The sequence below is a fragment of the Enterococcus pernyi genome, from assembly GCF_045371165.1.
Classification (GTDB): domain Bacteria; phylum Bacillota; class Bacilli; order Lactobacillales; family Enterococcaceae; genus Enterococcus_B; species Enterococcus_B pernyi.
The window spans coordinates 173014-230684 of sequence record NZ_JBIQDM010000005.1; the positions used below are offsets into that span (position 1 = coordinate 173014).

Annotated in this window: 57 protein-coding genes and 1 pseudogene (1 of these 58 running past the window's edge); 9 read left to right on the forward strand and 49 right to left on the reverse strand. The window is 39.5% G+C overall.

Annotated features, from left to right (window positions below; genetic code table 11):
- Nucleotides 1-152 precede the first annotated feature (152 nt).
- From ACH0AK_RS08095 to ACH0AK_RS08110, 4 genes are all read right to left on the reverse strand, one after another.
- A complete protein-coding gene (locus ACH0AK_RS08095) occupies nt 153-1052 on the reverse strand; it encodes a LysM peptidoglycan-binding domain-containing protein (protein ID WP_071866708.1) in 900 nt (299 codons plus the stop codon).
- 117 nt (nt 1053-1169) lie between these two features.
- Complete coding sequence (locus ACH0AK_RS08100) at nt 1170-1337, reverse strand: hypothetical protein (protein WP_010736259.1); 168 nt, start codon at nt 1335-1337, stop codon at nt 1170-1172.
- Complete coding sequence (locus ACH0AK_RS08105; protein ID WP_010736260.1) at nt 1337-2014, reverse strand: NAD(P)H-dependent oxidoreductase; 678 nt, start codon at nt 2012-2014, stop codon at nt 1337-1339. The genes ACH0AK_RS08100 and ACH0AK_RS08105 overlap by 1 nt, the downstream gene beginning before the upstream one ends.
- 68 nt (nt 2015-2082) lie before the next feature.
- On the reverse strand, nt 2083-2988 hold the full coding sequence (locus tag ACH0AK_RS08110) for an AraC family transcriptional regulator (RefSeq protein WP_010736261.1): 906 nt from the start codon (nt 2986-2988) through the stop codon (nt 2083-2085).
- Between the two features lie 227 nt (nt 2989-3215).
- Here ACH0AK_RS08110 and ACH0AK_RS08115 point away from each other — a divergent pair, with 227 nt between their 5' ends.
- Together ACH0AK_RS08115 and ACH0AK_RS08120 are read left to right on the forward strand one after the other, a co-directional pair.
- Complete coding sequence (locus ACH0AK_RS08115; RefSeq protein ID WP_499796846.1) at nt 3216-4256, forward strand: aldose epimerase family protein; 1041 nt, start codon at nt 3216-3218, stop codon at nt 4254-4256.
- Nucleotides 4253-5419 (forward strand): galactokinase, encoded by a 1167-nt coding sequence (locus ACH0AK_RS08120; RefSeq protein ID WP_010736263.1) that lies wholly within the window; start codon nt 4253-4255, stop codon nt 5417-5419. The genes ACH0AK_RS08115 and ACH0AK_RS08120 overlap by 4 nt, the downstream gene beginning before the upstream one ends.
- 271 nt (nt 5420-5690) lie before the next feature.
- Here ACH0AK_RS08120 and ACH0AK_RS08125 read toward each other — a convergent pair whose 3' ends face one another.
- From ACH0AK_RS08125 to aroF, 10 genes are all read right to left on the reverse strand, one after another.
- Entirely contained in the window at nt 5691-6200 is a 510-nt protein-coding gene (locus ACH0AK_RS08125) for a type 1 glutamine amidotransferase domain-containing protein (RefSeq protein ID WP_010736264.1), read from the reverse strand.
- 124 nt (nt 6201-6324) lie between these two features.
- Nucleotides 6325-6780 carry a type II toxin-antitoxin system HicB family antitoxin gene (locus ACH0AK_RS08130; protein ID WP_010736265.1) on the reverse strand — a complete coding sequence of 152 codons (456 nt, stop codon included), beginning with the start codon at nt 6778-6780 and terminating at the stop codon, nt 6325-6327.
- 34 nt (nt 6781-6814) lie between these two features.
- The gene (locus ACH0AK_RS08135) at nt 6815-6976 is read right to left on the reverse strand and encodes a type II toxin-antitoxin system HicA family toxin (RefSeq protein WP_023519139.1); all 162 of its coding nucleotides are present in this window, start codon (nt 6974-6976) and stop codon (nt 6815-6817) included.
- Between the two features lie 164 nt (nt 6977-7140).
- Nucleotides 7141-8007 carry a prephenate dehydratase gene (gene pheA, locus ACH0AK_RS08140; protein ID WP_023519138.1) on the reverse strand — a complete coding sequence of 289 codons (867 nt, stop codon included), beginning with the start codon at nt 8005-8007 and terminating at the stop codon, nt 7141-7143.
- Nucleotides 8004-8510 carry a shikimate kinase gene (locus ACH0AK_RS08145; RefSeq protein ID WP_010736267.1) on the reverse strand — a complete coding sequence of 169 codons (507 nt, stop codon included), beginning with the start codon at nt 8508-8510 and terminating at the stop codon, nt 8004-8006. Before ACH0AK_RS08145 ends, pheA begins: the two co-directional genes overlap by 4 nt.
- Entirely contained in the window at nt 8510-9793 is a 1284-nt protein-coding gene (gene aroA, locus ACH0AK_RS08150) for a 3-phosphoshikimate 1-carboxyvinyltransferase (RefSeq protein WP_023519137.1), read from the reverse strand. Before aroA ends, ACH0AK_RS08145 begins: the two co-directional genes overlap by 1 nt.
- A gap of 4 nt (nt 9794-9797) precedes the next feature.
- Nucleotides 9798-10877: a prephenate dehydrogenase gene (locus ACH0AK_RS08155; protein ID WP_023519136.1), complete on the reverse strand. Its 1080-nt coding sequence runs from the start codon at nt 10875-10877 to the stop codon at nt 9798-9800.
- A 13-nt stretch (nt 10878-10890) separates the two neighbouring features.
- On the reverse strand, nt 10891-12057 hold the full coding sequence (gene aroC, locus ACH0AK_RS08160) for a chorismate synthase (protein ID WP_023519135.1): 1167 nt from the start codon (nt 12055-12057) through the stop codon (nt 10891-10893).
- Entirely contained in the window at nt 12058-13122 is a 1065-nt protein-coding gene (aroB, locus tag ACH0AK_RS08165; RefSeq protein WP_023519134.1) for a 3-dehydroquinate synthase, read from the reverse strand.
- 14 nt (nt 13123-13136) lie between these two features.
- Nucleotides 13137-14156 (reverse strand): 3-deoxy-7-phosphoheptulonate synthase, encoded by a 1020-nt coding sequence (aroF, locus tag ACH0AK_RS08170; protein WP_019722398.1) that lies wholly within the window; start codon nt 14154-14156, stop codon nt 13137-13139.
- A 552-nt stretch (nt 14157-14708) separates the two neighbouring features.
- Here aroF and ACH0AK_RS08175 point away from each other — a divergent pair.
- The 3 genes from ACH0AK_RS08175 to ACH0AK_RS08185 are packed head-to-tail and all read left to right on the forward strand — an operon-like array spanning nt 14709 to nt 16828.
- A complete protein-coding gene (locus ACH0AK_RS08175) occupies nt 14709-16100 on the forward strand; it encodes a Y-family DNA polymerase (protein WP_071866707.1) in 1392 nt (463 codons plus the stop codon).
- Nucleotides 16063-16572: a hypothetical protein gene (locus tag ACH0AK_RS08180; protein ID WP_023519130.1), complete on the forward strand. Its 510-nt coding sequence runs from the start codon at nt 16063-16065 to the stop codon at nt 16570-16572. Before ACH0AK_RS08175 ends, ACH0AK_RS08180 begins: the two co-directional genes overlap by 38 nt.
- Before the next feature lie 16 nt (nt 16573-16588).
- A complete protein-coding gene (locus ACH0AK_RS08185; RefSeq protein WP_010736276.1) occupies nt 16589-16828 on the forward strand; it encodes a hypothetical protein in 240 nt (79 codons plus the stop codon).
- Between the two features lie 149 nt (nt 16829-16977).
- Here the strand turns inward: ACH0AK_RS08185 and rsiV are convergent, their stop codons facing one another.
- From rsiV to ACH0AK_RS08245, 12 genes and pseudogenes are all read right to left on the reverse strand, one after another.
- Nucleotides 16978-17856: an anti-sigma-V factor RsiV gene (gene rsiV, locus ACH0AK_RS08190; protein ID WP_148294487.1), complete on the reverse strand. Its 879-nt coding sequence runs from the start codon at nt 17854-17856 to the stop codon at nt 16978-16980.
- Nucleotides 17857-17862: 6 nt separating this feature from the next.
- On the reverse strand, nt 17863-18291 hold the full coding sequence (locus ACH0AK_RS08195; RefSeq protein WP_023519128.1) for an RNA polymerase sigma factor: 429 nt from the start codon (nt 18289-18291) through the stop codon (nt 17863-17865).
- A 954-nt stretch (nt 18292-19245) separates the two neighbouring features.
- A pseudogene (locus ACH0AK_RS08200) lies at nt 19246-19510 on the reverse strand (type II toxin-antitoxin system YafQ family toxin).
- Nucleotides 19511-19835: 325 nt separating this feature from the next.
- Complete coding sequence (locus tag ACH0AK_RS08205) at nt 19836-20327, reverse strand: glycosyl-4,4'-diaponeurosporenoate acyltransferase CrtO family protein (protein ID WP_071866705.1); 492 nt, start codon at nt 20325-20327, stop codon at nt 19836-19838.
- A gap of 9 nt (nt 20328-20336) precedes the next feature.
- Entirely contained in the window at nt 20337-21416 is a 1080-nt protein-coding gene (locus tag ACH0AK_RS08210) for a glycosyltransferase family 2 protein (protein WP_499796847.1), read from the reverse strand.
- Nucleotides 21417-21431: 15 nt separating this feature from the next.
- Entirely contained in the window at nt 21432-22928 is a 1497-nt protein-coding gene (locus ACH0AK_RS08215; RefSeq protein WP_071866704.1) for a phytoene desaturase family protein, read from the reverse strand.
- A gap of 260 nt (nt 22929-23188) precedes the next feature.
- Complete coding sequence (gene cls / locus ACH0AK_RS08220) at nt 23189-24718, reverse strand: cardiolipin synthase (protein WP_071866723.1); 1530 nt, start codon at nt 24716-24718, stop codon at nt 23189-23191.
- Nucleotides 24719-25080: 362 nt separating this feature from the next.
- Nucleotides 25081-28530: a WxL domain-containing protein gene (locus ACH0AK_RS08225; protein WP_499796849.1), complete on the reverse strand. Its 3450-nt coding sequence runs from the start codon at nt 28528-28530 to the stop codon at nt 25081-25083.
- 5 nt (nt 28531-28535) lie between these two features.
- Nucleotides 28536-29603, reverse strand: coding sequence for a WxLIP family cell surface protein (locus ACH0AK_RS08230; RefSeq protein ID WP_023519121.1), 1068 nt, complete (start codon nt 29601-29603; stop codon nt 28536-28538).
- Nucleotides 29604-29732: 129 nt separating this feature from the next.
- The gene (locus ACH0AK_RS08235; RefSeq protein ID WP_010736295.1) at nt 29733-30545 is read right to left on the reverse strand and encodes a WxL domain-containing protein; all 813 of its coding nucleotides are present in this window, start codon (nt 30543-30545) and stop codon (nt 29733-29735) included.
- A gap of 18 nt (nt 30546-30563) precedes the next feature.
- The gene (locus ACH0AK_RS08240; protein WP_010736296.1) at nt 30564-30917 is read right to left on the reverse strand and encodes an EF2685/EF0750 family sortase-dependent surface protein; all 354 of its coding nucleotides are present in this window, start codon (nt 30915-30917) and stop codon (nt 30564-30566) included.
- Nucleotides 30918-31166: 249 nt separating this feature from the next.
- A complete protein-coding gene (locus tag ACH0AK_RS08245) occupies nt 31167-32645 on the reverse strand; it encodes an AcpB/EbpR/MafR family transcriptional regulator (protein WP_071866702.1) in 1479 nt (492 codons plus the stop codon).
- 201 nt (nt 32646-32846) lie between these two features.
- Between ACH0AK_RS08245 and ACH0AK_RS08250 the strand changes: the two genes are divergently transcribed.
- From ACH0AK_RS08250 to ACH0AK_RS08260, 3 genes are all read left to right on the forward strand, one after another.
- On the forward strand, nt 32847-33143 hold the full coding sequence (locus tag ACH0AK_RS08250) for an ArsR/SmtB family transcription factor (protein ID WP_010736298.1): 297 nt from the start codon (nt 32847-32849) through the stop codon (nt 33141-33143).
- 76 nt (nt 33144-33219) lie between these two features.
- Nucleotides 33220-34590, forward strand: coding sequence for an aldehyde dehydrogenase family protein (locus ACH0AK_RS08255; protein ID WP_023519119.1), 1371 nt, complete (start codon nt 33220-33222; stop codon nt 34588-34590).
- Nucleotides 34591-34602: 12 nt separating this feature from the next.
- The gene (locus ACH0AK_RS08260; protein ID WP_347081766.1) at nt 34603-35805 is read left to right on the forward strand and encodes an NADH:flavin oxidoreductase/NADH oxidase family protein; all 1203 of its coding nucleotides are present in this window, start codon (nt 34603-34605) and stop codon (nt 35803-35805) included.
- 145 nt (nt 35806-35950) lie between these two features.
- Here the strand turns inward: ACH0AK_RS08260 and ACH0AK_RS08265 are convergent, their stop codons facing one another.
- The 17 genes from ACH0AK_RS08265 to pfkB all read right to left on the reverse strand — a co-directional run bounded on the left by ACH0AK_RS08265 (nt 35951) and on the right by pfkB (nt 51068).
- The gene (locus ACH0AK_RS08265) at nt 35951-36127 is read right to left on the reverse strand and encodes a BspA family leucine-rich repeat surface protein (protein ID WP_157733673.1); all 177 of its coding nucleotides are present in this window, start codon (nt 36125-36127) and stop codon (nt 35951-35953) included.
- A 4-nt stretch (nt 36128-36131) separates the two neighbouring features.
- Nucleotides 36132-36773, reverse strand: a complete 642-nt coding sequence (locus tag ACH0AK_RS08270; protein ID WP_010736301.1) for a hypothetical protein — start codon at nt 36771-36773, stop codon at nt 36132-36134.
- Between the two features lie 587 nt (nt 36774-37360).
- Nucleotides 37361-38122: a tyrosine-protein phosphatase gene (locus ACH0AK_RS08275; protein ID WP_071866699.1), complete on the reverse strand. Its 762-nt coding sequence runs from the start codon at nt 38120-38122 to the stop codon at nt 37361-37363.
- Between the two features lie 45 nt (nt 38123-38167).
- Nucleotides 38168-39136, reverse strand: coding sequence for a dimethylarginine dimethylaminohydrolase family protein (locus ACH0AK_RS08280; protein WP_071866722.1), 969 nt, complete (start codon nt 39134-39136; stop codon nt 38168-38170).
- A gap of 32 nt (nt 39137-39168) precedes the next feature.
- Nucleotides 39169-39453: a hypothetical protein gene (locus tag ACH0AK_RS08285; RefSeq protein WP_023519113.1), complete on the reverse strand. Its 285-nt coding sequence runs from the start codon at nt 39451-39453 to the stop codon at nt 39169-39171.
- Between the two features lie 281 nt (nt 39454-39734).
- On the reverse strand, nt 39735-41165 hold the full coding sequence (locus ACH0AK_RS08290; protein ID WP_023519112.1) for a glycoside hydrolase family 1 protein: 1431 nt from the start codon (nt 41163-41165) through the stop codon (nt 39735-39737).
- Between the two features lie 175 nt (nt 41166-41340).
- On the reverse strand, nt 41341-41742 hold the full coding sequence (locus tag ACH0AK_RS08295; RefSeq protein ID WP_023519111.1) for a PTS sugar transporter subunit IIA: 402 nt from the start codon (nt 41740-41742) through the stop codon (nt 41341-41343).
- Between the two features lie 13 nt (nt 41743-41755).
- Nucleotides 41756-42565 carry a PTS system mannose/fructose/sorbose family transporter subunit IID gene (locus ACH0AK_RS08300; protein ID WP_010736307.1) on the reverse strand — a complete coding sequence of 270 codons (810 nt, stop codon included), beginning with the start codon at nt 42563-42565 and terminating at the stop codon, nt 41756-41758.
- Nucleotides 42552-43442, reverse strand: a complete 891-nt coding sequence (locus tag ACH0AK_RS08305; RefSeq protein ID WP_071866698.1) for a PTS mannose/fructose/sorbose/N-acetylgalactosamine transporter subunit IIC — start codon at nt 43440-43442, stop codon at nt 42552-42554. Before ACH0AK_RS08305 ends, ACH0AK_RS08300 begins: the two co-directional genes overlap by 14 nt.
- A 13-nt stretch (nt 43443-43455) precedes the next feature.
- The gene (locus ACH0AK_RS08310) at nt 43456-43935 is read right to left on the reverse strand and encodes a PTS sugar transporter subunit IIB (RefSeq protein WP_010736309.1); all 480 of its coding nucleotides are present in this window, start codon (nt 43933-43935) and stop codon (nt 43456-43458) included.
- 57 nt (nt 43936-43992) lie between these two features.
- Nucleotides 43993-44970, reverse strand: a complete 978-nt coding sequence (lacD, locus tag ACH0AK_RS08315; protein ID WP_226076792.1) for a tagatose-bisphosphate aldolase — start codon at nt 44968-44970, stop codon at nt 43993-43995.
- Nucleotides 44971-44990: 20 nt separating this feature from the next.
- Nucleotides 44991-46169, reverse strand: a complete 1179-nt coding sequence (locus tag ACH0AK_RS08320; protein WP_023519108.1) for an SIS domain-containing protein — start codon at nt 46167-46169, stop codon at nt 44991-44993.
- Between the two features lies 1 nt (nt 46170).
- Nucleotides 46171-46914, reverse strand: a complete 744-nt coding sequence (locus ACH0AK_RS08325) for a GntR family transcriptional regulator (protein WP_071866696.1) — start codon at nt 46912-46914, stop codon at nt 46171-46173.
- A 375-nt stretch (nt 46915-47289) separates the two neighbouring features.
- The gene (lacD, locus tag ACH0AK_RS08330) at nt 47290-48273 is read right to left on the reverse strand and encodes a tagatose-bisphosphate aldolase (RefSeq protein WP_023519106.1); all 984 of its coding nucleotides are present in this window, start codon (nt 48271-48273) and stop codon (nt 47290-47292) included.
- Nucleotides 48270-48725 (reverse strand): fructose PTS transporter subunit IIA, encoded by a 456-nt coding sequence (locus tag ACH0AK_RS08335; RefSeq protein WP_062805688.1) that lies wholly within the window; start codon nt 48723-48725, stop codon nt 48270-48272. Before ACH0AK_RS08335 ends, lacD (ACH0AK_RS08330) begins: the two co-directional genes overlap by 4 nt.
- Nucleotides 48726-48744: 19 nt before the next feature.
- Nucleotides 48745-50136, reverse strand: a complete 1392-nt coding sequence (locus ACH0AK_RS08340) for a PTS fructose transporter subunit IIC (RefSeq protein ID WP_023519104.1) — start codon at nt 50134-50136, stop codon at nt 48745-48747.
- Nucleotides 50136-51068: a 1-phosphofructokinase gene (pfkB, locus tag ACH0AK_RS08345; RefSeq protein ID WP_023519103.1), complete on the reverse strand. Its 933-nt coding sequence runs from the start codon at nt 51066-51068 to the stop codon at nt 50136-50138. Before pfkB ends, ACH0AK_RS08340 begins: the two co-directional genes overlap by 1 nt.
- 155 nt (nt 51069-51223) lie before the next feature.
- Between pfkB and ACH0AK_RS08350 the strand changes: the two genes are divergently transcribed.
- On the forward strand, nt 51224-52015 hold the full coding sequence (locus ACH0AK_RS08350) for a MurR/RpiR family transcriptional regulator (RefSeq protein WP_347081758.1): 792 nt from the start codon (nt 51224-51226) through the stop codon (nt 52013-52015).
- A 91-nt stretch (nt 52016-52106) separates the two neighbouring features.
- Here ACH0AK_RS08350 and ACH0AK_RS08355 read toward each other — a convergent pair whose 3' ends face one another.
- From ACH0AK_RS08355 to ACH0AK_RS08380, 6 genes are all read right to left on the reverse strand, one after another.
- Entirely contained in the window at nt 52107-52373 is a 267-nt protein-coding gene (locus ACH0AK_RS08355; protein WP_019723856.1) for a hypothetical protein, read from the reverse strand.
- A gap of 383 nt (nt 52374-52756) precedes the next feature.
- The gene (locus tag ACH0AK_RS08360; protein ID WP_010736319.1) at nt 52757-53038 is read right to left on the reverse strand and encodes a hypothetical protein; all 282 of its coding nucleotides are present in this window, start codon (nt 53036-53038) and stop codon (nt 52757-52759) included.
- Nucleotides 53039-53327: 289 nt separating this feature from the next.
- On the reverse strand, nt 53328-54707 hold the full coding sequence (locus ACH0AK_RS08365; protein ID WP_010736320.1) for an FAD-dependent oxidoreductase: 1380 nt from the start codon (nt 54705-54707) through the stop codon (nt 53328-53330).
- A 120-nt stretch (nt 54708-54827) separates the two neighbouring features.
- The gene (locus ACH0AK_RS08370) at nt 54828-56000 is read right to left on the reverse strand and encodes a pyridoxal phosphate-dependent aminotransferase (RefSeq protein ID WP_023519102.1); all 1173 of its coding nucleotides are present in this window, start codon (nt 55998-56000) and stop codon (nt 54828-54830) included.
- Between the two features lie 35 nt (nt 56001-56035).
- On the reverse strand, nt 56036-57130 hold the full coding sequence (locus tag ACH0AK_RS08375; protein WP_023519101.1) for an amidohydrolase: 1095 nt from the start codon (nt 57128-57130) through the stop codon (nt 56036-56038).
- Nucleotides 57090-57671 carry the end of an aspartate kinase gene (locus ACH0AK_RS08380; RefSeq protein ID WP_023519100.1) on the reverse strand. The gene runs 768 nt beyond the window's last position, so only the last 582 of its 1350 coding nucleotides appear in the window; the start codon falls outside the window, past its right edge; its stop codon occupies nt 57090-57092. The genes ACH0AK_RS08375 and ACH0AK_RS08380 overlap by 41 nt, the downstream gene beginning before the upstream one ends.

Below are 57671 nucleotides of genomic sequence, written 5' to 3' on the forward strand. Positions count from 1 at the left end.
TTAACAAAAAAACAACCAATCACAACCCACTCATGATGAGCCAGTGGAGAACGAAACGTATTTAGAACAAAAAAGCCACAAAAATTGGCAAAAAGAACCATTTTTGTGACTTCATCTAATCAATTGAAGTTGAATCTTTCTTCTTGATCTTCCTAATTCAAACGTAATTCTTGACCAGGGTTAAAGAAGAAATCATCCATCGTCATGCCATTCAAGGACAAGATCGTCTCAACTGGCACACCCGTCCGTTGCGCAATTTGATTTGGACCTTCGCCTTCACGTACAACGGTTGTAGCTGCTTGATTGGCTTGATTGCTCGTATCTTCTGTGGACTGTGCCGTGTACTGATCGGCTTGTGACTCCGACGTTTCTGTTGTTTCTGGTGTCGCTTCCGTCGAAGGTGTCGTCTCTTCCGAAGAAGATTCGCTACTAGGTGTCGCTGCTTGAAGTTCCGCACTTGTTCGCAGATAAATGTCGGAGATCCGAGCGACCTGCGCCGTATAACTTGCAGATAGCTGATTGATCATGGTATCTAGGTCGATATCCTCCTTGTTGGAAGCATCTTGGTACATCCCTCTTAATTTACTGATTCCTTCATCCGACAAGGCTTGAAGTTCTCTTGCTTTTCGGTTGGCAATGACCGAAAGACCATTGACACCGTCTTGATTGTTTTGGATCTCTGCTTGGTATTCTTCGATCAACACTGGGGTTTTATCTTCGATTTTCTTCGAATAATCTGCAACGACTGCTTGTAGTTGTTCAGAAATAGCTCCTGAAGGTTCTGTTGCTTCGCTGCTTTCTTGTGTTGCTTCAGTTTCAGATGAAGCAGTAGTTGAAGCTGTGGACGATTGCGTCGTTTCACTCGTCTTTGCTACCGAGTTTTCACTGGCATTGTTTCTACTATGGAGATATAATCCAGTACCTGCACCAACCAGTAGTAAGACTACTGCAACAGCGGCACCGATTTTCATCATACGCATGCGTGATGCTTGTTTCTGTTGTTGTCTTCGAGCTGATCGAACATTGCCACGCTGTTCATTTTCTTCATTCATTTCATTCACCACCTGTTATTTCTGTAAAAAAATAGCGTTACCAACTTTCTTGTAGTTCCATTGTAGCAAATAATAAGCGTTATGAACATTTTTTATTATGTTATTACTGAAGAAAAATCACCATTTTTGATGATTCCAAGATTCTCCATCGATTTCTCCTTGCAACTGCTCGATCCGTTCATTGATTTCGACAAATAAGCGTGACATTTCATGAAGTAAGGCTTTGCCCTCATAATCCGCTTGCGTACTCAATTCGGCTAATTGTTCTGTCAACCATTGATCCATTATAAGGTCTTTCCTTTCATCTCTTGTAGTATAAATGTCAGATCTTCAATATTTTCTTTGGCTTCTTCTAACATCGTTTCGATCATCTGCTGCTTCATCGGTGCTTTTTCCTTGATGCGTTCATTTTGTGCAAATCGTTCGATAAACCAATCGATCCGATTGATCAGTGAAGGTTTTTCGACTAATGTGAGATATTGCTGATAACTGATCAGGCGTTCAAACCGTTGTTCTTGAGTTAAGTACATGAACTGTGCTAAAACAAACGGAGGCAAAAAGGTCATCTGGAATTTATGGGCAATTCGTTGATACGGACGCAAATACTCCGAGATCGTATACTCTTCTTTCCCACCTGCTTGGTATTCTTTTTCACTCACGCCGGTTGTTAAGACGATCCCTAATTCTTTACCTGATAAGACTGCTGTTGCCGCTTCTAACACTTGGTCTTGCCACATTTTCAAATGGGCTGGCGCGCTATACCAATAGAAAGGAAATTGGAAGATGATCCGGTCATGCTCTTTCAATAAAGCAAGTTCTGCTTGAAGATCAATTTCCCCATCTGGATAACAAGCTTCTAGATGATGCCAAGTAGTCGATAGCTGGCTGGATGCTTCTTTAAAAAACTGTTGGTTCAACGATGTGTCAATTGTCGGATGGCTGACAATAATCAATGTTTTCATAGCTTTTTCCTCCCGTTTTCTAGTCTAGCATATCCCAAGAAAAACCCAGTCAACAATGCCTTTATGTCTTAGGTCGCCCAAGAAATGATGGCTTGTTCTTCTAATTGCTTTTTTAATTGTTCTGCGGAAACTCCTTTGATCTTTTCGTTATTCATTCGTCTACGATAGTTTGTCGCCGTCTCACCAGTGAATTTCTTGAACATGCGGCTAAATACGACCAAACTATTGAAGCCGACTTGATAAGCGATTGCTTCAACGGATTCTTCCGTCAGAGATAAGAGAAACGCTGCCCGATTGATGCGAACACCAATCATATATTCTTTGATACTGATCCCCATATGATTTTTGAACACACGAGAGAGATGACTTCGGTTAACGGATAATTTTTTTGCGATCTCCTCAACAGTCAAACGCTCGCTGTAATGTTCTTCGATATACTGTACCGCATCAACAGCGAGGGCTGAATAACTTTTTTGTTCTCCTAAATGAACATAGCCACCATCTTCTAATAAGAGCGCGAGCAATTGATACGTCAACGCATTTAATTGCAGCTCATCGACTAGATTTTTTGTCGAGTAATTCATACATGCCAAGATAATCTCCACATATCTAGCAATTTCTGAAGAAACCATCGTGTATTGATCATCTTTGAATAAAGAATGTTGAATGATTTTATCGGCTACTGCCCCACCGAAGGAAATCCAACAGTAGACCCAAGGATCTTCACCATCCGCCAAATAAAAAGTAGAATCACCCGGTCTAATCAAAAAAAGATCACCTTTTTTTAATTGATATTGCTGATCTTTTACGCGATAGACTCCTTTTCCTTCCATCACGATATGCAAAATATAATCTTGACGAATAGCTGGTCCAAATGAATGAAAGGGCAATGTTTTAGAAAAACCGCAAAAGTCAAAGTATAGTTCTTGTGAGATGGATTGATGTTCTTTTTTCAAAAAAATCGCTTTTTCCATTGACGTACCCTCTTTCGTATTTTCTTTATTCTACTATAGATGCAACAAAAAGTTAAATACTGCTCACAGAAATACATTCAAGCAAGTGCTCTTCTTTGATATGATTGAATGGTAAAAACAGTAAACGCCCCATTGTAAACGCTTCATTTAATGGTATAGTTAATTTGATTAGGCGTAAACTGCGCCTACACCAACTACTAATCCAGCACCAAGAAAGGACTACTTAAATGGACATTACTAAAAAAACATTTGGACAATCTGCACATTTGATTACTTTAACCAATCAACAGGGTACGACCCTCGCTGTTACCGATTCAGGCGCACGGATCGTCAGTTTGACATTCATGGGTAGAGAGTTGATTCTAGGTTTTGATTCAGCAGAAGAGTATCTCGAAAAAGATGCCTTTATCGGAGCAACGATCGGACGAACTGCTGGGCGGATCGATGCAGGCAAATTCACCCTCGACGGCCAGACGTATCAACTACCTGTCGATCCTGCAACTGGTCACTCCTTACATGGCAGTACGCCAAGTTTTGAAGAAAAAATCTGGCAATACGAAATCATTGATGGCGAACAAGAAGCCACTGTGGTCTTTACCACGACTAGTCCCGACAAAGAGCGTGGTTTTCCAGGGAATTTATCCGTAGAAGTTCGCTATACCCTTACAGAAGATAATATTTGGCGTGTCACAACGAAAGCAGTCAGTGATCAATTGACACTATTCAACCCAACCAATCATGTTTATTTCAACTTGAGTGGTGATGTGACGCAACCAATCGATGACCATACTTTGTGGGTCAACAGTCAAACCTTTGCTGCTTTACGACCAGATAGCATTCCGACAGGTGAACAAATAGAAGTGACTGGAACACCGTTTGATTTTCAAACACCAACAAAACTAACGACTGTTTTCACCAGTGACTTTCCACAAAAAGAATTATTTGATGGAATCGATCATCCGTTCTTCTTAAAGGACACAGGCTTAGATAAAACGGCCGCTTCTCTTTTAAGTCCAGATGAAACAATCAAAGTCAGTGTCAGGACGGATGCATCGAGTATCGTCATTTTCACTGCCAACTTTGGGGAAGATACACCTGAAATGCGCGGGCAACGTTTAGCGAACCATGGCGGCATCACTTTTGAAACACAAATCGCTCCAGGAGCAGAACGTTACCCTTCTTTCGGCGACATATCTTTGGTACCGGAAACACCATTTGAGACGATTACAGAATTCAAACTTGAAGCAAGAGAGGAACAAGACAGATGAATAAAACAGCACATTTAACAACGAAATTCAATGAATTATTTGGTGAAAAACCAACAACAAACTATTTTTCACCTGGGCGAATCAACTTGATCGGTGAACACACGGACTACAACGGTGGACACGTTTTTCCTGCATCAATCACTTATGGCACTTACGGCGTTGCTGCACGTCGAGAAGACAACAAAGTATTAGTTTACTCAACAAACTTTGAGGAAATCGGCGTGATCGAATTCACGCTTGATGACCTGACATTTGATAAAAAAGACAACTGGGCAAATTATGTCAAAGGAATGATCTTGAAACTAAAAGAAGCTGGCTATACCATCGAGAGCGGTTTTGAATTGGTGATTGAAGGAACGATCCCTAATGGTGCCGGACTTTCTAGCAGTGCTTCGTTAGAATTATTAGTGGGGGTTGTTCTGGAAGATTTGTTTGATTTAGCGATCGATCGCTTGACACTCGTTCAAACTGGAAAAAAAGTAGAAAATGAATTCATTGGTGTCAATTCAGGGATCATGGATCAATTTGCGATCGGTTTTGGAGAAATCGACCATGCCATCTTGCTAGATACGAATACATTACACTATGAAATGGTCCCAGTTAAATTAGATGGCTACGCCGTGGTTATCATGAACACGAATAAACGACGTGAATTAGCGGAATCAAAATATAATGAACGTCGCAGCGAATGTGAAGAAGCCTTGAAACGTCTACAAACGAAGCTGGACATCAAAGCTTTAGGCGAATTAGATGAAGCGACTTTCGAAGCGAATACGGACTTGATTGGCGATGATACCTTGATCCGTCGCGCACGTCACGCCGTCACTGAAAATCAACGAACATTAAAAGCAAAAGCTGAATTAGAGCAAGGAAACTTAGAAGCTTTCGGTCTATTATTGAATGATTCTCATTACTCACTCCGTCATGATTACGAAGTCACAGGCATCGAATTAGATACACTTGTAGATGCCGCACAAGCGCAACCTGGTGTATTAGGCGCACGAATGACAGGCGCAGGATTTGGTGGCTGTGCCATCGCTCTAGTCAAAGAAGAGGAAATCCCCGCCTTTAAAGAAAATGTCCATGCACGTTATTTAGAGGTTGTAGGATATGAGCCAGAGTTTTATGTAGCACATATCGGAAGCGGTACGACGAAAATTTAGTTAAAAACAGAAACATGCGTCTGGGCTTGGCAAACAATCAAACTCAGGCGCATATTTTATTGAATCATGATTTTGAATCTAGGTTAAATAATTTTGAAAAAATTTAAAAATCAGCTGTTGATTAGTTGCATCTTATTTTAATTATAAATTTCTTTTTCAGTTAAAAAGACAGAAAGAATGTATTTGCATTCTTTCTGTCCCAAATCATTCTAAAATTCTTTATTCCTCGTATCACTATTTTGACTTGCAACGCTACAAAGTGTTCAGTCGTTTAACCCAAGATCTCAACAATTGCTTTGTTGAATTCAGGCAAGTCATCTGGTGTACGGCTAGTAACTAATTGATTATCGATCACCACTGCTTCATCTTTGACATTGGCGCCAGCGTAAGCCACATCTGGACGAACAGTATCGTAAGCAGTCATTGTTCTACCTTCTGTTAGACCGGTTTGGATAAACAATTGTGGGCCATGACAGATAGCAAATAACGGTTGGTCATTTTTCAAGAAGTAAGTAACGAAATCAACAAAACGTTGATCCTTACGTAATTGATCCGGTGAGAATCCTCCAGGGATCAAGAGCGCATCGAAATCTTCAGGAGAAACTTCATCAATGCTGCGATCGATCGTGAACTCGCCACCTTTTTTGCCTTTGATCGTTTGGTTTGCTTCAAAACCAATCGTTGTCACTTCATTCCCCGCATTTTCCAATGCTTCTTTTGGTGAAGTCAACTCAATATCTTCGACTAAATCAGTTACGATTGCTGCAATTTTTTTTGCCATTTTTCCTCTTCCTTTCTTATCGCTTGATTCTAGCCTAAAGGATTTCAGAAAAGTGTGCAAATCATCTGTTTATGATTTATAACCTATTTTATTTAAAAGAAAGATGATAGTTTCTCTTTTAAAGTTAAGCACCTAGTTTTTCACGAACAATGGCTTCAGTCAATGTCTTTGAAAAATTTAGATGCATTTCTTTACCTAACTTATCTGCCCATTTTGGGATCGTTAACGTCTTTTTTACAGGTTCCTCTGTGCCTAAATATTCTGTTAGATCTACAGAGACCATTGAAATAAATGATTTTTCAGCATCATATTCTAATATGAACTCAGAGTCACTTTTAAAAGGGTTATTTTCTATAAGTGACAATGAACTGATAAGAGATGGTTCAGGTAATGTTCGGTCTTCTTCTATCTCAGCCGCCAAAAGAATACCTAAGTAATCAGAGGCATTTTCGAGCGCTTCAGGAATGTCAGATCCGCTTGTACCAGCCATCTCCGGAAAATCTGGAAAGAAAACAGAAAATCCCGAGTCATAGCCTTCACTTGTTTCTGAATAGAATAATGCCGGATATGAAATAAGCATGATCCTCCTCCTCTCTCAAGAAGCAGGAACAAAGCTATTTTAACCCTGCCTGCCTCAGTATCGCATGTTCTGTCCCTTTAGGTAGCTTGGAAGGAACAATAATTGGTCGATTTACTCCTGGTAGTTTCACTTTTATATGAGAACCTTTTCCACCTTTAACTTTTAACCCACTTATGGAAATCAAGAGTTTGACCATTTCCTGTTATGTCATTGGCATTGTTACAATACCTCCTGACATATCTATACTAACACGTGTAACACGTGAAAAAAATAAAAAACACGTGCTATACGTGTAAAAGCAAATATAGAAAAATTATTCAAAAAAAACCAAGGCAGCTATCTAGGTTCAGCTGCTTTGATTTATTTTCTGTATGTCGCTTTTTTATCCTCACGGCTACGGTACACTGGATATTCTCCGATCAATTGGACCGGAAATGCTCGCTGTTCCAGTAGTTTGATTGCTTCGTTCAATTTTGTATCTGCCTGTTCAATCTCTACTTCGATCACGAAAAAGTATTCACCTAACGAGGTTTTTTGCGGTCTAGACTCGATTTTGGTCAAATTAAGTTTTTGTTCTGCAAACACCGCAAGTACTTGATATAACGCACCTGGGCGATTTTCTGGCAAGTCTACAAATAGCGTTGCTTTGTAAGTACTGACTGGTAATTGAGATGACATCGGTGAGGAACCTAGTAGCCAAAAACGGGTTTCATTGTTGCGGATCGATTGGATATCTTGCTGAACGATGGTCAAACCAAACTGTTCCGCAGCTTCTTTAGGTCCGATTGCCGCGATTTTTTGTTCAGGATGCTCGGCAACTTGTTGGGCACCTTGGGCAGTCGAACCCATTTGCTCGATTTCCACGTCAGGGAACTGTTGCTTCAAAAATACTTGCGATTGTGCCAACGCTTGCGGATGACTACAGATTTTTGTTACCTCTTGCCACATCTGTTGATGCTTAGGATGTACCATCAATTGTTGCTTGATTGGTAAAACGATTTCTCCTTGGATCGTTGGTAAGGTTTCATAGACATGGTCTAATGTGGGCAATACAGAACCTTCGATGGAATTCTCGATCGGTACCATCGCATAATCGATCGCATCGTTGATCTGGGCATCAATCAAATTTGTTAAAGCTTGATACGGAGACCAATCGCCTTCGTTGAAATAATTCTTTACTGCACTATATGTGAAGGAACCTTTTGGGCCTAGATAACCAATTTTCATCGATTCATCACCTGCTTTATGATTTCTGAGACAACTTCTGCTGGTGATTTACCAGTTGTTTCTATCGTAAGATCTGCTAATGTTTCATAGTGTTTTTTCCGCGAAAAAAATAATTCTTTTAACTCTGTATCATCTTTATCGAGTGCCAACGGACGGGCTTGTTTGTGATCTTGGCGGATACGTTTGATCAAAAGATCGGGATCAGCTTTTAAGTAAACCACCAGATGATCTGTCAGCAGTCGTTGATTTTCTTCTTGTAGGATAACTCCCCCACCTGTCGCAATGATCGCTTCTTCTTGCAATGAGTTTTTCAGTAGCTTCGTTTCTTCCTGTCGAAAGGCAGCTTCGCCATGTAATTCAAAATACTGACTGATCGAACAGCCAAACTCCTCGACTAGTTTTGTATCCATATCGATCAATGGTTTCTTTAACTGCATAGAAAGCTTGCGACTGATCGTTGTTTTACCGGCGCCCATAAAACCAATCAGCACAATTGCAGCCATTAGTTTTTCTCCTTGATCAGACCAGCTAGATCAGTGAAGAAGTCAGGATAAGAAATATTTACCGCTTCTGGATGGTTCAATTCAACTGGCTCATCGGTCAATAATGCGGCAATCTGTAACATCATGCCAATGCGATGATCCCCATGACTGTCAACAATTGCCCCATGCAAAGGTGTCGGACCATGAATGATCAGCCCATCATCTGTTGTTTCGATGTTTGCGCCCATTTTTATCAATTCTTCCGCTGTCGCATCGATGCGATTTGTTTCTTTCACTTTTAATTCTTGTGCGTCCCGAATGATCGTCGTGCCTTGTGCTTGTGTTGCAGCTAATGCCAAAATCGGTAATTCATCGATCAAGCGAGGAATGATTTCTCCTTCGATCGTACACGCCTGCAAGTTGGCAGAACGTACCATTAAGTCAGCCGCTTGATTTTGTTGATCGATTTGCATTTCTTGGATCGAAGCCCCCATTTCGATCAATACATCTAAAATCCCTGTTCGTGTTGGATTGATTCCTACTTGTTTCAATAAGACTTCACTATCTGGCAAAATACTTGCTGCGACTAGATAAAAGGCTGCTGACGAAATATCCCCAGGTACCGCCACGTTTTGTCCAACTAACCGTTGTCCGCCAGCAAGTGTGATCACTTTATCTTCTACTCTGATTTCTCCACCAAATTGTTTGATCATTTCTTCTGTATGATTCCGTGAGCGTTCTTTTTCGATGATCGTTGTCTCACCATCTGCTTGAAGTGCCGCGAATAAAATCGCTGATTTGACTTGCGCACTGGCAATCGGCATCTCATATTCGATTGGTTTCAAAGGCCCACCAGTCACTCGTAAAGGTGGTAGATCTGGATGTTCGATCCCTTTAAGATCTGCACCCATTTCACGTAAAGGATTCATCACTCTCCCCATCGGGCGACGATTCAACGAGTCATCTCCAGACACTTCTGCCGAAATCTTACTTCCAGCTAAAATCCCTAAAAGTAAACGGATCGTTGTACCAGAATTACCTGCATCTAAACGTTCTGTTGGTGTTTGTAATCCCTCTACGCCATAACCATAAACATGGATTTTCTCTTCTTCCTCTTCTATTCTCACACCTAATTGTCTAAATATGGACATCGTACTCAAGCAATCTTCTGCTTTTAAAAAGTTCGTTATCGTCGTTTTTCCATGACTGATTGCACCAAACATGATGCTGCGATGAGAAATCGATTTATCTGCTGGAACCGTTAGCTCACCTTTGATCCCATGTGTAGCATTAAGTAATTGCATTGTCTCAACTCCTGATCCAACAGTGAAAATTTTCCGCTTGAATCAATGCTTGTCCTTTTTCTAAATCGGTTTGATTTTTGAAGGACAATTCAAGGACTCCGAAAATATCTTCTCTAGTTTCTTGTATTTTTAGATTGATGATTGAAATATCTGCTTGGCTCAAAGCCGTTGTCACCTTAGCAACTGCACCGGAAATATCCGGAATATCAACGTATAGATCATAGAACGCTGGAATCGTTCCTTGTCGTTTCTTCGGCAACTGATCCCTTGTTTGCTTCGCTTGTGCAAAAAATCGATAAATGGCCTCTTCATCATTTCTCGCAAGTTGTGTTTTCAATGTTTCCATGGAGGATTGCCATTCTTCTAGTAAAGACAGCATGATTTCTTGATTCGTTAATAAGATATCTGTCCACATTTTTGGATCAGAAGAAGCAATACGCGTAATATCTCGAAACCCTCCGGCTGCAAGTTGGGAGGCTCTTGGATGTTTTTGATTGAGTTCATCACTGGTTTGCACTAAACCAGCAGCCACGATATGAGGCAAATGGCTTAAAACGCCGACGATCTCGTCATGATTTTTGGCTTCCATCAATACAAATTTTGCTCGAGTCGGTTCTAATAGTTCCATCAGTTCAGCTACACGATCACTCTCATGATCATTGGTCAATATATAATAAGCTTCCTCGAACAAATTAGGATTGCCGGCTTTTACTCCAGATTTATGCGAGCCTGCCATTGGGTGTCCACCAATAAAAGTAAAAGGTAATTCCTTAGCCGCTGTCATGATTGCTGCTTTCGTACTGCCAGTATCACTGACCAATACAGTTTCCTTTAGCGGAAGTGTCGCTAATTGTTGCAAATAGTCCAAACTAACTTGTACAGGAACCGCTAATAAAATAACATCCATTTGACTTGCTTCTTCGATCCCAGACACCAGATGATCCACTAATTGGACTTCTTCTGCAATTTTTCTTGTTTCTGCTGAATGATCCCATCCATAAAGAGTCACATTCGATCCTTTGATGGCTCGGCAAAGCGAAGCACCAATCAGACCTAAACCTAAGACAAATACCTTTTTCTTCATATCAGTCTCCTCACTAAAAGTCTTGGATCATCTGCCGATGACTGGCAACAGATTTTTTCAGCTCACTCATGTTATCCGCTGGGAAATGTTCAAGGATCTCCACGGCAAGTGCTGTTGCAATGACGTGTTCAGCCACCACAGAAGCTGCTGGTACAGCGGTACTGTCGGAACGTTCGACACTTGCTTTATAGGCTTCTTTCGTGTCGATATCCACACTCATCAACGGCTTGTAAAGTGTAGGGATCGGTTTCATCACACCACGAACGATGATTTGTTCCCCATTTGTCATCCCACCTTCAAATCCACCTAAATGATTGGTTGTCCGGCGGTAGCCTTGTTCTTGATCCCAGGTGATTTCATCCATAACTTTAGAACCTGGTAAAGTCGCTGCATCAAAACCGATCCCAAATTCTACCCCTTTGAAGGCATTGATACTCAGCATGGCTTGTGCTAATTTTCCATCTAATTTTTTATCCCATTGGACATAACTACCCAAACCAGCCGGTACATTTTCAACCCGGACTTCGACGACACCACCTAAGGTATCACCTGCTTTTTTCGTCTCATCGATCAATGTTTTGACTTGTTCTTCGATCTCAAGGTCTACCATATTGACTTCGGAGATCGTTGTTTTTTCCTTGATCACCGCCACAGGTAGCACTTCAGGAATCGTTGCTTTGACCCCTCCAAGAACTGCTACGTGACTGGCAATTTCAATATCTAGTGCTGCTAGGATCTGTTTTGCTAAAGAGCCGATTGCTACACGCATGGTCGTTTCTCTAGCTGAAGACCGTTCTAACACATTCCTAAGATCTTGATGTTGGTATTTCATTCCACCAACTAGATCCGCATGTCCTGGACGAGGTTTGGCTACTCGACGACGTGTGACATGTTTTTCTTCGATTGGCTCGGCTGACATCACCGTTTGCCAATTCTTCCAGTCTTTATTCTCCACGATCATTGTGATTGGCGAACCAAGCGTTTTACCATGTCGAATACCTGAGGTGATTTGGACACGATCTTTCTCGATCTTCATTCTGCCACCACGACCGTACCCCCCTTGTCGTCTCGCAAGATCTTCATTGATTTTTTCAAGTGAAACTTCTAAACCTGCCGGGATACCTTCAATAATGGCAGTTAACTGTGGACCATGAGATTCTCCTGCTGTTAAAAAACGCATTTAGTTCCCCTCCTTTAAATAGTCTTTCACGGACTCAAGCGGAATTTCTTGGATTCTTGCTTGTCCGATTTTATCTAATAAAATAATTTTCAATGTCTTTCCACGTGCCTTTTTATCGTGGGTGATCGCATCATAAAGGGATTGCTCCTCCCAAGGTTGGTACTTGATCGGTAACTGATACTTTTCGATCATTTGGATCAATTGCGCAGTGATGCCCACTGGTGATTTTCCCATCTTTTCGGCTTGTTTGGTGATTTGCACCATACCGATCGCTACGGCTTCGCCATGACTGATCTGACCATAACCAGCAGTATTTTCGATGGCATGTCCGATCGTATGGCCAAAGTTCAGTAACAAACGATTCCCGTTATCGAATTGATCTTCTTCAACAACTTGTTTCTTCACACGCAACGCCTTTTCAATGATTTTTTCACTATTAGCCAGTAAGTCAGCAACTCCTGTTAATTTTGCCAAATCTTGCCATAGCGTTTCATCACTGATTGCACCACACTTGATGATCTCAGCGATCCCTTCTTGGATTCTACGCTCTGATAACGTCATTAACGTCTCTGGATCGATCAATACCCCGTCTGGTTGTGCAAATGTCCCAATCATATTTTTCGCCATGGGTGCATTGATTGCTGTTTTTCCTCCAATGCTTGAATCGACCTGTGCCAGTAGGGAAGTCGGGATCTGGACAAATGAAATCCCTCGCATATAGGTGGAAGCAACGAAGCTGGCTAAATCGCCGATCACTCCCCCTCCAAGCGCAATCACCGCATCACTACGCGTAAATTGTTCTTCTGCTAAAAACGCATAGAGGTGAGCTGCCATGTCGAATGATTTGCTGCTCTCCCCAGCTGAAACAACATAATGGACGACTTCGTAGCTTGCCCGCAACTGTTGACAAATTTTTTCGCCGTATATCGGAAAAACATTCGTATCACTGATAATCGCGATTTTTTTATTTTTCCAGATTCCTTCGATCCACTCAGACACATGATCGAGTGCATTTCGTTCAATGATGATCTCATAGCTTTTTTCTGGTAAGACAACTTCTAACATGACGCTCCTCTTTTCTATAAGGCTTTGATTTTATTCATTGCTTCAACTAAAATCTCGACTTCTTCCATCATTCGTAGGTAGTTCTTTTCATTCAATGATTGCTGTCCATCTGACCATGCGTGGATTGGATCAGGGTGGATCTCTACGATCATCCCATCTGCGCCACTAGCAACACCGGCTCTTGCCATTGGTGATACGAGATCCCAAACCCCTGTACCATGACTTGGATCAACGATGATCGGGAAATGACTTAATTTTTTAATGATCGGTACAGCACTTAGATCGAAGGTATTGCGTGTCGCTGTTTCGTAAGTACGAATACCACGTTCGATAAAGATGATGTTTGGATTGTTTTGTACCGCAATGTATTCCGCCGCGTTCAACCATTCTTCGATCGTTCCTGAAATCCCGCGTTTCAAGCCAATTGGTTTTCCTGTTTTCCCAACAGCTTCTAATAGACGAAAGTTTTGCATATTTCTGGCGCCGATCTGAATGATATCTGTGTATTCGCAAACGACATCGATATGGGCTTCATCCATGACTTCGGTAATGACTTTTAAGCCGTAATGATCCGCTGCTTTACGCATCATTTTCAGTCCTTCTTCTCCTAATCCTTGGAAAGCGTAGGGTGACGTTCTAGGTTTGTAGGCTCCTCCACGTAGGACTGTTGCCCCACCAGCTTTTGCCATACGAGCAGTTTCCATGATTTGTTCTTCGCCTTCTACTGAACAAGGACCAGCCATCGTCACAAAACTACCATCACCGATTTTCAAACCATCCACATCAACGACTGTATCTTGCGGATGAAATTCTCGAGAAGTCAGTTTGTACGTATTAGAGATTTTTACTGCACGCTCCACCGTGTCGTATCTTTCAAATGGTACACCTTGGATAATTTTTGGATCACCGATCAATCCTAAAACAAGACGATCTTTGCCATGGTTGATCTGAACGTCCAAGCCCTCTTCCTTGATACGTGAAAGTACTGGTTCTAGTTGGTTTACTTCAATTCCTGGTTTAATAATTAAAATCATAAGATAACATCCTTTTTTATTTTTATTTTTTTATCACTGTTTGAACACTTGATCGACAATGGAAAATCGTTCGTTGTTTACTTAAAATAACTCGTTGGAAAATGAACTGATGTGGTTCTCCTTTCGTTAGGTATAAAAAAAGCCCGCCGTAGACAAATCTACAGTGGGCCTTCACCAATTCTAACAAAAAAGCCACTATAGATTTTCATCTATGTGGCGGACAAGTCATCTCAAACATCCTTAGCCATCATAGATACAAACGTTGTGTTTGCACCCATGAATGTCATGAATACAAACCTATCTAAAATAGCTAAAGTAATACGTATTCAGTTGTGAATTCAATGTGATTTTCATAAGAAATCGCTCCAAACTGATTTAAGATTGGTTTAAGTATAGATTTCTTTCTGAAATAAGTCAACTACTTTTTCAAATCTTTTTCTCTTTATGCTAATGATCCTTTAGAAGACCGATGTTTTTTTAAAGTTCCTATTGATTTTTTCGTTGACAAAAAACGCGAACGTGTGTTCTAATCATGTAGAAGAGGTGACTGTTATGTTTAAAAATCAAAATCCTGTATTTGACTATCATAAAGAACCTTCTAGAGATATTTTATGTATTGATTGTAAGTCGTTCTATGCTTCTGTTGAATGTGTCTCACTTGGTTTAGACCCTTTAACAACCAAACTAGTTGTTATGTCGTACCCCGGAAATTCATGGGAAGAACGTGGTAGCGGGTTGATCCTTGCCTCTAGTCCAGCTGCAAAAAAAGCCTACGGGATCACGAATATCAGTCGTGCGCGTGATTTGCCCTTTCCTTATCCCAGTGATCTATATATTGCCCCACCACGAATGGCTTATTATATGGAGAAGAACAAAGAAATCAATGCGATTTATAAAACCTATGCAGACGAGAGTAACCATCATGTCTATTCGGTCGACGAAAGTTTTTTGGATATCACAAATAGTTTGAATTTGTTCGATGCTCCTGATGCCCGGACACTTGCAAAAAAAATTCGTCAAGACGTTTATGACCAGACAGGGATCTATACCACGATCGGTATCGGTGATAATCCACTATTGGCAAAATTAGCTCTGGATAATGAAGCGAAGGATACCCGAGACATGATCGCCGAATGGCGTTATGAAGACGTCCCTGAAAAACTTTGGCGGATTCCTCAGCTGACAGATTTTTGGGGGATCGGTCGAAAAACAGCGATTCGTTTAAATAAAATGAACATCCATAGCATCTATGAGCTTGCACATGCGGATTACTATCGTTTAAAAAGTGCAATGGGGGTAATTGGTACACAACTTTATGCCCATGCCTGGGGAATCGATCGGAGCTTTCTTGGTGAAGTCTACACCCCTAAATCAAAAAGCATCGGAAATAGTCAAATCCTCAATAAGGACTATACCCGCCGAGAAGAGATTGAAATCGTGATCAAGGAAATGGCAGATCAAGTAGGCACACGCTTACGACGAGAAGAAGCAAAAGCACAAGTAGTTAGTCTGTGGGTCGGCTTTTCTTTGGGCTACACAGATGTTTCAGGAAAAACTGGGTTTCACCAACAGATGAAAATCGAGCCGACCAATGCCAGTCATGTTTTAGCAGAAGCACTATTGATGATTTTTGATCGACATTATCAACGGCAAGATATCCGAAGTATCGGCGTCAACTGTTCTCGCTTAGTTTATGCGACTGGCTTGCAATTGAATCTATTCGATGATCCTAAAGAGCAAGTCAATGCGGCAAAGATTGACTTTGTCGTGGATAAGATTCGACAAAAATATGGATTTAAAGCAATCGTCCATGCACATAGTTTACTAGAAGGTGGTCGAGCAATCGCCCGCAGTTCGCTTGTAGGCGGTCATGCTGGCGGAATGGCTGGTATTGAAGGTGAGGGACATGCGACGCACGAAAAAAGAATTTCTCGATTACAATGAATACCGTGATCGCCCCTTTGGCTTGAAATGGGGAACCGCTTTTGCCATGGATGAGCTAGTTAAAGGGATCGAAGAAAATGCAGCAGTCGCCTTAAAAGACCTCCCTCCCCAATTGCAAATGACGAGAGAGGAAATCGACCAAGTACTATTACAGTCCTTTCTCTACCGACAAAAAGTGACCATCCAATTAAACACAAAAGATGAATTTGGTCGATATAGAGAAAATATCGAGGGCGTTTTCTTAGGCGAATGTGATGAAGAATATCTGACGATTGACCAGTACCAGATTCTCTGGGAGAACATTCGTCACGTTGGTTTGAAACAAGAAATGAAATGGTTTGAGTTTAGTACCAACAAGACATATGACGAACAAGTTTCCCGATCAATCGATTGGAACAAGCCAAACCAACAAGCTGAGTTGCAATTGATCAAAGATGAATTTTATCAAGCTTTTGAAGAGGAAAATGACTAAAAGGGAGGCGTTGCCGATGACAATGGTAAAGAATCATTTCGAAACTGTCATAATCACTGCTTATATTGCCAAACAAGAAATTACGATCCAAACAAAAAAGGGAGAAAACTATAGAGGAAAGATTCAAAAAAAGATGACAGAAGATGGCTTTTATGTAAACGAGGGCTTTATTGCTTGGGATGAACTTGATTCGATCGATTTAGAAGAGGAATATTTTCATTTTTGGCAAGAAATCGTCAAGCAAGCGATTGAGTAATTCAGATAAGCATTGGATTCTTCGGCCATTATTGAATGCTATTTCTCTCAACCTAAAAAGCATCAACCGGTAAACATGTAAAAAAGATTCTACCGGTTGATGCTACTATTCTCAGCAAAGAACGATTCTATTCGTAAAGTCTGAAAGCTTTAGTTCAAATAGTTTGGGTCAGCCAATAAAGATTGGATTTTATTTGTATCAATAACGAATTCTTGTGTCCCCATAGCACCAGGTGCTACCTCGTATTTATCAAAGAAGATAACCAGCTGGTGTTCTTTATTGATATAAAAACTAGGATCTTTTTTTAATAAAAATGAGCCATTATCCTCTAGAGCAAAATAAGTTGATTCTGGATTTTTTTCCATACGATTTTTCATCTGTTCTTCAATTTCCTTTGAAAGAGCAATGAGATAATCATCATTTTTAAATAATAAAGGCAAAGACACAAGTACCTCATTTTGTTTATCTAACGTGTCAAATTGATTGTTCGTTTGCGTACTTGCAATTGTCTGTTCGATTGAACGATCAATCACTAAAAATCGCTCATCATTGACCAATATGCGATATCCACCTGTTGTATCAATCTGTTGCCCGTTTTTCTTGATTTCTTTCACTCCTTCCTCATAAGCTTGTTGTCCCTCTGCGAGATATTTTCGATTCAACTGGTCATGGATTTCTTCTTTTCCAATTATTTTTGGAACAGCAATCCTGATACCCGATTCCTCTTCTTGGAATGAATAGGTTTTCCCAGTAATGATCGAAACCAATTCTCCGAGAACAGGGATTTCTGTCGCCCATACGCGAAAGTCTCTATTTTGAACACCTGCGAACAAAATAAGTACAGAGCAGACGATCCCCAAACCGATATGAACAGCATGTTTTACTTGTCGTTTCACCTTCACTTTTTTCTTGGCAATCGTAAAACGCTTGAATAGCTCATCTTCTAGCTGTTCAGGAATTTCCCCCGCTCGATACGCCTGATTCATCATACTTATTTTTTTCTTTGTTCCTCCCATTTCGCTATCCACTCTCCTTTATTTTAAAATTTCTTTGTAATTATCTAGTGAGCGATACATTTTTGTTTTCACTGTATTCTCATTTAAATTTAAAATCTGAGCAATTTCTTTCAATGTAAATCCTTCAAAAAATTTCAAGATAATAATCTCGCGTTCTGGGCTAGGCGTTTGGCTCAATAATTCACGTAATTCCATGTAAGAAACATCATTTTGACAATCGATGAATTCAAGTCCTGGACAGTCTTCCAATTCAAAATTCAAAGGCATTCGTTTATTCTTGCGCCAATAATCAATTGCTGTGCGGACTAAGATTTTATAAAACCAAGCTTGAAAATGATCGATCTTCTTTACCTTTGAGAAATCCATCAGCGCTTTTTGAAAGCTATCTTGGATAACATCTAGTGCATCTTCCGAACAGTGTGTATAACTATAAGCGATTCGATACATTTTTTGATATTGTGTCTCAATCAGCTGTTCTAACTGAGATTCATAATGTCTGACTCGCTGCTTTTTTGCTATCCGATTAAAAATATTAGATCCCTCCCTATCTCAAATAATAAATTTCACCCAGTTCTCGCATAAAATCCTTGTTTGCTTCCTTACGTGGTTGTGTATCTTTCGTTCTAGTCGACTCGCTTGTCCCTATCTCTTGTGGCTTTTCTTCTATGATCGAAAATGTATCCATTGAATACATCCATAAAAAAAGGCTGGTAAACAGGAACAATAAGACTAGGAAAATTAGTTCTATCGTTAAAAATGAATAGTTTTTTTCATGTTTCATACGCTCACTCCGCTTTCTTTTTTTATACTTAATTAGACGATCGTTTTCTAAGAAAAGTTTCAAAAAAATCAACTTTATTTTGAATCACTAACTTTGCACAAAAGACAGTTTGTGAGATTCTGATAAAAGTGTTAAGCTCCGCTAAAAAGCACCAAATCCCCACAATTATTCATCGATGGATTTTGGTGCTTGTTTATGTAGTATTCACTTCTAGAAAACCATTTATTCGTTTTTAGCAATCACAGTACCATCTGGCAGCTTATCTTTCCATTTTTTATCCGAAATTTTTTCTCCCAAATAACTCCTCACTTTTCAAAAGGCACGAAACCAACGATGATATCTTTAAAAAAAAGAGTCAGCGATTTGACGTACTCCAAAGGATAGACCCAAGTGGAAAATAAACCAGGCAAGAATATCAAGCATCACTAACACTCCAGTGATCAAATGAATCAGTAGCATAAAAAGCTCCTAAAATTTGTTTTTTCTTCCTAAAAAAACGATTACACTATTTCTCTAGTAACTCCTAGAACAAAATAAACGAGAGAATCCAAACACTTTTAAAACAAGTTTTAGATTTTCTCGTTTATTTTTCTGAGTTGTCCATTTATTTCACAACTTCTTTAAAAGAATTCACTGTGAGATCCCAGCCTAGCAAGTATCAATATTAATTGATCATTATCAATCTTATATACTAATAGCCAATCAGGACTGATATGACATTCTCTAAATCCCACATAATTGCCGGTCAAATGATGATCACGATACACTTTGGGCAATTTATGTTGGCATTGCAAAAGAGATAGCACCTTTTTTAATTTGGCTAAATCTTTCCCCTGCTTTTTTATAGTCTCGCTTGAATTGTGAGGTATAAAAAATATCAAGCATCTAAGTCCTCCAGCAACTCATCAACAGAGCTGAATCCACCATGAATATTGCCATCTTTAGCATCTTTTCTCGCTTGCAAAGTAGCCGAATTTTCCCTTTCAATTTTAAAAGGAAGTACCAGTTTAGTTACAGACTGTTTTTAAAAAACTGTAATTGCGGTTATCATATTCATACCCAACTCAGCAAATAATTGCTCAGCATCCTTTTTCAAATCCTCATCAATTGAGATATGGATTGGTTTCTTTTTTGTCGTTTCCATGTCATCACCTCTGCTATTTTTCAACATATAAACAACATAAAAGAAACATAAATCCGTTTTAAGAACCTACTTATTCCTCATTCTTCTAATGAACGCTCGTTCCAATCGTGGCCGATTATAGCGTTGGATCATAATAAATGGGATATTGACAAGAAGCGCATAAAAAACCATGACCCACCCCGCCCATTTGGGATTCCACAAAAAGAAAAGGAACGCTGGCGCAATCAATAGCCAATGTGTCAGCTCTGCTCTTTGTGTTTCAATGATGAATTTCTTCAGTGCGGCAGAATCAGTCTTACCAAGTCTTGATTTATCGAATCCACTCTTGGCAATCACAGTACCATCTGGCAGCTTGTCTTTCCATTTTTTGATTCGAAATTTTTTCTCCCAAATAACTCCTTGCTTTTCAAAAGAAAAAGAACGAAACCAACGACGCTTTCTTTCAAAAAAAGAGTCAGAAATTTGACGTACACCAAAGGATATACCCAAATGAAAAATAAACCAGGCAAGAATGTCGAGCATCACTAATACTCCAGTGGTCAAATGGATCAGTGGCATAAAAACCTCCTAAAGTTTGATTTTTCTTCCTTTCCAAGTCACTGATTTCAAAAGATAGGTTTGGATCAATGACCACAAAAACAAGAAAAGAAAGAAGATAAAAAAGAACGGAAAAACGAACAAGAAAATCGGCTTGAAATTTCCTACACGTTTGGCAAATACAATACATTGGAGCACATACAGGCAATAAATGACCAGTGCGAGCGGCCATTGTTCCATACCAAAAGCCAACACTGAGCCAACACCACCACTTATCCAGAGGATGACTCCTAACAAAATAAAGGGATTGGTTGCTCTAGAAGCTGTGGCAAAATCCTTTGTCCATCCTTGGATCAATTGCTTGAAACCTTCAGGATACATGCGAAAAGCAATCAACTCTTTCCCACCATATAAATGGATGGGAAATCCTGCCTTTTGAAAACGATTGGCTAAAGCCATGTCATCTAAGATCCCACTAGGCATATCTTTATGCCCATCGACTTGGAAGTAATCGGTTTTCGAGCATAAGATACACGGCCCGAACGCCCCCACTGCTTTTAATTTTTCACCTAGCACAGAAAAAGTATTCAACCCTACCAGAATGACCACATTGAAAACAAACGAGAGCTGTTCATAAAAGCGAACAGTTTGATGAAACGGTTGAAGCGACAGCAAGCCACTATTCCCTCTTTTTTCGTATTCATTCAACAGTCTTTCCAAACTATTGTCTGTCTGAAAAAATGTATCTGCATCTAAAAATAAGAAATGCTCACTTTGGGCCTTTGTTGCACCTAACCAACAGGCAGCCGCCTTGCCATGCTGATCACGATCATTTGAGAAAACTGTTGCATCTAAGTTCTTGGCGATTTCTGCTGTACCGTCAGTGGAATCATCATCCACGACGATGATTTCTCGTGGTTGGATCGTTTGCCTTTGGATCGATTGTAGCAATTTGGGGAGCGTATTTGCTTCGTTACGTACAGGAATAATGATTGAAACATTTGTGTCAAAACGTTTTGCAGAGGTTAGGTTTGTGATGAATGGCAGTCGATAAAAGATACACCAACCTGAAAGCCAAGCAACAAAAAGGACGATCATTATTAGTAACAAAATAAGCCTTCCTTCCTATACATCCGCTTCTCTTCGAGCAATCTTGTCACTCACTTGTTGCCCACTCAAAGTGACCATTGGCATACCTGCACCTGGATTGACTGTCCCACCTACAAAGTATAAGTTGTCATAGCGCTCACTATGTTTTGCATGTTTGAACCCATGATTTTTCTTACGATCAGAGACAGTCCCATAGATTGCTCCACGATGGGATAAATAATTTTTTTGGATATCTTCCGGGGTCCAACGATTTTCATAGACAATATGTTTTCTCAAATCCGTTAATCCCATCGTTTCTAATTTGATCAAGATACGCTCCCGAAAGGCATCGTATTCTGCCTCTGTAAATGGTTGATCTTGTAAATAAGGGATGTGCGGTAAAATCTTGATGTTCTCATGTCCTTCGATGGTTTGAGAAGGATCAGTCTTATTGACATTCACAAGATAGATCGTTGGGTCGTCTGGTAACTGATGCTGATGGAAGTTTTGATCAAAGTTTTCTTTAGAAGCATTCGAAAAGAAAAAATTATGATGGGCTAATTGTGGGTATTCTTTATTAACACCTAGATGCAAGACAAAACCAGAACTTGCGGGTTCAAATTTCTTTTCTAATTTCTCTGTAAACGCTGGTTTTTCATCTAATAATTGTTCATAAGCTGGGATGACTTCCATATTCGAAACAAAATAATCTGCTTCGATCACCGTCCCATCCGCTAGTCGTGCCGAACGGATCTGTTCATCCACTACATTTAGTTTTTCAACCTGACAGCCAGTATGGAACGCTACGCCGAGCTCTTTTCCAAGATTGACGATTCCTTCAGCAATTTTATGCATCCCGCCCGGAACATACCAAATTCCTTGCTCATGCTGCATATAACTCATCATATTTAAAACCGCTGGCGCATCATAAGGAGAGGAACCGACATATTTGCTGAAATACCCTAAGATATCTTGCATTTTTGGATGACTCACACGTTTAGCGATTCCATCATGCATCGAAGAAAAATAATCAAACCCTTTCAACGCTTTGATCACACCATGTTCTTTTAAAATCTCCATTGTCGAATCAAGCCCTTTGTCAAAATAACCGACTTCTGTGGCCGCATAGATTTCCTTCGCATAGTCTAAGAAATCTTGATACTCCATCATGTCTTTTTCAGTCAGCAAAGGATTTTCTTGGGCCATTTTCGTTAAATCACTGTATAGATCAATCGTTGTGTGATCAGGAAAAAAAGAACGCCACTGCAAATCTAACCGTTCGATCGGAATGTAATCTGCCATCTGTTTGCCACTCGTGAGAAACAGTTTTTCAAAAATTTGGGGCATCGTCAAAATCGATGGACCTAGATCAAAGCCAAACCCATTTGCTTCTAAACGGTTCAATTTCCCCCCTAAATGATCGTTCTTTTCATATAGCGATACGTCGAATCCTTCTTGGGCTAAGGAAACTGCTGCAGACAAACCACCAAGTCCACCTCCCAGAACAATGACTGATTTCTGTTTGTTTTTCACAAAATCACCTCTTACTTTCTAAGTCTTAAAGCACATTTTCACAGATGTAAATTCGTAAGATCCAACTGTAAAAAAACACTTTATATCTATCTCTATAGTAGCATATCTCTAAAAAAACTTATTTTATTGCGCATTGTATTGTTATAAAACACTAAGAAAGGATAAAAGAAAAAACAGAAGAAACAAACACGTATGAAACGCTTTGTCTATTCTGTCTTAAGCTAATGGCACGTTCTTATGCGCTGATTCCGTTGCTTCTATCAAAGTATCGGCACAAACAAGCCACTGATTTTCTCTTTGATTTTCGTCCATGCACTTCGCTCTTGCCATTCGTCTTTTTTGACCTTTTCAGCGTGGGCTAAATCTTCTGTAAAATGGACGTTCAATTCATCAATCGTTTTTGATGGACCATAAATGAACATTGACAGTTCATGATTGAGATAAAAACTGCGAATATCAAAATTAGTTGATCCAATCGTTGCAACCACATCATCAACGATCATATATTTACAATGGATAAATGCAGTCGTATCGTAGATCGACACTTCAACTCCTGCCGATAACAACTCATCAATAAACGAGTTCGTCCCATGAAATGAAATCCCGCGATCGCCTTTTCCCGGTATGATCAATTGTACTTTGATCCCACAGCGAGCTGCTCGTCTGAGTGCCCCAAGAGTTTCTTCATCTGGAATAAAGTAAGGCATAGCAATCTTGATCGAATCAACTGCTTTACCAATCAAGTCATTGAAAGAGTCTTTGATGATCCTCTCCTGATCATACGGCCCTCCGTAAACGACCTGTACGATTTCCGAACCTTTTGGTTGTTCCGTTTGTAATGGAAAATACAGCTCTTGCTGATTGATGAAATAAGTGATCGTTTCCGTCCCTTCATCGAGAAATAACCAATCATAAACGAAACATTCCTGCAACTCGAGTACAGAAGGCCCTTCGATTCGAACATTCGTATCCCGCCAATAAGAAAACTTTTTCCCGCGTCCACTATACTCATTCCCGATATTCATACCACCAGTGTGTGCAATTTCCCCATCGATCACAACGATTTTCCGATGATTGCGCCAATTGGCTTTGTTACTCAGCCACGGTGAATTCAATAGATCATAGGTTCTTACCTCTACACCATTTTCTCGCATCGTATCTAATAATTGATTCGGGAAAGCAATTGATCCGACACTGTCATACATAAAACGTACTTTGATTCCCTGTCGAGCTTTTTCGATCAAAGTAGCAACTAGTTCTTCGCCAGTTTCATCCCCTTTTATAATATAGAAGAAAACATGGACATGATGTGTTGCCTGTTTGATATCTTGCAACAATGAAGCAAAAGCATCCGTCCCTTCTTTTAACAATGTCAATTGATTGTCTTTTGTGGGATACTTTGCGGAAAGATGGAAAATTTCTTTGGAAAGATCGTGCTTGGCATGAATGATTTCTGAATGTTCCTGAAGGATCTTGGACACCGTCTCTTGTATGTTTCGTTCATTGTCTAGTTGCTGTTTCGATAACTTGCGTAATCGTGGCTCACGACCAATCAGATAGTACAGCATGATCCCGACGACCGGTAAAAATAATAACGCTAAGATCCAAGCAATTTTAGAGGTTGCTTCTCTTTGATCAAAAATCACTAAATAGCCACAAAGAAGAAAGGCAAAAATTTCCACGATCAGCCACGCATAAATGATTTGATTCAAAAAAATAATCAGCGAAACAGCTACAAGAATCAATAATATCAATAATATTTTGTATTGTTGCAATTTATTCTTTATCATATCTATCTCCATATTCGCTCGCTTCGTTTTTTTGTTGCTTCTTTTTTCTGTGCCAATCAACGTTAATGGTGACAACACACCTTATATAGATTATATACGTTATAGTTACTCTAGTGTAAAGAAATCTCTCGTTTTCTTCGCACTTTTTTACAGAAATTTTTCAACTAATAGAAAAATACTTTTTTCCCTCAGTTTTAAGAAAATGAAAGAAGTGAGATAATATTCATCATCTCATACTCCCTAAAACTGAGTAAATGTAATTAAAAAAAGGATGTTAGCAAAAATAAGCCAGAAATCCCGAAAATCTTAGCGGTTTCTGACTTATTTTTTGGAGCTGTATCTGGCTATCACAACTCTTTTTTTTATTGATTTTCTGGAACACTACTCAATTCCCAAGTAAGTGTCGTTGAATATTCTTTGGCTTCTGGATTCGTTCCTTTCGGTACATACAAACCAACACTTTTATCAGCTGTCTCTGCATTACCAAAACGATAGATCCAGGTTCCTGTTCCAGATTTTTCATCTGCTTGTAATAAGATTCTTTTAGTATTTGGTATGATTTTTTGGCCAGTTTCTTCTTTTAGCGCAGGCGCTGTTCCACCTTGAGCTGTCACTAGTTCTTGATTGAGTAACTGGATCTCAGAACCAATCAATTCATGACCATTTTGATTACTGAATTGTCCATTCTGGGTAACCGATAATTGCCAACCACTTCGCTCATTGTCCGGTCGACGATCACTGATTTGAACATAATTTGGTCGCTCTTCGTTCTCTTTCACTGTCCCATCTTCATTCAACAATCGTTGAGGTTGGGCATAATAGGTTTGTTCATGAACAGAAATAGCTTGTGAGCCAAAATTGAAGGACGAAATAAAGTCAATGCTTAGTTGCCCTTGATCTTCTGGCAATTCTGGTTTATTTTCAGGTTCCACTTCTAATTCTGGATCCAAAGGATCTACCGGTGAGAAAGGTCCTACATCCTCAACGATTAATGTCGTAGCCGGTTCAAAAGTTACATCGTGAAATGTTAAGTCAGCGGCTGGGTTAATATTTCCACGTGCGTTATTTGTTTCTGGCGGATTGATCACACCTGCGGCTTCTGCCGAGCCTTCCGCATCTCTTAGAAAGACCTGAATCTCATCGTCTTCTTTTAAAGTTAAGTCAGATAAATTCAGGATAAAGTTACCCTCGTCGTCTACCGTTACATCAGAAGTGTCAAAGATTTGTCCATTATGAGTTGCGGTTATTTCAACCTCTTTGTTTTCAACATATCCCTGAACATGTGTTGCTGTTTTTTCGATGATATTCACAGGGAACTCCGCTGGTTTTGGTGGGATAATTGGAAAGACGACAACACTATCTATTTTGATATCGTCCGGCAAACTGGGAACTCCAACTTCACCAACACCGCGAAAAGCAGATAGAACGCTAATCCGATCTCCCTCATTTAAAAGTTCCGGTAATTTTACTTCAAATATTCCCTCTCTATCTGCTTCACCATAGATACTATCTACTTTAGTAACTGCTCTATGTGTTTCTTTTTCTCCAGTAAGTCGTTCAATTTCTATCTCTAGTTCTACCTCGCCTTCAAACGCTGATCTATAGTCACTCCCTTCCGGAATACTTACATGACCAAAAATAGACTTATCTGCATTGGTAGGAACTCTTAATTCATCTACAACAGCACGTGCGTTATTTGCACTAATTCTACTATATGCAGTCATTCCAGCTGGTCCAAAAGTACTTGTATTAAATGATTCCGGATCGCTAGTCTGTCTAATAGTATTAAAATTGCTTCCCGTTAATTCAAAATCAATCATATTCCAATACTTTTCTGCTTCAAGATCAAAATTAGAACCATTAGTCCATGCTGCAAAATTAGAATTTTTCAAATCAAATATAGAGGATGCCGATACACTATATATATTGCCTCCGTTTGGACGTGTATTTTTAAAATCAAAAAAAAGTGGATTATCAATAGTTATATTACTAATTGAACCATTAAATATTGCACCTGATGCAGTGCTCGATCTTCCAATTGCTGTAAAACTAGTTCCTTCCCTAACATTGATTTCCATCGAACTGTTTCCACCAATAGCAGGTCCAAAATCAGAGACAATATTTACTTCTGTTCCCACGCCACTCAAATCAAAAACTCCACCATCATTAGCAAATTCTATACCTTGATTCGCCGAATTATTAGGTGATCCGTTTCCACCATTGTACATTTGTAATTTACTATTTCCTTTTACAAAGAATTGACCATCCGCACGAAATCTTACTGCCGGAGCAGCTCCTTCTTCAGCCTCAATAATAACAGTACTATTATTATCTATATCAAATCGAGAACCTCGGCTTGCAGCCCCATAAAATCTAACTGTTGCATCATTTCCATCAAGACGAGAAGAGTAAAGTTCCATTTTAGAGCCATTGTCTACCAAAATTCTTGAATTCGTAGCAGTATCGTAAAGAAGCGCACTAGTTTGAGGGGCTTCTATTTTCAAAGATGCTCCATTGTTAACCTCAATAAGCGATTCATTTGAATCAAATCTAATAACCCCTCCGTTTCTACCCGAGCTTGTTGAAGTTGTATTAATAGAAACTGTAGTGTCTTCATCCGTAATTTGAACTACCGGTAATACGCCTGAAATTTGTGCTAACTTTGCTTGCAGGTCCATACTTACTTTACTTCCATTTCGAGCAAAAAATTTATTGACTCGGAAGACAGCATCATCACGCCCATTCATAGTCGACCTATAAGTATTTTCGCCACCTATATATCCTGCCTTTGCATTCGGTGCATTAACTAAACCAGATACATTCCCACTTCCCGTATGAACATTTTCAAAATTTAATGTCCATCTTTGACTGTTGGCTGCTGTACCTGTAAAAATTGCTGTAGTTCCTGGTTTTGTTATTGTTATATTTTTTAAAGTAATTGTCGTCTCTACGCTCACTGCTCCAAGTGTGAATCCAGCAGTATTATTAGCAAAATCTATCGACCATCCTTGTCCGTCAATTTCGATATTTCTGTTGATCGTTCCTGCCGATCCAGCGTTTCTGACTATGTCGTTTTCCAAAATAATTTTTTGTACATCATCGTTACTTATGGCTTTTTGAAATTCTTCCCATGTAGAAACACTTACGAAAGGCTCTTTCTCCTTTGTTTGTTGATCCTGCGGAGCTTCTTCCTTAGGCTCATCTACTTCTTCGGATGTCTGATCATCCTCTTGATTTTCTTCTATTATATATTCTCCCTCTTTTGATTCCTTTTGTCCGCCTAGCTCATCATCAGGGGAGTCACTTTCTTCAGCTGGAAGTTCATCACTGATTGCTTCTGGCTCACTGATTTTTAGCTGAGTCGTCGTTTCTTCCACAGACAGTTCATAGTTTCCTATCTTGTCAAATACCAAAGGAAGAACAAACTTATTTTGCGCATGTTTTGAGTGAACGATCCATTCATGAGGCTGCTCTCCTTGTTCGATTGAAATCCCTGCCGACAATTGGTCTTGGATAAGCGTTGCTTCTTCTGGTAAGATCACTCGTGCCTCTGACACTTCTTGATCAGAAAAGAACGTCACTTGTAGCGGAACTTTTATCGTTCCTTGCAATTGAGATTGAGAAAAGAAAAAGTTAGGATTACTGGATAGTTCTTTTAAGGAGTTTTGGATAGCAGGACGTTCCATTGGCTCATGTTCCACATTGTCCATCGTGGTTTCTGCGTAGACCATGCCTAACGGTATAGTTACTGTTTGTATCACTAAAATTGTCGTCCCTAAAAAAAGCATCGTTCTTCTTAATCTTGAGGGCATTGTATTCACTCCTTCTCATTACTCTTATTCGGTTGCTCTTTTTTTCTTTTATGGATTAGGTAAAGAATTATTCCAAGCAATAAAACAAGTAACATGATTGAACCAATCATCCACCAATTAATACTCGTATCGACCATAACATCCGCACGATTCAATGCTCGTGCTTCATCTGCTTCGATCGTAAAGGTTCTTTCCCATTGCCATTCGTCTTCCCCAGAACGTGCCGTCATTTTCAATACGTAGTCACCACTGCGAAAACGATCACCTTCTAAAGAAATCGGGAAATTAAAATTGGAATTGGGTGCCATTTGCATCTGTTCTTGACTGGCTTGGTATAAAATCTCTTCTTCGCCCACTTTTTGAACCGTAGCTTCGACTTCTAAGCGATTCACGAATGTCGGGGTGAAGTTTTGTAGATTCGCACTGATCACATTGCGATAGTTGAGTTGGTCAGCAAAAACATCTAACAACTCTAAGTCCGGTTGTACAGCATCTTGTTTGTTGCTCACAACCACACCGATGATATACGCAAAATCATTTTGGATGGCGACACCTTCTTCATTACTCGTTTCTTCTGTTGCTTCTTCTTTGACTTCTGACACTCGTAATCCACCAGCTAACAATCCTTCAAATTCTTCTTTAGGCATGTTCAAATCAAGCGTAACGGTCTTTGTTTCATTTCCAGCAAGCTCAATGATTTCTGGTTGTTCAATCAACTCAGCCAACGAATGTTTGAGCGTTGGATCTGCTTCTTCCGCATCTTGTCCGTATTCTACGACCCCCATCACGTTGGTATAAGCAGTATGTGGGGTGATTTTGATTTTTTTGGCTTCTGCGTTTGCGTTTTGTAGTTTCAACGTTAGCTTTTCTGTCGTGTCTGGTGCAAGATTCAATTGAAAATAACGATCATTTCCTGATTTTTGATTTTCTGAGAACTCAGGCGTTACATAAAAATTCAACGTTCCTTCTTCCGCTCCAACCAACATGGGAGCCATCAGGCTGACAATCATGACGAGTAATACGATCCCCACTTGTTGGATTTTATTTTTTCGATATGTACTTGTCTTTTTCATAAACTTACCCCCTTCTTTAAAGGAGGTAGCGCTACAAAATTGTAACGCTACCACATTCACTTCTATAAACAAAAATCGGTTGCTTTTTAATGATTATGATTCGTTATGTTACTCATATTTTTTTTCTTGTTAATTTACACCACTAACATCAGGTGTATTGGATAATTCCCAAGTCAATGTTGATTTATATTGTGTCGCGTCTTTTGCTGTAGAACCAGGAACAAACAATTGGATCGCATTATTTGTTACTACTTCAACTTCATCGTTCACCTCTTGTGCATCTAGGTCTGCTTGGTTTCCCCAAACAACTGAAGATACCCCTGCACCTTTATCTTTTTCTGCTGTCATCACGGATACCGCAGAAGCATTTGGTATTAATTTCATTCCAGCTGGATGAGCTACTGGCGCATTACCAGGCGTGCTTCCTTCATACTGGATTCTTGGATCCAACAATGAAATTTCTGCACCGAGCAATGTATCATTTGTTGTATTCGTTGCTTTAAAGTCGGTCATGCGTACTTGCAGATTCCAACCAGCATTCGTTCCACGGACATCTTGTACTTGCGCAAAACTGACATACGGAACTTTGTTTTCTTCACCAGTTGTCCCCTTTTTTTGTTGTTTTTCTGCAACCATATTGTATGTTCGATCTTGATTTGAAATGACTTGTGAACCGAAATCCATTGTGACAGCTTTCATGATCGATAAAGGTCCAGTTGTTCCTGGCACTTCAGGCTCAATCTCGACATCTGGTTCTTTTACTGGCGGAACAACGACTAGCTCTTCATCTTCATTTGGTGTAAATTCAATCGTTCCATTAGTTGTTACATTACGTACTTCTTTTGATGTGTTTGTGGAACCATCTTCTGCAAATACAGTCATACCTCCGGCAAAAACTGTTGATGATAAGGCTGCAATTGTTGCTAATCTAACTAATTTCATTTATACACGTCCTACTTTCTATGATTGTTTTTTCTTTTTGTATTTCCAAAACCAAAAACTAAGTGTCACTATCACAAGAAAAACCCCTAAAATTATCCAACTACTCATTTGTTGTGCATTCGTTTTTGGCAATCTTCTGTGACTGGCATCTCTCTCCTCTGACGGTTGTTGAGCGATTTCTTTCGGGAAATCTGGTTTGATTTCAACTTCTGGAGCTGGTACTGGATCTCCAGGCATTTCATACATGCCTGTAAAACCGACTGTCCCCTCTGTTTCAACCGATCGAACCTCTGTCCCGTATACAACCAAGGGTGCATAACATTGAATAAGTAACATACTCAGGCTTAGTATGTATTTTTTTTTACGATTCATTTCCCTCCTCCTATAACCTTTCTTACATAATAGTAATTATCATTACTTTCTGCATAAATAAGATTAACGTAGCTCAAAAAGAAAAGAAATTCATATTTTTCACTAACTAGTGAAGTGGCTTGTTCCCACTTTCACTATGTGACTTTGATAGATTCGCTCCTTTAGTTGCACAACAAAAAATCGATGAAGAACCGCGGAGATCAGTTAATCTCTTTAGTTACTTCATCGATTAACGTCGTTTTTTGCTTCTTACAGCATACTATTGAGTAAAGGATTCAACTGAGTAAAAATGTTGACCCAATCATTTCTATTAGGGACTCGATTGATCAACAAATAGTCCTTGTTCAACTGGTAATCCAATAAATAAGGACGATAATTCGTTACGATCAAATCAACATGCTCAACGTTCAAACGTTCTTCTGTCAATTCATGTAACGGAACAAACAGCACATGATACTGCTTCGACAACAGTTGATTGGCTTGGACTTTGATCAACTGAACGAGTAAATGATTACCTTCCAAAAGAAACAACACTGTTTTCTTAGGTGAATAATAAGAGAACAAGATTTCTGTATACATCGTTAAACTTGCTATGATATCTTCTAAATATTTCTCTGAGAAAGACAGCAATGGTTGATTTTTTTGAATAAATTGTCGATTTTTCTCATAGGCTAAACCATAGAGACCTTTGATGATAATAATTTCTTCATTTAATAATTTATTCAGTATTGGTGCCATTTCATTATTGATTTTCCTCCCCAGAAAAAAGGCAGAAAGAAAGGTGGATAATATAGGATTAGTCTTACGGTCGATGTTGAATAATTGGAAGTAAGATTCAATCACTGGATCTATTTCAGGCCACTGATTATACTTCTCCAAAAAGACAGTCTCTTGCTCGATATGATCAATTGTTCGTTTGCTAATTATGATCAAAAAAAGCCAAATGATTTCATCTTGATGGATCGAAATACCATACTCCTTTTTGATCAGTGGAATCAATTCGGACATCAATAAAAAATCTGTCTCATTGCTAAAATCGATCTCTTTTATCCTACGAGGTAAAGAGATGATATGCCCATTCTTGTTTCTGATCATCGTGATATACAAACAGTAATAAAATCCTGTGACCATGATCCCTGTACCTATCTCATACTTACCAAGACGCTCACCTAACTTATCCAAAAACATTTGGTGGATACTTTCCGGGGGATAGACCGTATACGGTGTTGGTTCTCCTTCATAAAAAAAATCAAAAAAAAACTTGCGGATATTTCCTTCTTTTCCCACAAGGTCCACTGGTTTTAAGCTAAGTGAAAGCTGATATTCTTTTAAAACCTCTTTGATTTGAGCGACTGATCGTAGCATCGTACTTTCTGAATAATTATAGCGATCAGCTAATTCTCCGACAGATACTAGCTCTCCATAAAAAATGTCACTGATAATTTCAAACCAAATCTCCGATTGTAACAATGCTTCTTTGTCTTCATGATACAGTCGTCGATTTTTTTCTTTAAAAAAATAGCCAGTGGTATTTGACTCAAAAATCGCACTCTCTTCAAAGTAATTTTTCAGTTCACTGACATCTTTTAGGATCGTACGCTTAGAAACACCAAGTTGTTGTGACAATCCGACAATCGTAAACATATTCTGTTGTTCGATCACATTTAAAATCCGCATCCACCTTTCTGTAATCGTATTTGTAATAAATTTTAACTGTAACTCTCGCATTTTTCACACCTCTTTTGCTTTTTATATCTATTCTAAAAAAAAATAGATTGTAAACATGTATATCAAAAAATATGTGAAAATACTAATAATAAATAAGTGAATAAACTAAAAAATAACATACTTATGATGGCTTTCCATAACGCGTTGACAAGTTTAAACATATCGTGCTATACTCACTTTAACAAATTGAAGGAGGTCACTATGCGAGAAACATTTTTAGCGTTATTACGCGATTCCACGCCCCTATTTACGACATTACAAGAAGAAAATCGTCAAGAAATCGTCAGTTTACTAGTAGAAAAAGGTGGTTTAAGTGTGACAGAAATCACAGAAGAAATGTCTATTTCTCGCCCCGCTATTTCTCATCATTTAAAATTGCTTTTACAAGCAGGGATTGTGTATGTCGAAAAACGTGGCAAAGAGCGGATCTATTATTTAGATGTTGCTTGTATCAAACGTAATTTGAAAGGATTTATGCAACTATTAGAAAAAATATAAAAAGGCTTCGGCCTTTCTTTTTAAATAAATAGGTTCATAAGTTCGAACATATAAATATATTAAAAGGAGAAAACGCATGATCAACCAACTTTTACAGAATCAACAACATTTTTTTGAAACAGGAAAAACAAAATCAATCGACTTTCGATTAGCCCAATTAATCAAACTGAAACAGGCGATGCAAGAAATAGAGATTGAATTGACACAAGCATTATTCAAAGATTTGCGAAAACCAGCACACGAAGCATATGTCACTGAAATTGGTGTTGTCTATCAAAGTATTTCTGAGATGATCAAAAAATTAAAGAAATACGCTAAGCGAAAAAACGTTCATACACCGATTTATATGTGGGGGAAAAGTTATCTTGAGTATGAACCTTATGGACAAGTGTTGATCATTGCTCCTTTCAATTACCCATTTCATTTAGCTATTGAACCACTGATTGGGGCAATTGCGGCAGGGAATACGGTGATTTTAAAGCCAAGCGAATTAGCACCAAATGTGGCTAAAGTTCTGACAAAATTGATTCATTCAACTTTTGACAAAACATACATTGCCTCGGTCGAAGGCGGTGTGGACGTAACGACTGAATTACTCGCACAAAGATTCGATTATATCTTCTTTACTGGCAGTGTCCCAGTAGGAAAAATCGTAATGCAAGCTGCCGCAAAGAATTTGACACCCGTCACTTTAGAATTAGGTGGCAAGAGTCCCGCGATCGTCGATGATACTGCTAATTTAAAAGTGGCAGCAAAGCGCATCGTTTGGGGAAAATTGCAGAACAACGGACAAACTTGTATTGCGCCAGATTATGTTTTAGTGTCCCGTAAACGAAAAAAAGCATTGATCAAAGAAATGATTATTGCCACGAAAGAATTTTATGGTTCTGATATCCGAAATAACACAGACTATGGCAGGATCATCAATGATCGCCATTTTATCCGATTGCAACAGATGTTAGAAGCTGACCACTCCTTTGTCGTATTTGGCGGTGAAACAGATCGGGAAGATTTATATATTGAACCCACAATTTTGGATTTACCTAGTCATGATGCCGCAACCATGCAAGAAGAAATCTTTGGGCCGATCTTACCAATCTTGACTTTTGATACCATCGATGATGCGATTTCTCAAGTTAAACAGTATGAAAAACCTTTAGCACTATATCTATTTACAACATCGAATCGGAAAAAAGAACAGCTCATGACCGCTATTTCATCAGGAAATGTGACGGTCAATGATGTTCTGAAACATATTGCCAATCCTCATTTACCTTTCGGTGGTGTAGGAGAATCTGGTATCGGTGGCTATCACGGAAAATATAGTTTTCTTACCTTTTCTCATCAAAAAGGAGTCTATGAAAATCGTTTAACCTTCAATGTTCCTGGATTATTCCCACCTTATTCAAATCGATCGTTGAAACTTTTAAAAAAAATACTGAAATAAAAGGAGAATTCAATGCTATTATCAGAAATCACTTTACCAAATCAAACAATCTTAAAAAATCGAATCGTCAAATCTGCAATGAGTGAAACACTTGCCGACAAAGAAAATAACCCAACTGAAAAACATATTCATCTTTATCACCGTTGGGCTCAAGGCGGTAGTGGACTTTTAATTTCAGGAAATGTCATGGTCGATCGTGATCATTTAGGTGAACCTGGAAATGTTGTTATAGATGAAAATACAGATAAATCAATTTTAAAAGCCTGGGCCAAAGCTGGAACAGAAAACCATACAAAATTTATTTTACAAATCAATCATCCCGGCAAACAGTCACCCAAAACAATGAACTCACAACCGGTTGCCCCTACTGCTCAACCGATAGGTGAAGAACTTCAAGGATTTTTTAATCCTCCAAGAGAACTAACTACTAAAGAGATCAAAACACTGGTGGAACAATTTGTCACAGTTGGTAAAATAGCGGAAGAATCTGGTTTTTCTGGGATACAGATCCATGGTGCACACGGCTATCTCATCAACCAATTTCTTTCTCCAGCAGATAATCAGCGAACCGACCAATACGGTGGTTCTTTGGAAAATCGGATGCGTTTCCTTCTTGAGATCTACCAAGGGCTAAGAGAAGCCACTACACCGGAATTTATTGTTGGTTTAAAACTTAATTCCACAGATTTTACTGCTCAAGGGTTTAGTGAAGAAGACTCGCGTCAAGTTATTTTAAGAATGGCGGAACTAGGGATCGATTTTGTTGAGATTTCTGGTGGTAATTACGAAAAAACAAAATTCATGGAGGTTGGGGAAGGGGCATTTTTCCTTGATTTTGCTAAAGATATCCAACAGCAAGTGACAACCCCAATCATTCTAACTGGTGGACTGACACAACCAGAAACAATGGAAGAAGTAATCACTAAAGAAAAAATTGCGATGGTTGGACTAGCACGAGCACTAGCAATGAATCCAGAGTTGCCAAATCAACTAGCAGAAGGACATGCTCAATCCATTCAGTTACCACGTCTAACGACACATCTGAAAAATCTCGACAAAAAAGCTGGGAGCATTATTAATCTTTCTTATTATGAACAACAAATGAATCGCTTAGCGACTGGTAAAGAAGCTAAATTTACAACCAACGCTTGGTCACCGCTTCTTGATGCAATGTTTAGACATGGTCTAAAAATTCTAAAACCAAGACGCAGATGATGGTTGCTAGTCAATCAATAAAAAGAAAATCCGTTCGACTTTCTGTTTCTTAGTCGAACGGATCTTTTTTTGATGCAACACAGAAAAACTTGTTAGTTACCTCCTAAACGGATTATCTGATCAATAAGAAGATGATATTTTTCAGCTATTCTTTTTGACCAGATAACATGAAAGAGCAAACCGATGAGATTCGATAAAACAGACTGTTCATATTCGTTACATTTCTTGTATCAAAATGACTCACATCTATTTCTCTTAAATTGCGCATCTGGGTAAACATACGTTCCATATTTGTTACTTGACTCGTATCTAAATACTCCATTCCTTCAATTGTTTGGACATTTCGTAAATTTTTCAAAAAATCCTTGGTTATGTTCCCCCTGCTCAGCATTCGATAAGACACTATTTCTTGTTCCAATCAAACTTCCCCGTAATTCGATCCTCCCCGTGATAACGATGCCGTTGATCATTTCTTGATTCGCGGACGTATGATTAAAATAATCCGTCGCTCCATATCGACCACCAACATTATTTTCCTCATCGAAGATGCCAGAACTTAGAGTCAGTGTCCCAGAAGCATCGACTGTCCATGGAATCGTTCCTAATTGACCAGATTCAACGACTGCAGGATCAAACCCTTCAGTCTCATTAACAAACGCTTCTACATCGCTTTGCTCAATAGTCCACTCAGGCGCTTCTATAAGTTCAGTACTTATCTCCGCTCCCTCATAGAGCCTATCATTTTCAATTTCTTCAAATTGAGAAAACTCTTCTATCCCGTTTTCTTGCGGAATATTATTAAAATGGAACACATCGTCTTTTAAAACCAATTCGTCATTGCTATGTGCTTCTGGTGATTCCTCCGATTCTACGTGAATCGCAATTACTTGCCCAACTGGCAAAAGCATCATCATCATCACAACATTGAAAATCAAAAGTTGTTTTTTCCACAAACCTTTCTTTCTCATGTAGCCACCCACCCTAACTCTATATAAGTGAAAGAATTTGTCATTAATAGCTTATAGCCTACTCAAATAAACAATATATCTTAATCATGTATCTAATCTCTCAGCTATTAATAAAAAAGCTCTCTCTTTTTCAATAATATATCACCTCATTTAATCTTAATCCATTTATTATTTTTTTCTAATTCAGAAAAATTACTGTACTCACGCCTATTTCCCTGATATAAAAGAATGATTAAGTAAAAATAAAATAACGTTTGAAAGAAAAGATAAAAACAGCTCAAACCCTTACTTAGAATAAACTAAAAGCAAAAATTACATTATACTAAAAAAACACATCTTTATAACCATTAAGACAATGTGATGCACAACCTGAGATCCACTCCAATTCCCCTAAAAAAAGATATTTATTCCTCAAAATAAACCGAATCCCTTTTCAACTGTTCCTTGGATTATTGGAAGACAAAAAAAACTGACCTAATTTCTTAGATCAGCAAGTCTATCGATACAGTTGATTATAAATGGTTGGTTTCTTACAATTTTTTTGAAAAATCAATGTTTAAATTTTTGAAGTAATAAAAAATAGCAACTCAACCTTTAAGAAATTGATTATTCATTGCCTGTAAACTTAATTGGTCGATAGCCAGTGCTTGTTTCAAATAAGTTTGGATCGACCCGTATTCCTTTTCTACTACTTGATAAAAACGGTCCAAGTAACTACTGTCCACATTCAACGCAACATCTAAAGCAGCTAGATTCCCCTCAGTCAAGTGGACTTTTTTTGCTTGCGCCAAAATCAACGCATTTTCTTTTTTACGTAGTTCATTCGTACGTAAATAATCGACATAGATTGCCTTGCGAGGAACGTCTAATGACTCTAATATTAGTAAGGCTGCGATTCCCGTTCGATCTTTCCCAGCAAAACAATGGAATAAAAGACTTTCCTCTTGATCCAAAGTAAGTACTTCTTGGAAGAAACGAGCATACCCTTTCTGCGAAGTCGGATTCAATGCGATATCTTCATATATTTTTGTCATATAGTTCGTAGCTTTTTCAGGTGAGCCGATTTTCACAAAATCTTCCAGCCCAGCGCCTTCGTCTGCCACATCTTTCATGATGTCGATATGGATATATTTCGTCTGTGGAACCGTTTTATCTGGTCGAGCCTGAATTTCATCTTCGCCGCGTAAATCAACGATTTTACTTAAACGATAGGTGGTTTCTAAATGTCTAGCATCTTCTTCTGTCAAACTAGATAGTTCACCTGAACGCAAGAAAACATTTGTTAAAACTTCTTTGCCATTTCTATTTTTGATGCCACCGATATCGCGAAAATTTGTGATTTTTACCATTTCTGCAATGACCTTCCTTTTCCTATATTTTAGGATCGTTTCCACTTAGTTCCTCAGAAGCGGTTGCGTACTGCATCTGAAAGAACCACCAAAGATCCTTGTCAGTTGATAGTCAATATACTCGACTGTGATTCCTCGTTTCTCTAATTCTTCACCAATAAAAGTAAATTCTGGATCTGTGATATACGTTGTCTCGTTGATCGGCAGTCCGTTCGTCGCCAATCGAGAGGCTTGTGCTAAAGACACCTCTACCCGATCCCAATGGCTTAACTGTTCTGGGATACCATTTAGGAACGCTTCTTCACACACGATCATCAATCCATCTTTGACAAGGCTTAATGCGCAGTCTAAATGCAGGATCGTCGGATGAAGTGGCACTTCGATCACTTTGTAGCCGAATCGTTTGACTAGATTTCTTAACCATTCAATACCACGAGTATTAGATGCTAACCCTGAGTTACCTGCAAAAATCGTTTTTCCTAATACTAAAACATCTCCGCCTTCTAAGAAAGGCCCTTGTTCTGAATCGATACCTTGCGAAATATCCGGCTTAGGAATAGAAAAATACAAGCAGTCATTCTCATTTGATTCATTCATGAGTATCTCACGAATCGGTAGAATCTCATTTCTGCGGTGCGGGAGCTTCAATGAACCTTCAATCAATAGATTCCCGATCGTAAAAAAGGGATCTCGGGTGAAAAAGTTACTGTAGCCATACTCTAGTCCTAGTTCTTTTTCAAAAGAGGTCAACTTTCTTGGTAAAAGGACTTCTACCTCATGTTTTTCTAGTACTTTTTGTAAATTCTTCCGTTCGACTTCCCAAGCTTTTTGTTGTTCTGGGAAAGCTTCACTAAAGTCTTTGCCTATCACTTCAGGCCCACTAAATAATTCATGGTTTTCTTCTGTCAAGAAATCGACACCGGTTAATTTTTTCGTAGGAAAGCCAAATTCAGACTGTGCTAAAACGACCCGTTTTAGCGGTGCAAACTCGCTTTTCACAAAAATATGATCCATCGTTTCTGCTCCTCCTCGATTTGTTCGAATCTTTACAGGAAATAACATGCGAAACCAACCAAAAATATTAAAACAATCAAAGCAATCATTGGTTCGACCCATGTTTTTTTCGAAGAAAGAAAGACATTTTTCTTATTTTTTACAAATCCCCAACCAAACTCTCTAGGGAGTTGTACTTCTAATATCATCCCACCTGATAAAGGCAAGAGTGCCACTTTATATCTGGATTTTGCAAACAAAAACAATGACATAAAATAAAGACCGAACTGGATGATTTTGATCAATCGAATGATTTGGATATTTTTGATTTTTCTCACTATTTCTCTCCTTCTATCCTAGCGGTTATCGTCTAACAATAACACCCTTTCTCTTTTTCTTAGGATATTTTTTAATTATTTGGTTAAAAGAGCGTTCTATTCTGTTACCTCTGCTCCCCAACCTCCACTATCTGCCAGAAGCAACTTTTTTTACTATAACATGAGTTGACTTCGTCTAGATCAAACCGATCATAATCGTTGGTTTTGGACTCATAACCTACAAAATCTCTCACTAAATAGCCCACATCCAGTCGATTGGAGGTGAGCTATTTTCTACCGAATTATTTCATTTCTACGCTTTCACCATTAGTCGCAATCACTTTTTGATACCAGTAAAATGATTTTTTAGGCGAGCGGGCCAGCGTTCCTTTGCCCTCGTCATCTCGATCGACATAGATAAAGCCGTATCGTTTACTCATTTCACCAGTTCCTGCACTGATCAAATCAATACAGCCCCAAGAAGTATAACCAATCAAGTCCACGCCATCATCAATTGCTTTCCCCATTTCTTGGATATGTTGGGCGAGATAATCGATCCGGTAGTCATCGTGGATCGAGCCATCTGGTTCAATTTTATCGACAGCCCCGAGTCCATTTTCTACGACCATCACTGGGATTTCATAGCGAGAATAGATTTGATTCAAGGTATATCGCAACCCGACCGCATCAACTTGCCAGCCCCATTCGCTTGTTTCAAGATACTCATTAGCCACCCCGCCAAATAAATTGCCGCCACTTTTATCTGACCGAGTATTTAAATCATCTGCAATACACGTACTCATGTAATAACTGAACGTATAATAATCGACAACGCCTTCCTTCAAGAATGCCAAATCCTCTTCTGTGATATCCACTTCGATTTTTTCTTTTTCAAAGTAGCGTTTCATGTAATAAGGATAGGCTCCTTTGACTTGGACATCGCCACAGAAATAATTTAACCGGTCATTCATTTGTTGCGTCTTCAATACATCTAATGGATGACAGGTTTTAGGATACATCGTGATATACGCCAACATACAGCCGATCTGAAAATCAGGATTGATTTTATGTCCAGCAATCACCGCTCGAGCAGAAGCAAGGAAGACATTGTGTAAGGCTTGATATTTTTCTGTTTCCGTATAAGTTCGATTAAATAATCCATTGATTTGTTTGCCATGTTCTAAGACACCAAAATTGATTTCATTGAAGGTCAACCAGTATTTCACTTTGCTTTTGTAGCGTTCAAAAAGTGTCGTTGCGTAACGTTCGTAATACTCGATCGTTCGTTTGTCTAAAAATCCGTCATACGTTTTTCCCAAATGAAACGGTAACTCAAAATGTGAGATCGTCACGATCGGTTCGATCCCATATTTATGTAGCTCATCAAACACTGCATCATAAAATTTCAACCCTTCTTCATTTGGCTGCTCTTCGTCACCATTAGGAAAAATCCGTGTCCACGCAATCGATAAACGATAGGCTTTAAAGCCCATTTCCGCAAATAATGCGATATCTTCTTTGTAGCGATGATAAAAATCAATCGCTGTATGGCTCGGATAGTAATACTTGGTTTCATCGATCACCAAATCAAAGGTACGTCGTTTCCCCATCTCACGATTGCCTGCACGATTGTGATCGCTGATCGAATCTCCTTTACCATTGACAGCCCATGCTCCTTCACATTGATTTGCCGCTGTTGCGCCACCCCATAAAAAATTCTTCGGAAAACTCATCAGTCATTGCCCCTTTTCAGTTTGATATGATAGCCTTACTGTTATTTTATTATTGAGTATAAAAAAAGACCTAATCAACCACCTAAAAAGGCCGTTGATCAGGTCTAGCTTAACTGAATAATCACTATCCTATCTAAAAAGATACTATTTTTTGTAAACGTTGTCAAACATTGATTTATTCGTCATCTTCAGCCAATGCAACAATCACTTGGTTCACATTCAAAATATTCTCTGCACCAGAGCGAACATATTCCGGCGCCGATCCAACCATTTGACTATTGATAAACTCGATGACCATTGGCATATTCATGCCCGCATATAATTCGATCGCTTCGCCTTCCATGATCAATTGGACAATACTATTGGCTGGCGTCCCGCCCATCAAATCACAAAAGACAACATAGTCTTCCAACGAAGAAACCACCGCAAGAAATTTTTCTTTGAAATCCTCTGTTCCTTCTTCCGGCAATAAAGGCACTGTATGAATATGAGCTTGCGGCCCCATGATCATTTCGGTACTTGCCTTTAGTCCTTCACAAAGTTGTCCGTGACTGACAAGAACTAACTGTTTGCTCATTTTCAACACCCTCCTATTTTGAGATCACACCTAAAGCGGATAAAACGACACAGATAATCAAGACGATAAAAATTGCTCTTGTTGATGTCATATTCTTTTTGCCTAATAACCAATAGACACCGCCAACGATCGCTGCTGGTAATAGTTTAGGAAGGATCATATCAATATTATTTTGCATGTTCATCGTCACATCACCAATGCTCGGCGCCCAGGAAACTTTCACATTCACCATTGTAGCAACTAATGCACCTACCATAAACACCCCTAACAAGGTTGCGGCATCTGTGAGCGCTGTTAATCGTGATTGCATCGTGGTCACTAAAGAAATCCCTTCTTTGTAAGCAAATTGCAATTGTTTCCAACGAAAGACCATGACTGCGATTTGTGCTACTATCCAGATAAAAATACCCGCGGGGTTCCCATTGATCGCCATATTTGCGGCTAATGCCCCAAAAATGGTCGGGATCAATGCGGCGAAAATGGAATCGCCAATTGCGGCGAAAGGTCCCATCAATCCAGCTTTCATCCCAGAGACAGTTTCTTTTGCAGCAATGCCCTCTTTTTCTTCAATTGCTAAATCGATCCCGGTAATGATCGTGTTGAAAAAGTTAGAGGTATTAAAAAATTGTGTATGAGTCTTCATTATTTCTTTTAATTCCGGCGTATCATCTCCGTAGATTTTTCGCAATTGTGGCAGGATCGTATAGAGATAGCCTGAACCTTGCATCCGCTCATAATTCCAGCCTAATTGGAAGGTCAACAAGCTTCGGCGGTTGATTTGTGTAAAGTCTTCTTTCGTTAACTTGTAATTAGATTTCGTCATCTTCGATTTCTCCTTCCTCAGAGGTTGTATGGGGACTTGCTACTTGCTGGTTTTCTGTTCGTTGATTGTTTTTATAGCTGATCGCTGCTAAAGAGAAACCGATCATTGCTACTGCCAACATCGGTAATGAATTGAAGGTTGCTGGCAAATCTTTGACGACACTTGCGACACTCGTGCCAAGCAACTGGACATTTGAGAACAACGTTGCTAATAAAGCAGTGATCGTAAAACCTAAAATCAGATAAGGAAAATGTTTCTTGACTGGTAAATAACGTAGTAAAATAGCAAAACCGACTGCTGGTAAAACGGCTCCTGCGACAGATAAGCCATCTCCTAACCATTTCAAATCGCCATTTAGCACAGCGACGACGTTTTCGACTAGTACGCCACCAAATGCTAAGGCTAAAAAGACGGGGATCAAACGTGACAAGGACCAAGGAAGAGCACCTAATAAATAATTGCGTTCAATTGCTTTATAATTCATTGTTTCGACATGTTGGTCGATACGATGAGCGAAGTACGTATTCGCAAATCGAGCTAAAATATCCAATTGGATCATTAAACTAGCGACAGGAACTGCAATAGCTGCAATTGCCTGTTCTGGATTCATCCCTAATGAGATGGAAAAAGCAGTCGCTAGTATCGTTCCGGAGTTTGCATCGATCCTTGAAGCACCGCCAAATGTCCCAACACCTAGAACGGTCAATTGCATACTACCACCGATGATCAATCCAGCTTGTAAATCCCCCATGACTAATCCGGTGAACAAACCGGCAAAAACGGGGGCACTCATTGAGGAATAAATTTGTAGTTCATCTAAAATCTGATAACCTGCATATAAAGATAATAATAAGATTTGCCACCATTGAATGGACATCTACTTAACCCCCTTATTTATTCAAAAGACTCATAAAATCTTCTGACTTATCACTTGGTACCATTTGTGCGGTCAAATGGACCCCACGCGCATTTAACTGTTTGAAATCCTCAATATCCTTTTCCACCACATTAATCGATTTGGTGATTGATCTGGTTTCATTTGTCTGAGACATATTCCCTACATTGACTTCCTTGATCGGCACGCCTCGTTCAACAAGTTTCAATAATCGATCAGGTTTTTTTGCGACGATCAGTAAGCGTTGGGAGTCATATTTCCCAGCGAGAATATTCTCTGCGGCTTTTTCAATCGGTAAGACACTTAACTTTACTCCTGCTGGTGTGGCTAATTTCAAGCCACTTTTTTCTACTGTATTCATTGCGACCTCATCATCTACAACTAATATCCGAGTAATCGACAACTTCGTTACCCAAAGATTCGCGACTTGCCCATGGATCAAACGTCCATCGATTCTTACACCAATAATTGCCATTGTTCATTCTCCTTTACAAATAAATTGTTCATTCTAAAACTAAAGGTAACGCTTACATTATTCACCTGTTTTTTGATACCAAGGTGTCGCTGTCTGATTGATTACTTGATTCAAGTTCTCAATATTCTGTCTACCTTGTGTCCGTAACCATTTGACGGCTCCTTCTTTCCCAGCATCTACATAAGCTTTGACGCCATCTTTCCAAGTCGCTCTTCCGCACAAGACACCATTGAAGGTGGAACCTGACTCATGAGCAAAGACTAGCGTTTGTTGGAATAATTCAGAAGATACACCCGCACTCAAGAAAATGAATGGCAAGTGAGTCGCCTCGCTTTGCGCCTTGAAAAAGTCAGCTGCTTCTTTTTGACTATAGACGATTTCCTTGTCACCAAAACCTTCGACAAAGTTCATATTGACTGGTACTTCGACTTTCAAAACATCTACTTGGTAACGAGGATTGGAAAATTCTCTCATCATTTCAATCACTTTATGCGGTTTGACCTTTGCATACTCACGTAAAGCGCTATCATTTATTTTCGCATCATAAGATAGCAGTTCTAAATAAAACGGTCGATCCTCTCCTGCGCATTCACTTCCTAGACGTTCAATAAAGACGTGTTTCAAATGATTGATTTTTGGATCTTCATCAACGTCATAATAAAGTAAAAATTTCACTGCATCTGCTTGTTCTTCTTTTAATCTCAAGGAAGACCAGTCTCCTAATAGATCCGGTAACCGTCCAGGAGTCGATACATCATATCCCGTTTTTTCATACGCCAAGAGCAAACCAGCGGATTGATCACGTACTTTGGCAGCGGGCAAACCATATTCAGGATCTAATAAAATAGCTGAAGCATAGGGCGTCAACTCACTAGAAACCAACGCTTTGAACTCAATCAATTGTTCATCTGTGGGTGTTTCTCCTAAAGCCGACAGCATTTTCTTCAATGCTCCCCGCTGATCGATTGCTAATGCACTGATGATGCCGTCTTTTGTTGCTAATTGTTCCATCGCTTTTTTCTTATTTGGTGTCATCGTTTTTATTGACCTCCTTGTTATTCATTTTGGTACTCATGGATCGTCACACCTTTGACTACTCGATTCACCGTTCCTGTCGGTGAAGGTGTGTCAGGCGTATTACCAACTTTGATCGACATCTGAAGAGCAATGATTTGTGCGGTCAAAATCATCACTACGGATAGATAGGCATCGGGTAATTCTAGCGCGGCTGGTTCTAGGAAAAAGTTTGCTCCAGAAAAGTCTCTTTGCGTCGATTGAGCAATGGCTAACACCTTTGCAGCAATAGCATTGCCATTGATTTCTTCCAAAATATCTAAATCATAGTTGCGTGTGTACGCTTGGTTCGTCACAAACCCGATCACTAAAGTTTGCTCATTGATAAAGGATTTTGGTCCATGACGGAAACCCATCGAAGAATCAAAGATCGTCGCGATTTTCCCAGCCGTCAACTCTAAGATTTTCAGCTGTGCTTCCCTTGTGGCACCAGCCAAGCTACCTGAGCCAAGATATGCAACCCGATTGAATGGTACTGCTAACACTTGGATCAGTTCTTGCTCTCTTTTCAGAACATCTTTGCCGATATGGCTCAAGGATGTGACATACTTTTGTTTTGTTTCTTGGTTCGTTTGATCAAACAGCCAAAGGGCACTCAATAGCATACATGTAAAGCTACCTGTCATGGCAAAGCCAGCGTCATTTGCTTTTTTTGGCATCAACAACAAGAAATGTTGCGATTGTTTACGTGAGACTTGTGCTAATTTTCCTTCTTCTGCACACGTAATCACTAAATGGAACAACGTATCCACAACTTGATCGGCAATTTTGACTGCTGCCAGACTTTCCGGACTATTGCCACTTCTAGCAAACGAAATCAATAACGTGGGTTGATCAGGAAACAAATACTCTCTTGGAGAAGCAACAATATCGGTCGTACCAAAACTATGAAAAGCAAACCGTTTGGTGTCTCCATGCTCATTCAAGTAAGGAACAAGCGTATCGCCTACATATTGAGAAGAGCCTGCACCGGTAAAGATGACTTGGATTTGTTGCTTGTTTGCCTGTTTTTCAAGTGCATCAAAGAAAAGGGCTAATTCATTTTTCTTCTCTTCTAAGATTTCCACAACCTCTTCCCACAGATCTGGTTGTTGTTTGATTTCTTCTGTAGTGATCCTTGCACCTATTTTTTCTAATTCATCCTTCGACAGTTCAAACATGTTATTTTCCTCCTAGATTACTCCGAACATGACGGATCTTATAATGGAATTGGTCTGCTCTGGCGACACTATCTGTGTATTCGATGATCTCGTTTTTGCTATTGAAGGTCGTCCGTTTCAAATGTAAAATTGGTGCCCCATCGCATATATGCAGTAATTCGGCATCATTTGCGTAAACAATACTGGCATAGAATTCTTCTTCTGCCACTTGGACATGTTGATCAAAATCTTTTAGAAAAACATCATACAAAGGCTTGCTTTCCAAAATCGGCAAATCAAGGCCAAGAAACAGTTTTGCTGGTAAATAAGACCGTTCAACCATCAAAGGGACATCATCCGCTAAACGTAGCCGCTTGATTTTGAAGATTGCTTCTCCTAGATTGAGATTCAATCGTTCAGCCAACTGCTTTGTCGCTGCTTGTTTTTCAAAAGCTAAAATAATCGTTTTCGGTGTACGCCCCAATGCCAACATTTCTTCTGTGAAGCTGTAAGCACCTGCTAAACTCGCTGCTTGATGCGATAAGTCACTGACAAACGTGCCTTTTCCATGTTTTTTATAAATATAGCCAAGTGTTTCTAATTCCTGCAATGCTAATCGAACCGTCGTCCGACTCACACCATAGTACAGACATAACTCCCTCTCAGACAGCAATTTATCATGCGGGATCATTTCTGCTTCAATTCGTTTCTTTAGTACATCAACTAGTTGATAATATAACGGTTTCCCTTTACGAGAATTTTCCATTTCTTTACCCCTTCCAACTGGTTATAACCACAAGACAATCGTAAAGTAATAATAACTACCTGTCAACATAAAAATCGCTTAAAAACCGCTATATAACAACGTTTTCACCAACTATATATAAAAACATTTTAAATACCTCGAAAATACCACTTAAAATAAAAAAACAGCATAAACTTCATAAAAAGAAGCATAAGGCTTAGCCTTAAAAAGCTTGTTTATCCTAGAAAATTTATAAAATAATGAACAAATCCAACGGTTCTTTTTCTTGCATTCCGCTAAATTCCAATGAAAAATAACAAAAAAAAGAAACACTTCATTTCCCACGTCTAGGCGCTCAAAGTGTTTCTCTTTTGCTATTTCAAGATGACTAATCAACTAGCGACTAATCTTATTTTGCCAAGAAGAAGCTGTCTTCCTCAATACTCCATTTAATTCCTCAATGTTGTTTCTCCCTTGTTCAGCTAGCCATTTTATTGCTGCCTGTCTCCCTTGATCCACAAAAGGTGCCACACCATCTGCCCATGTAGCTCGCCCACATAAAACGCCATTGAACGAAGAGCCAGCGTTTTTGGCAAAATGCAACGTTTCTTGGAATCCTTCGGCACTGACACCTGCACTCAGAAAAATAAACGGTAAGTCAGTGGCTTGGCTTTGCTCGATAAACAAAGCGGATGCTTCTTGCTTGGAATAAATGATTTCTTTTCCAAAACCTTCAACATAAGTCATATTGACAGGTACTTCTACCTTCAAGACATCTACGTTGAACCTCGGCTCTGAGAAAATCTTCATCATTTCAATGACTTTTTTCGGTTTGATCTTGGCATATTCTTTGGAGGTCGTATCTGGGATCGTTGCATCATAAGATAGCAATTCTAAAAAGAAAGGAAGATCTTCCGCCAGACATTCTGAACCGATTCTTTCTACATATGCCTGTTTCCGTTCATTGACTTCTTCGCTTTCGTCTACATCATAGTAAAGCAAGAATTTGCAGCCATCTGCTCCAGCTTCCTTTAGTCTTTTGGCTGACCAAAAAGCTAAGGTATCTGGCAAACGTCCAGGTATCGTTGTATCATATCCTGTTTTCTCATAAGCCAACAATAGTCCAGCTGTCTTAGCGCGTTTTTCAGCAGCGGGCAACCCATATTCTGGATCTAAAAGAATCGAAGAAGCAAAAGGTGTCAATTCTTCGGACACGAGTTCTTTGAAATGGATCAAATCATCCACTTTGACCTCCTCTTGATGTCTCGCCATCATTTTTTTCAATGCGCCTCTTTGGTCAATCGCTAAAGCCCCGATGATCCCGTCTGGATTACTCATGTTTACCAATGCTTGGTATTTCCCCTCTGATACTTTCCTCATTTTTTCAACATCCCTTCTAACTTAGAATCAATCAAGCCAACAATTTCTTCTTGAGTGGAAGCAGTGATAAATGCTTGTTTAAAGCCTTCATCCATCAACATTCGTGCCATTTGTGAAAGAAGCGCCAAATGACTGGTTCCTGCTTCTGCAGCTGGAATAAACAACGCAATCACATACTTGATCGGTTGACCGTCTAAACTATCCCAGGCGACTGCATTCGTTAATTTCAAAATAATGATCGTTGGTTCTTCTATACTTTCACTTTTCGCATGAGGGATCGCAAAGCCATCCATCATACCAGTCGTACCTTCTGCTTCGCGTTGTTTCAAGCCGATTTCGACCGCCTGTTCATTGGTCGCTTTACCTACCTCAACGATTTTTGTTGAAAGAAACGCAAACACCGCTTCACGAGTATTCGCCGCCACATTGGTATAAACAAATAAATTTTCCATCAAATGAATCCTCTCCCTTTCACACACTCAGTGACTTTCTTTTTTGAACCAAGCCTAGTAATACTCCCCCTACAATAGAACCAGCAAGAATCGCAAGAATCCAAAGTAAGCCATGCGTCACTACTGGTAAAACGAGAAATCCGCCATGGGGTGCTGGTACTTGCACGCGAAAGAAATAGGTCAATACAGCGGCGATCGACGAACCAAGCATCATGATTGGCAAGACACGAAGCGGATCTTTTGCTGCAAAAGGAATCGCACCTTCCGTAATATGTGTTGAGCCTAGAATGATATTCACTAGACCAGCATTCTTTTCGTTTGGCTCGAAGTATTTCCCAAAAAGCAAGACCGCAAAGCCAGTAATCAACGGCGGAGCAATACAGGCTGCAGAAACTCCCGCCATAAAGCTAGTATTTCCTTGTGCTAACAGGGCAGTTCCAGTAACGTAGGCTGCTTTATTGATCGGCCCCCCCATATCGAATGCGCACATACAACCGACGATCACCCCTAATACTAAAGGACTTGAGTTTTCAAACCCTGCTAGAAAATCCATCATTCCTTCATTGATACTAGCCATCGGTCCTGAAATGACTGTCATGATCAATCCAGTAATCAACACCCCTAGTACGGGATATAAGAAAATTGCCTTTAAACCATCTAGTGTTTTAGGCAAAGGTTGTAACGCTTTTATTAATCCCAACACCACATATCCTGCCAAGAAACCTGAGATAATTCCACCTAAAAAACCTGTACCACCATCTGAGGCAATCAATCCGCCGACAAACCCCACAACCAATCCAGGACGTTTTGCAATTCCTTCAGCAATAAACGCGGAAAGGACCGGCACCATCATACTCATTGCAAAACCACCGATTCGATTCAAACTCGCAGCAAATTCATTGTATTGCGCATTGGCAGGATCGGCAGAATAAATCCCCCATAAAAAAGAAATGGCGATCAAGACTCCCCCACTGACAACAAAAGGCAACATGTGGGAAACACCATTCATCAAGTTCTTATAGATGCTGTGACCAACACTCTGTTGTGCATGTTGTTTTTCCTTATCTCCTTCTGCCATTTCGATTTTTTCAGAAATCACTCCTTCACCGTTTAAAGCCGCAGCAATCAATTGATCGGCTTCTTTGATCCCTTTCGAAACAGAAACATCAATGATCCGTTTCCCGGCAAATCTTTCAGGCTGAACATCTTTATCCGCCGCAATAATCACTGCTTCCGCTTCAATGATTTCTTGATCTGTCAAACGATTTTCTACCCCTACTTGTCCATGGGTCTCCACCTTGATCGTAATGCCTTTTTTCTTTGCTGCCTGTTCCAGTGCTTCTTGTGCCATATACGTGTGGGCGATACCTGTGGGACAACCAGTTGCAGCAATTAATCGATACTTAGCCATTATCTGAATTCCTCCTTATGAATGGTGATTTGTTTTTTCAACTCTGCGACATCGGTAAAATCAGTCAATCCTTTTTGAAACGCAGTCGAGCTACCCGCAGCTAAACTGTCCTTGAAACAATCCGCACTATTTTCTTCTTTGATCAATCCTGCCAGAAAAGTGGCTAGGAGTGTATCCCCGGCGCAAGCGGTATTAACGACTTTTCCTTGCGGGGCGTTTCCTGTCAAACAATAGTTTTCGTTCACATAGATCCCACCCGCTCCACCTAATGACAGCAATACATTTTGTGCACCTGCGGCTAATAGTTTCTTGCAATAGTTTACATATTCCGTTTCTGCTATTTCTTCATCAAACCATTCTGCCAATTCCTGCTCATTCGGTTTTAGTAAAAATGGTTGATACTTTAGACATCGTTTAACGATTTTAGCACTCGTATCTAAGATCAAGCGCACTTGATTCTCATGACAGATTTTACTGATCATTACTAAGATTTCTTCTGGTACACCTCTTGGCAGACTCCCAGAAACACAAAGATAATCTCCAGCTGACAAATGACTGATTGTCTCAAGCAATTCTTCCATCGCTAACTGGTCGATTTCTGGTCCACGATTGACCAATTTATATTCACTTGATTCCTCATTCACTTGTGTAAATACGTTGATGCGAGTCATTCCGGGTATAGAAACAAAATGAGCGTCGATTCCTTCCTTCGTCAAGCATTCCTCAATATAAGCCCCAGTAAATCCTCCGCTAAAGCCCAATGCAGTATTTGGTATCCCGAGTTTTTTTAAAATCAATGAAACATTGACACCTTTCCCATTTGCTTGGATATCATCATCGATTGAGCGGTTCACGACATTCGGTTTGAGTTGTGCCACTTCAATAAACAGATCAATCGCCAGATTCATCGTACATGTATATACGTTAGCCACCTGTATCCCTCCTCACTTTATCTACAGTATGGCCTGTTTTTGGATGTACATGTTTTCTAAATAAGCAAAATTTTAGGTAAATGTTTACAAAATAAAACTCATCTAAGTAAGGGTTTACATCAATGGTAGAATAAAAAGAAAAGGGGGAGGACTAAATGGAAACTAAATTAAGCGAGGCAGAACATTTTTTATGGGAGTATATGATGAATCACATCCAAGAAATCCCAAATCTATCAATTATCAAACTAAGCGAACGAGCCAACGTATCCACCACGACCATCGTTCGTACCATGAAGAAAAAAGGGTACGAAGGCTATACTTCTTTTAAGCATCATTTAAAGGAAAAGAAGAATACCACCATCAATTTTGCTACGGTCGATAAAGTAGATGAAGAAATAAAAACCTCCATTCTAAAAAACGAACAGGAAGTCGTGCGTACCATCAATCTATTGGATACAGGGGTAATCGAAGATGCGATTCAAAAAATCTGGAGTTCACAAAGAATCATTATCTTTGCCAGAGGATTTTCAGAAATGATTGGAGAAGAAATACAAACAAAATTCCAACTACTCGATAAGTATTGTGTCCTTCATACCGATCCAAATATCATCAAAACCGTTAGTCGCAAATTGCACAAAAAAGATGTCGTTCTTTTTATTTCCTTAAACGGTGAAACAGAAGAACTCGTAGCAGCAGCGGAGAATTGCTACCGCGAGGAAATCAGTTCGATCCTGATCACCGCATCACGGGAAAGTCGCTTGAACCGATTAGCAGAATTATCTTTGATCGGCTTCAAATCCGAAATCTCTTTTTTCCCTGAATATGAAGTCCGCTCTCGCCTGCCACTTTCTGTGATTGCGCGGATCTTGCTGGATTCGTATGCGATACGGGTGAAGAAGGGGGGATTGAGGAACAAGTATAAGAAGCATCAATCACCGAAAATGTGAAGTTTTTTCGGTGATTGGTGCTTCTTTACGAAAGAGTTCATTCAATTTTATTTACGTTTGATTCATGACGTTCATCTACATTCATGTCTTGTCATAATGCCAAAACAAAACAAATAATCGAAACTACAACTGTCAAAACAAATTCAACCTTCACTTCCGTTCCATATGTTTGATTCGGTAGATAGATGGCTTTTCGTTCCGATTGATAAGGAATTTTAGGGCGGTTGGGTTGAGCAGACTCAATAAGTATTGATAATAAAATCAGTGTGAAGTAAATAGTATTTTGCTGGGCCGCAAAATAAATACTTGAAGCTAATAAAATTAAACTAGTCCCTTTGAGTATTCTAGCGTAGGTCATTGTTATCTCTCCATTCTATTCTTCTTTTATTTGTAGATTTTCTGTCCTGTTTTCTAACTATTTTCTATTATTTTTATACCTCCATGAGGTTGTGACAGAAGTGTCTAGCTCCGAGAAATAAGCCGAGAAAAACGAAAATTGTTCTTCAAATTTTTGGATTTCTCGGCTTATTTCTGAAGGAGTTACTTCTGGAACACCGTTTATTAAGTTTAAGGTTAGAAACAAAAATGAATTTTATTTTTGTTCCCAATCACTAGATAGGAGGTGAGAACAATTATTTGACTCACTCGGTTCACCTTCTCTAAAATTCTCATACGATCGATACTTTTATGTATTCATTTTTATTACTAACTAAATAGATGTGGTTCAAATTATTCCTGTTACTAAAAATGATACAATTCTAATTCCAAAATGGAGCAAATCATAAGAACTAAAATCGTGGGAATCAGCGCAAACACCACTTCCGTTCTAGATGTTTGATTCGGTAGATAGATTGAATTTTTTCCCGATTTGTAAGGAGTTTTAGGTTGCTCGGATTGGGTATATTCAATAAATAGTGATAGCATAATCAGTATGGTATAGATCGTATTTTTCATTGCAGCAAAATAGATGCTTAGCGCCAATAAAACCAGTTGGATTATTTTGAATATTCGAATGTAGGTCATCTTTCATCTCTCCATTCTATGTATAAATAGTAACCGATCCCTCTCTACAAATATATATACGTAAAGCACTAAAATATTACTTTAACAAATTAAAATAACTTCCATCTTAATCATATCAAAAAATATCAAAAAAAATTATTACATTCCTAAAAAGCTGTTTTAACAGCATAATCGTCAACATTTCCCTTCAACCCAAACAACTCTTACGAATAAATAAAAAAACGGAACAACAGGCTGAATGTTTCCATCCACCTGTTATTCCGTATTTACTATTACTTAAATTTAGTTTTTACTCCACAAATGGCTCTTCACCTAGTGCTTGTTGTGCCGCTAAGTTTAGTAAGCTCCATTGACGGTCGTGTCCTGGTTGGAAGAAGAAATCTGCTTCTGCCAAGTCTTCGATCGTTAATTTTTGTTGGATTGCTAGTGCTAAGACATTGCCTTGTGCAGTGATGTCCTTCGTTGATAAAACAGCGCCACCTAGCAATTGGTGCGTAAATGGATCATAGGCTAATTGTACAGCTGCTTTTCCGTTCCCAAATTCTTCTGGTACGAATTTTGGACGGATCGTATCTTCATAGAAGGCTGTTTTGATGGCTACGCCAGCGCGATCAGCTGTGAAGCTGTTCAAGCCACTTGCAGCAAAATGATAGTCAAACACACGTAACGCAGATGAGCCGACTAAGCCACCAAATGGTTTGCTTGGTGTTTGTTCAAATAAGTGTTGAACGACATAGCGTGCTTCTCGACGTGCAACTGTTGCTAATGCGATCGGCACTTTTTTGCCTGCTGGGATCGAATAAGCAAGTGTTGCATCTCCTACTGCATAAACATCAGGTAAGTTTGTTTGTAGGTATTCATCTGTGATGATCCAGCCACGTTCATCTAAATCAACGATGCCTTTCAACCATTCGGTATTCGGTTTGACACCGGCAGCTTGGATGATCAAATCTGTTTCGATCGTGCCACTGTCTGTTTCGATGGCTGCGACTTTACCGTCACCTGTGAAGGCTTTGATATTCACGCCAGTTTTGATGTTCATGCCTTTTTCTTTTAAGTGCGCTTCTAAGATATCTGTCATTTCCTTATCTAAGTAAGTACCTAAAGGACGATCGATCATATCTAATAACGTTACTTCTTTCCCTGCATTCAAGAAAACTTCTGCTGCTTCGATCCCGATGTAACCTGAACCGATCACAGCTACTTTTTTCACTGCTGGGTCTGTCATGCGTTCTTTGATTTTCGTTGCCCAATTATAGCCACGCATCAAATATACATTTTCTAAGTCTGTTCCTGGAACAGGTAATGAGTTTGGTTTAACACCTGAACTCAAAATCAATTTATCGTAAGCATACTCTTCTGTATGTCCATCTTCTTTACGTGTAACTGTAACTGTTTTTTTATCTGCATTGATTGTGTTTACTTCGTGGTTATTTAATATCGCCACATTTGGTTGCGGAAAGTTTTCCGGTCTGAAATTACGGACATCATTCACACTAGTGACTTGATCCTCTAAATATAATTCCATGCCGCATGACATAAATGAAACATAGTCGCCTGCTTCAAACAAGGTGATATCCACATTTTCTCCGTATCTAGATAGTAATTCTAAAATGGATTGATGCCCTCCATGTGATGCACCGACAATAATTACTTTCGTTTTTTCCATTGACAAAACCCTCCTCATAACAATTGTTTAGAATCATTCTAAACAATTTTACGATATCATTCTAAGAATAATAATGCAAATGAAAAGGCTTGCCTAAAAATTTTATTAGTTATTTTAATATTATTTTTTTAATTGTGCTAAAAATGTGCCGATACGTTTACACGCTTCTTGTAGGTCATCCATCCCACTTGCATAAGAGATTCGGATAAATCCTTCACCTTCCGGTCCAAAAGCTGAGCCAGGGATACAGGCAACCTTACCTTGTTCTGCGAGTGCTAAACAAAAATCCCACGAATTCATCTGGATTGTTTCTGGTAAGCGACAGAACAAATAAAACGCACCATCAGGTTGAGAGATTTGAAAACCTAATTCCGTAAGTTGCGGCAATAGATAATCTCGGCGTTCGACGTAGCGGGCCTTCATTTTTTCCCCTTCGTCCATACTCGTTGTCAAGGCTTCGACCGCAGCTTTTTGAGAAATCGTTGTGGCAGAAGTAACTAAATATTGGTGGACCTTGATCAATTCATCGATCACTGGTTTTTGAGCAAAGAGAAACCCAATGCGCCAACCAGTCATGGCATGAGATTTAGAGAGTCCATTCACGACGATCGTTTGTTCAGGCAAGTACGTAGCCATCGAGACATGATCTCCCACGTAGTTCAACTCCGAGTAAACTTCGTCACTGATGACAAAGACTGGGTGCTGGCTTAAAACTTCTGCAAGTTTGCTCATTTGCTCCGCAGATAACAATGTTCCCGTTGGATTACTTGGGTAATTCAAAATCACTGCTTTGATTTCGTCTCCGTATTTGGCAAACGCCTCTTCTAGTTGTTCTGGCTGACAAATAAAGCCAGTGTCTGATGTATCGATCGTGATCAATTCGGCGCCTGCTAGATCAACAATTGGTTGATAGCCGGGATATGCAGGTGCTGGGATCAATACTTTATCCCCTTCTTCTAAGACCGCTAATAAAGCTGTCGCGATCGCTTCTGTGGCACCGATCGTTGTTAGTACTTCCGTTTGCGGATCATAAGAAAGACCGTAACGTTCTTTTTGGAAGAAACAAGCTGCTTCACATAATTCTGGTAAACCTCTCATCCCGGTATAATGAGAATAGTTTTCTTTGATGGCTGTGATCCCTGTTTCTTTGACTGCTTCAGGTGTTGAAAAATCTGGCTCACCTAATGTCAATTTGATGATGCCCGGAATGCTTGAGATTTGCTGATCGAACATACGGATCTGCGAGACTTCGATTTTAGCCAGCCTTGGATTAAAACGATGGTGTAGATTCATAGACTTCTCCCCTTTTGGTTACTATCCTTATTTTTTCAGAAAAGTTCCTCGGTGTAAAGGATTGTTTGGTACCATTCCAATCCTTTTTCTAAAACAGCCATGTCGAAATCAAAGGTGGCATCATGCAGGGCTGGTGTATCACCTACACCTAAGAAGAAAAAGACACAAGGATAGTGTTCCGTATAAACACCAAAATCTTCTGCTTGTAAGACAGGCTCAGCCAACTCATGTAATAACTCTGAGTGGGCAAGTGCTGCATACAACTGTTCATCGTTACGTACAGCAGGATACCCATCGTTATAACGAAATGAGATTTTCGCTGGGGAAGTTTGTTGGAATTCTTTTGCTAGTCGTGCTAGTTGCATCTTTAAGTCCGTTTGGGTCTTACGACTGTATGAACGAATGCTGCCTGAGATCACGACTTCATTGGCTAAGACATTGCGGATCGTCCCACCTGTAATCTGACCAAATTTCAAGAGATGTTCAAGGTTTTCTGGCAGAGATTCATCAAAGTCATAGACTTGTTTCATAAAACGCACAGCTGCTTCTAGACTGTCGATGCCTTGACTGCTTGAGGCGATATGCGCAGATCTGCCTTGGACGATGATATCTGTTTCACTACTTTGCGCCATCAACGCACCTGGTCGTGAAAATACTTTTCCTTCTGGCAAGCCTGGCCATAAATGAAAACCAAAGATTGCCTGTACCTTGTAATGTTCCAACCACCCAGAACGGATCACACTATCTGCCCCGCCAGCAATTTCTTCTGAGGGTTGAAAAATCAAGACGATATTGTGCCGCATCTCTTGACGGTGCGTAGCAATATAATCGGTCAATCCTAAGAGCATTGCCATATGACCATCATGTCCGCAGGCGTGCATGAATCCTGGGTGTGTAGACGCAAAAGGTAACCCTGTGGCTTCAGTGATGGGCAACGCGTCGATATCTGTCCGAAAAGCAATCGTTGTGTCTTGTTGCTGATCAAAATAAACCAACAAGCCTGTCTCATCGATTTCATGGATCACGCCACCACAGTTTTTGATTTGTTCGTAAAGGTATTCTTTCGTTTTAAATTCATGAAAGCCAAGTTCAGGAATTTGATGTAACGCCATTCGGTGTGTTGCCAACATGTCGCCTCACCATCCCTTCATAGATTCCTTTTACCACGGTTTCATATTGTGTATTGGGTACGCCGATGATCAAATTCAACTCTTGCGCACCTTGCGATAAAATCGAGGTCCTGATTTCTAACTCATTCAAAATCGATAATACTTTTCCAGAAAGTCCAATTGGTTCCTTATGTGGGCCACCTACAACAGAAATCAAAGCCAAGTCTTCGATGATCTCGATTTCCTCTACGCCTAATTCCTCACGTAATTCTTTCGTGATCAAAAACAATTTATCCATGATCAATTCCGCCGAAACGACGACACCGATATTATCGATGCCAGAGGGGATATGCTCGATCGAGATGCCATGTTTTGCAAAAATACTCATGGCTTTCCAAATAAAACCGATCTCGTCTGACATATGTCGTTTGAACAAGGTGATTGAAAGAAAGTCTTTTCTTCCTGCAATCCCCGTCAATCCATTTTCTTTTTCGACTTCATGATTTGAGATTTTTGTTCCATGATCATTCGGTCGATTCGTATTTTTGATTTGGATCGGGAT

Coding starts and splice junctions, on each gene's coding strand:
- ACH0AK_RS08095 (WP_071866708.1), bottom strand. CDS start 1,052: ATGAATGAAGAAAATGAACAGCGTGGCAATGTTCGATCAGCTCGAAGA.
- ACH0AK_RS08100 (WP_010736259.1), bottom strand. CDS start 1,337: ATGGATCAATGGTTGACAGAACAATTAGCCGAATTGAGTACGCAAGCG.
- ACH0AK_RS08105 (WP_010736260.1), bottom strand. CDS start 2,014: ATGAAAACATTGATTATTGTCAGCCATCCGACAATTGACACATCGTTG.
- ACH0AK_RS08110 (WP_010736261.1), bottom strand. CDS start 2,988: ATGGAAAAAGCGATTTTTTTGAAAAAAGAACATCAATCCATCTCACAA.
- ACH0AK_RS08115 (WP_499796846.1), top strand. CDS start 3,216: ATGGACATTACTAAAAAAACATTTGGACAATCTGCACATTTGATTACT.
- ACH0AK_RS08120 (WP_010736263.1), top strand. CDS start 4,253: ATGAATAAAACAGCACATTTAACAACGAAATTCAATGAATTATTTGGT.
- ACH0AK_RS08125 (WP_010736264.1), bottom strand. CDS start 6,200: ATGGCAAAAAAAATTGCAGCAATCGTAACTGATTTAGTCGAAGATATT.
- ACH0AK_RS08130 (WP_010736265.1), bottom strand. CDS start 6,780: ATGCTTATTTCATATCCGGCATTATTCTATTCAGAAACAAGTGAAGGC.
- ACH0AK_RS08135 (WP_023519139.1), bottom strand. CDS start 6,976: ATGGTCAAACTCTTGATTTCCATAAGTGGGTTAAAAGTTAAAGGTGGA.
- pheA (WP_023519138.1), bottom strand. CDS start 8,007: ATGAAAATTGGTTATCTAGGCCCAAAAGGTTCCTTCACATATAGTGCA.
- ACH0AK_RS08145 (WP_010736267.1), bottom strand. CDS start 8,510: ATGGCTGCAATTGTGCTGATTGGTTTTATGGGCGCCGGTAAAACAACG.
- aroA (WP_023519137.1), bottom strand. CDS start 9,793: ATGCAATTACTTAATGCTACACATGGGATCAAAGGTGAGCTAACGGTT.
- ACH0AK_RS08155 (WP_023519136.1), bottom strand. CDS start 10,877: ATGAAGAAAAAGGTATTTGTCTTAGGTTTAGGTCTGATTGGTGCTTCG.
- aroC (WP_023519135.1), bottom strand. CDS start 12,057: ATGCGTTTTTTAACAGCAGGAGAATCTCATGGTCCACAGTTAACTGCC.
- aroB (WP_023519134.1), bottom strand. CDS start 13,122: ATGTTAGAAGTTGTCTTACCAGAAAAAAGCTATGAGATCATCATTGAA.
- aroF (WP_019722398.1), bottom strand. CDS start 14,156: ATGATTTTAATTATTAAACCAGGAATTGAAGTAAACCAACTAGAACCA.
- ACH0AK_RS08175 (WP_071866707.1), top strand. CDS start 14,709: ATGTTTAAAAATCAAAATCCTGTATTTGACTATCATAAAGAACCTTCT.
- ACH0AK_RS08180 (WP_023519130.1), top strand. CDS start 16,063: ATGCGACGCACGAAAAAAGAATTTCTCGATTACAATGAATACCGTGAT.
- ACH0AK_RS08185 (WP_010736276.1), top strand. CDS start 16,589: ATGACAATGGTAAAGAATCATTTCGAAACTGTCATAATCACTGCTTAT.
- ACH0AK_RS08195 (WP_023519128.1), bottom strand. CDS start 18,291: ATGTATCGAATCGCTTATAGTTATACACACTGTTCGGAAGATGCACTA.
- ACH0AK_RS08205 (WP_071866705.1), bottom strand. CDS start 20,327: ATGCCACTGATCCATTTGACCACTGGAGTATTAGTGATGCTCGACATT.
- cls (WP_071866723.1), bottom strand. CDS start 24,718: ATGATAAAGAATAAATTGCAACAATACAAAATATTATTGATATTATTG.
- ACH0AK_RS08225 (WP_499796849.1), bottom strand. CDS start 28,530: ATGCCCTCAAGATTAAGAAGAACGATGCTTTTTTTAGGGACGACAATT.
- ACH0AK_RS08230 (WP_023519121.1), bottom strand. CDS start 29,603: ATGAAAAAGACAAGTACATATCGAAAAAATAAAATCCAACAAGTGGGG.
- ACH0AK_RS08235 (WP_010736295.1), bottom strand. CDS start 30,545: ATGAAATTAGTTAGATTAGCAACAATTGCAGCCTTATCATCAACAGTT.
- ACH0AK_RS08240 (WP_010736296.1), bottom strand. CDS start 30,917: ATGAATCGTAAAAAAAAATACATACTAAGCCTGAGTATGTTACTTATT.
- ACH0AK_RS08245 (WP_071866702.1), bottom strand. CDS start 32,645: ATGCGAGAGTTACAGTTAAAATTTATTACAAATACGATTACAGAAAGG.
- ACH0AK_RS08250 (WP_010736298.1), top strand. CDS start 32,847: ATGCGAGAAACATTTTTAGCGTTATTACGCGATTCCACGCCCCTATTT.
- ACH0AK_RS08255 (WP_023519119.1), top strand. CDS start 33,220: ATGATCAACCAACTTTTACAGAATCAACAACATTTTTTTGAAACAGGA.
- ACH0AK_RS08260 (WP_347081766.1), top strand. CDS start 34,603: ATGCTATTATCAGAAATCACTTTACCAAATCAAACAATCTTAAAAAAT.
- ACH0AK_RS08265 (WP_157733673.1), bottom strand. CDS start 36,127: ATGGAGTATTTAGATACGAGTCAAGTAACAAATATGGAACGTATGTTT.
- ACH0AK_RS08270 (WP_010736301.1), bottom strand. CDS start 36,773: ATGAGAAAGAAAGGTTTGTGGAAAAAACAACTTTTGATTTTCAATGTT.
- ACH0AK_RS08275 (WP_071866699.1), bottom strand. CDS start 38,122: ATGGTAAAAATCACAAATTTTCGCGATATCGGTGGCATCAAAAATAGA.
- ACH0AK_RS08280 (WP_071866722.1), bottom strand. CDS start 39,136: ATGGATCATATTTTTGTGAAAAGCGAGTTTGCACCGCTAAAACGGGTC.
- ACH0AK_RS08290 (WP_023519112.1), bottom strand. CDS start 41,165: ATGAGTTTTCCGAAGAATTTTTTATGGGGTGGCGCAACAGCGGCAAAT.
- ACH0AK_RS08295 (WP_023519111.1), bottom strand. CDS start 41,742: ATGAGCAAACAGTTAGTTCTTGTCAGTCACGGACAACTTTGTGAAGGA.
- ACH0AK_RS08300 (WP_010736307.1), bottom strand. CDS start 42,565: ATGACGAAATCTAATTACAAGTTAACGAAAGAAGACTTTACACAAATC.
- ACH0AK_RS08305 (WP_071866698.1), bottom strand. CDS start 43,442: ATGTCCATTCAATGGTGGCAAATCTTATTATTATCTTTATATGCAGGT.
- ACH0AK_RS08310 (WP_010736309.1), bottom strand. CDS start 43,935: ATGGCAATTATTGGTGTAAGAATCGATGGACGTTTGATCCATGGGCAA.
- lacD (WP_226076792.1), bottom strand. CDS start 44,970: ATGACACCAAATAAGAAAAAAGCGATGGAACAATTAGCAACAAAAGAC.
- ACH0AK_RS08320 (WP_023519108.1), bottom strand. CDS start 46,169: ATGTTTGAACTGTCGAAGGATGAATTAGAAAAAATAGGTGCAAGGATC.
- ACH0AK_RS08325 (WP_071866696.1), bottom strand. CDS start 46,914: ATGGAAAATTCTCGTAAAGGGAAACCGTTATATTATCAACTAGTTGAT.
- lacD (WP_023519106.1), bottom strand. CDS start 48,273: ATGAGGAAAGTATCAGAGGGGAAATACCAAGCATTGGTAAACATGAGT.
- ACH0AK_RS08335 (WP_062805688.1), bottom strand. CDS start 48,725: ATGGAAAATTTATTTGTTTATACCAATGTGGCGGCGAATACTCGTGAA.
- ACH0AK_RS08340 (WP_023519104.1), bottom strand. CDS start 50,136: ATGGCTAAGTATCGATTAATTGCTGCAACTGGTTGTCCCACAGGTATC.
- ACH0AK_RS08350 (WP_347081758.1), top strand. CDS start 51,224: ATGGAAACTAAATTAAGCGAGGCAGAACATTTTTTATGGGAGTATATG.
- ACH0AK_RS08355 (WP_019723856.1), bottom strand. CDS start 52,373: ATGACCTACGCTAGAATACTCAAAGGGACTAGTTTAATTTTATTAGCT.
- ACH0AK_RS08360 (WP_010736319.1), bottom strand. CDS start 53,038: ATGACCTACATTCGAATATTCAAAATAATCCAACTGGTTTTATTGGCG.
- ACH0AK_RS08365 (WP_010736320.1), bottom strand. CDS start 54,707: ATGGAAAAAACGAAAGTAATTATTGTCGGTGCATCACATGGAGGGCAT.
- ACH0AK_RS08370 (WP_023519102.1), bottom strand. CDS start 56,000: ATGAATCTACACCATCGTTTTAATCCAAGGCTGGCTAAAATCGAAGTC.
- ACH0AK_RS08375 (WP_023519101.1), bottom strand. CDS start 57,130: ATGTTGGCAACACACCGAATGGCGTTACATCAAATTCCTGAACTTGGC.